At 30.8% G+C, this 57671-nt stretch carries 60 protein-coding genes (2 of these 60 running past the window's edge); 19 read left to right on the forward strand and 41 right to left on the reverse strand.

Annotated features, from left to right (window positions below; genetic code table 11):
• Positions 1-1751, forward strand: partial view of an ABC transporter permease gene (locus ACTTAO_RS00635; RefSeq protein ID WP_440690353.1) — the 3' portion only. The gene continues 784 nt to the left of window position 1, outside the view; 1751 of the gene's 2535 nt are visible here — the last part of the coding sequence; the start codon falls outside the window, past its left edge; the stop codon is at positions 1749-1751.
• Here ACTTAO_RS00635 and ACTTAO_RS00640 read toward each other — a convergent pair whose 3' ends face one another.
• The 6 genes from ACTTAO_RS00640 to ACTTAO_RS00665 form a co-directional block, all read right to left on the reverse strand.
• Positions 1752-2165 (reverse strand): carbonic anhydrase, encoded by a 414-nt coding sequence (locus tag ACTTAO_RS00640; protein WP_440690355.1) that lies wholly within the window; start codon positions 2163-2165, stop codon positions 1752-1754.
• Entirely contained in the window at positions 2162-2725 is a 564-nt protein-coding gene (locus ACTTAO_RS00645; RefSeq protein ID WP_440690357.1) for an SOUL family heme-binding protein, read from the reverse strand. The genes ACTTAO_RS00640 and ACTTAO_RS00645 overlap by 4 nt, the downstream gene beginning before the upstream one ends.
• Positions 2726-2760: 35 nt before the next feature.
• Positions 2761-3507: a sulfite exporter TauE/SafE family protein gene (locus tag ACTTAO_RS00650; RefSeq protein ID WP_440690359.1), complete on the reverse strand. Its 747-nt coding sequence runs from the start codon at positions 3505-3507 to the stop codon at positions 2761-2763.
• Positions 3508-3527: 20 nt separating this feature from the next.
• The gene (locus ACTTAO_RS00655; protein ID WP_440690361.1) at positions 3528-4292 is read right to left on the reverse strand and encodes an SDR family NAD(P)-dependent oxidoreductase; all 765 of its coding nucleotides are present in this window, start codon (positions 4290-4292) and stop codon (positions 3528-3530) included.
• A gap of 48 nt (positions 4293-4340) precedes the next feature.
• A complete protein-coding gene (locus ACTTAO_RS00660; protein ID WP_440690363.1) occupies positions 4341-4598 on the reverse strand; it encodes a GNAT family N-acetyltransferase in 258 nt (85 codons plus the stop codon).
• 172 nt (positions 4599-4770) lie between these two features.
• A complete protein-coding gene (locus ACTTAO_RS00665; RefSeq protein ID WP_262589430.1) occupies positions 4771-6204 on the reverse strand; it encodes a helix-turn-helix domain-containing protein in 1434 nt (477 codons plus the stop codon).
• A gap of 111 nt (positions 6205-6315) precedes the next feature.
• Here ACTTAO_RS00665 and ACTTAO_RS00670 point away from each other — a divergent pair, with 111 nt between their 5' ends.
• The 3 genes from ACTTAO_RS00670 (at position 6316) to ACTTAO_RS00680 (ending at position 9029) form a co-directional block, all read left to right on the forward strand.
• A complete protein-coding gene (locus ACTTAO_RS00670; protein WP_262589431.1) occupies positions 6316-6477 on the forward strand; it encodes a hypothetical protein in 162 nt (53 codons plus the stop codon).
• Between the two features lie 40 nt (positions 6478-6517).
• Positions 6518-7792: an isocitrate lyase gene (aceA, locus tag ACTTAO_RS00675; protein ID WP_440690365.1), complete on the forward strand. Its 1275-nt coding sequence runs from the start codon at positions 6518-6520 to the stop codon at positions 7790-7792.
• A 97-nt stretch (positions 7793-7889) separates the two neighbouring features.
• A complete protein-coding gene (locus tag ACTTAO_RS00680) occupies positions 7890-9029 on the forward strand; it encodes a glycine cleavage T C-terminal barrel domain-containing protein (protein ID WP_440690368.1) in 1140 nt (379 codons plus the stop codon).
• Here the strand turns inward: ACTTAO_RS00680 and ACTTAO_RS00685 are convergent.
• Both ACTTAO_RS00685 and ACTTAO_RS00690 read right to left on the reverse strand, forming a co-directional pair.
• Entirely contained in the window at positions 9026-9793 is a 768-nt protein-coding gene (locus ACTTAO_RS00685; RefSeq protein ID WP_440690370.1) for an ABC transporter permease, read from the reverse strand. The genes ACTTAO_RS00680 and ACTTAO_RS00685 overlap by 4 nt on opposite strands.
• Entirely contained in the window at positions 9783-10715 is a 933-nt protein-coding gene (locus ACTTAO_RS00690; RefSeq protein WP_262589436.1) for an ABC transporter ATP-binding protein, read from the reverse strand. The genes ACTTAO_RS00685 and ACTTAO_RS00690 overlap by 11 nt, the downstream gene beginning before the upstream one ends.
• Positions 10716-10784: 69 nt before the next feature.
• Between ACTTAO_RS00690 and ACTTAO_RS00695 the strand changes: the two genes are divergently transcribed.
• Positions 10785-11153: a thioredoxin family protein gene (locus ACTTAO_RS00695; RefSeq protein WP_440690372.1), complete on the forward strand. Its 369-nt coding sequence runs from the start codon at positions 10785-10787 to the stop codon at positions 11151-11153.
• A gap of 1 nt (position 11154) precedes the next feature.
• Here ACTTAO_RS00695 and ACTTAO_RS00700 read toward each other — a convergent pair whose 3' ends face one another.
• Positions 11155-12594 carry a sodium:solute symporter family transporter gene (locus ACTTAO_RS00700; protein ID WP_440690374.1) on the reverse strand — a complete coding sequence of 480 codons (1440 nt, stop codon included), beginning with the start codon at positions 12592-12594 and terminating at the stop codon, positions 11155-11157.
• A 128-nt stretch (positions 12595-12722) separates the two neighbouring features.
• On the opposite strand from ACTTAO_RS00700, the gene mgrA reads away from it, so the two are divergent.
• Complete coding sequence (gene mgrA / locus ACTTAO_RS00705; protein WP_440690376.1) at positions 12723-13751, forward strand: L-glyceraldehyde 3-phosphate reductase; 1029 nt, start codon at positions 12723-12725, stop codon at positions 13749-13751.
• 85 nt (positions 13752-13836) lie between these two features.
• Here mgrA and ACTTAO_RS00710 read toward each other — a convergent pair whose 3' ends face one another.
• The gene (locus ACTTAO_RS00710) at positions 13837-14130 is read right to left on the reverse strand and encodes a hypothetical protein (RefSeq protein WP_262589440.1); all 294 of its coding nucleotides are present in this window, start codon (positions 14128-14130) and stop codon (positions 13837-13839) included.
• A 3-nt stretch (positions 14131-14133) separates the two neighbouring features.
• Positions 14134-14646 carry a pentapeptide repeat-containing protein gene (locus ACTTAO_RS00715; protein WP_262589441.1) on the reverse strand — a complete coding sequence of 171 codons (513 nt, stop codon included), beginning with the start codon at positions 14644-14646 and terminating at the stop codon, positions 14134-14136.
• Positions 14647-14751: 105 nt separating this feature from the next.
• Here ACTTAO_RS00715 and ACTTAO_RS00720 point away from each other — a divergent pair, with 105 nt between their 5' ends.
• Complete coding sequence (locus ACTTAO_RS00720; RefSeq protein ID WP_440690378.1) at positions 14752-15816, forward strand: tartrate dehydrogenase; 1065 nt, start codon at positions 14752-14754, stop codon at positions 15814-15816.
• Here the strand turns inward: ACTTAO_RS00720 and ACTTAO_RS00725 are convergent.
• The 12 genes from ACTTAO_RS00725 to ACTTAO_RS00780 form a co-directional block, all read right to left on the reverse strand.
• The gene (locus ACTTAO_RS00725) at positions 15813-16850 is read right to left on the reverse strand and encodes a Gfo/Idh/MocA family protein (protein WP_440690380.1); all 1038 of its coding nucleotides are present in this window, start codon (positions 16848-16850) and stop codon (positions 15813-15815) included. The two genes, ACTTAO_RS00720 and ACTTAO_RS00725, sit on opposite strands and share 4 nt — an antisense overlap.
• 1 nt (position 16851) lies before the next feature.
• On the reverse strand, positions 16852-17835 hold the full coding sequence (locus ACTTAO_RS00730) for an aldose epimerase family protein (protein ID WP_440690382.1): 984 nt from the start codon (positions 17833-17835) through the stop codon (positions 16852-16854).
• An 8-nt stretch (positions 17836-17843) separates the two neighbouring features.
• Positions 17844-18605, reverse strand: a complete 762-nt coding sequence (locus tag ACTTAO_RS00735) for an SDR family NAD(P)-dependent oxidoreductase (protein ID WP_440690384.1) — start codon at positions 18603-18605, stop codon at positions 17844-17846.
• Between the two features lie 133 nt (positions 18606-18738).
• On the reverse strand, positions 18739-19587 hold the full coding sequence (locus tag ACTTAO_RS00740; RefSeq protein ID WP_440690386.1) for a phytanoyl-CoA dioxygenase family protein: 849 nt from the start codon (positions 19585-19587) through the stop codon (positions 18739-18741).
• 44 nt (positions 19588-19631) lie between these two features.
• Positions 19632-20411 carry an ATP-binding cassette domain-containing protein gene (locus ACTTAO_RS00745; RefSeq protein WP_440618597.1) on the reverse strand — a complete coding sequence of 260 codons (780 nt, stop codon included), beginning with the start codon at positions 20409-20411 and terminating at the stop codon, positions 19632-19634.
• Positions 20411-22006, reverse strand: a complete 1596-nt coding sequence (locus ACTTAO_RS00750) for an ABC transporter permease (RefSeq protein WP_440690389.1) — start codon at positions 22004-22006, stop codon at positions 20411-20413. Before ACTTAO_RS00750 ends, ACTTAO_RS00745 begins: the two co-directional genes overlap by 1 nt.
• Positions 22007-22078: 72 nt before the next feature.
• Positions 22079-22984, reverse strand: coding sequence for a sugar ABC transporter substrate-binding protein (locus ACTTAO_RS00755; RefSeq protein WP_262589451.1), 906 nt, complete (start codon positions 22982-22984; stop codon positions 22079-22081).
• A 177-nt stretch (positions 22985-23161) separates the two neighbouring features.
• Positions 23162-24064, reverse strand: a complete 903-nt coding sequence (locus tag ACTTAO_RS00760; RefSeq protein ID WP_440690391.1) for an ROK family protein — start codon at positions 24062-24064, stop codon at positions 23162-23164.
• 5 nt (positions 24065-24069) lie between these two features.
• Complete coding sequence (locus ACTTAO_RS00765) at positions 24070-24819, reverse strand: SDR family NAD(P)-dependent oxidoreductase (RefSeq protein WP_440690393.1); 750 nt, start codon at positions 24817-24819, stop codon at positions 24070-24072.
• A gap of 2 nt (positions 24820-24821) precedes the next feature.
• Positions 24822-26294, reverse strand: coding sequence for a tripartite tricarboxylate transporter permease (locus tag ACTTAO_RS00770; RefSeq protein WP_440635000.1), 1473 nt, complete (start codon positions 26292-26294; stop codon positions 24822-24824).
• Positions 26295-26801, reverse strand: coding sequence for a tripartite tricarboxylate transporter TctB family protein (locus ACTTAO_RS00775; RefSeq protein ID WP_440651198.1), 507 nt, complete (start codon positions 26799-26801; stop codon positions 26295-26297).
• Positions 26802-26824: 23 nt separating this feature from the next.
• On the reverse strand, positions 26825-27799 hold the full coding sequence (locus ACTTAO_RS00780) for a Bug family tripartite tricarboxylate transporter substrate binding protein (protein ID WP_440614563.1): 975 nt from the start codon (positions 27797-27799) through the stop codon (positions 26825-26827).
• 89 nt (positions 27800-27888) lie between these two features.
• On the opposite strand from ACTTAO_RS00780, the gene ACTTAO_RS00785 reads away from it, so the two are divergent.
• Positions 27889-28890: a 4-hydroxythreonine-4-phosphate dehydrogenase PdxA gene (locus ACTTAO_RS00785; RefSeq protein WP_440690395.1), complete on the forward strand. Its 1002-nt coding sequence runs from the start codon at positions 27889-27891 to the stop codon at positions 28888-28890.
• A 3-nt stretch (positions 28891-28893) separates the two neighbouring features.
• Here ACTTAO_RS00785 and ACTTAO_RS00790 read toward each other — a convergent pair whose 3' ends face one another.
• From ACTTAO_RS00790 to ACTTAO_RS00800, 3 genes are read right to left on the reverse strand one after another with little or no spacing between them, the layout of a single operon-like run.
• Positions 28894-29655, reverse strand: coding sequence for an SDR family NAD(P)-dependent oxidoreductase (locus ACTTAO_RS00790; RefSeq protein ID WP_440690397.1), 762 nt, complete (start codon positions 29653-29655; stop codon positions 28894-28896).
• Between the two features lie 11 nt (positions 29656-29666).
• Positions 29667-30578, reverse strand: coding sequence for a ribokinase (gene rbsK / locus ACTTAO_RS00795; protein ID WP_440690400.1), 912 nt, complete (start codon positions 30576-30578; stop codon positions 29667-29669).
• Entirely contained in the window at positions 30578-31036 is a 459-nt protein-coding gene (locus tag ACTTAO_RS00800; protein ID WP_440690402.1) for an RbsD/FucU family protein, read from the reverse strand. The genes rbsK and ACTTAO_RS00800 overlap by 1 nt, the downstream gene beginning before the upstream one ends.
• Positions 31037-31113: 77 nt before the next feature.
• On the opposite strand from ACTTAO_RS00800, the gene xylB reads away from it, so the two are divergent.
• Both xylB and ACTTAO_RS00810 read left to right on the forward strand, forming a co-directional pair.
• A complete protein-coding gene (xylB, locus tag ACTTAO_RS00805; RefSeq protein ID WP_440690404.1) occupies positions 31114-32562 on the forward strand; it encodes a xylulokinase in 1449 nt (482 codons plus the stop codon).
• Between the two features lie 10 nt (positions 32563-32572).
• Positions 32573-33199, forward strand: coding sequence for an AAA family ATPase (locus ACTTAO_RS00810; protein WP_440690406.1), 627 nt, complete (start codon positions 32573-32575; stop codon positions 33197-33199).
• 4 nt (positions 33200-33203) lie between these two features.
• Here ACTTAO_RS00810 and ACTTAO_RS00815 read toward each other — a convergent pair whose 3' ends face one another.
• The 6 genes from ACTTAO_RS00815 to iolD all read right to left on the reverse strand — a co-directional run bounded on the left by ACTTAO_RS00815 (position 33204) and on the right by iolD (position 40335).
• Positions 33204-33968, reverse strand: coding sequence for an ATP-binding cassette domain-containing protein (locus tag ACTTAO_RS00815; RefSeq protein ID WP_440614570.1), 765 nt, complete (start codon positions 33966-33968; stop codon positions 33204-33206).
• Positions 33968-35062 carry an ABC transporter permease gene (locus tag ACTTAO_RS00820; protein WP_440614571.1) on the reverse strand — a complete coding sequence of 365 codons (1095 nt, stop codon included), beginning with the start codon at positions 35060-35062 and terminating at the stop codon, positions 33968-33970. Before ACTTAO_RS00820 ends, ACTTAO_RS00815 begins: the two co-directional genes overlap by 1 nt.
• 91 nt (positions 35063-35153) lie before the next feature.
• Positions 35154-36179 carry a sugar ABC transporter substrate-binding protein gene (locus tag ACTTAO_RS00825; RefSeq protein WP_440614572.1) on the reverse strand — a complete coding sequence of 342 codons (1026 nt, stop codon included), beginning with the start codon at positions 36177-36179 and terminating at the stop codon, positions 35154-35156.
• Between the two features lie 113 nt (positions 36180-36292).
• Positions 36293-37315, reverse strand: a complete 1023-nt coding sequence (locus ACTTAO_RS00830; protein ID WP_440690408.1) for an NAD(P)-dependent oxidoreductase — start codon at positions 37313-37315, stop codon at positions 36293-36295.
• An 11-nt stretch (positions 37316-37326) separates the two neighbouring features.
• Entirely contained in the window at positions 37327-38484 is a 1158-nt protein-coding gene (locus ACTTAO_RS00835) for a Gfo/Idh/MocA family protein (protein ID WP_440690410.1), read from the reverse strand.
• Positions 38485-38490: 6 nt separating this feature from the next.
• Positions 38491-40335 carry a 3D-(3,5/4)-trihydroxycyclohexane-1,2-dione acylhydrolase (decyclizing) gene (gene iolD / locus ACTTAO_RS00840; protein ID WP_440690412.1) on the reverse strand — a complete coding sequence of 615 codons (1845 nt, stop codon included), beginning with the start codon at positions 40333-40335 and terminating at the stop codon, positions 38491-38493.
• A 95-nt stretch (positions 40336-40430) separates the two neighbouring features.
• Between iolD and ACTTAO_RS00845 the strand changes: the two genes are divergently transcribed.
• Both ACTTAO_RS00845 and ACTTAO_RS00850 read left to right on the forward strand, forming a co-directional pair.
• Positions 40431-41873: an NAD-dependent succinate-semialdehyde dehydrogenase gene (locus ACTTAO_RS00845; RefSeq protein ID WP_440676712.1), complete on the forward strand. Its 1443-nt coding sequence runs from the start codon at positions 40431-40433 to the stop codon at positions 41871-41873.
• Positions 41874-41875: 2 nt separating this feature from the next.
• Positions 41876-42670, forward strand: coding sequence for an HpcH/HpaI aldolase family protein (locus ACTTAO_RS00850; protein ID WP_440614577.1), 795 nt, complete (start codon positions 41876-41878; stop codon positions 42668-42670).
• On the opposite strand, the gene ACTTAO_RS00855 is transcribed toward ACTTAO_RS00850, so the two are convergent.
• The 3 genes from ACTTAO_RS00855 to ACTTAO_RS00865 are packed head-to-tail and all read right to left on the reverse strand — an operon-like array spanning position 42667 to position 44901.
• A complete protein-coding gene (locus ACTTAO_RS00855) occupies positions 42667-43482 on the reverse strand; it encodes a 3-methyl-2-oxobutanoate hydroxymethyltransferase (protein ID WP_440690414.1) in 816 nt (271 codons plus the stop codon). The two genes, ACTTAO_RS00850 and ACTTAO_RS00855, sit on opposite strands and share 4 nt — an antisense overlap.
• The gene (locus tag ACTTAO_RS00860; RefSeq protein ID WP_262589473.1) at positions 43482-43895 is read right to left on the reverse strand and encodes a MarR family transcriptional regulator; all 414 of its coding nucleotides are present in this window, start codon (positions 43893-43895) and stop codon (positions 43482-43484) included. Before ACTTAO_RS00860 ends, ACTTAO_RS00855 begins: the two co-directional genes overlap by 1 nt.
• A gap of 28 nt (positions 43896-43923) precedes the next feature.
• The gene (locus ACTTAO_RS00865) at positions 43924-44901 is read right to left on the reverse strand and encodes a DUF1907 domain-containing protein (protein WP_440690416.1); all 978 of its coding nucleotides are present in this window, start codon (positions 44899-44901) and stop codon (positions 43924-43926) included.
• Between the two features lie 87 nt (positions 44902-44988).
• Between ACTTAO_RS00865 and ACTTAO_RS00870 the strand changes: the two genes are divergently transcribed.
• Genes ACTTAO_RS00870 through ACTTAO_RS00890 form a run of 5 tightly spaced genes read left to right on the forward strand, consistent with a single transcriptional unit; the run spans position 44989 to position 49710 of the window.
• The gene (locus ACTTAO_RS00870) at positions 44989-45933 is read left to right on the forward strand and encodes a ketopantoate reductase family protein (RefSeq protein WP_440690418.1); all 945 of its coding nucleotides are present in this window, start codon (positions 44989-44991) and stop codon (positions 45931-45933) included.
• Positions 45933-46802, forward strand: coding sequence for a 2OG-Fe(II) oxygenase (locus tag ACTTAO_RS00875; protein ID WP_440690420.1), 870 nt, complete (start codon positions 45933-45935; stop codon positions 46800-46802). The genes ACTTAO_RS00870 and ACTTAO_RS00875 overlap by 1 nt, the downstream gene beginning before the upstream one ends.
• A 31-nt stretch (positions 46803-46833) precedes the next feature.
• The gene (locus ACTTAO_RS00880) at positions 46834-47817 is read left to right on the forward strand and encodes a phytanoyl-CoA dioxygenase family protein (RefSeq protein ID WP_440652643.1); all 984 of its coding nucleotides are present in this window, start codon (positions 46834-46836) and stop codon (positions 47815-47817) included.
• Between the two features lie 11 nt (positions 47818-47828).
• Positions 47829-48749 (forward strand): DMT family transporter, encoded by a 921-nt coding sequence (locus ACTTAO_RS00885; RefSeq protein WP_440690422.1) that lies wholly within the window; start codon positions 47829-47831, stop codon positions 48747-48749.
• A gap of 37 nt (positions 48750-48786) precedes the next feature.
• A complete protein-coding gene (locus tag ACTTAO_RS00890; RefSeq protein WP_440690424.1) occupies positions 48787-49710 on the forward strand; it encodes a hydroxyacid dehydrogenase in 924 nt (307 codons plus the stop codon).
• On the opposite strand, the gene ACTTAO_RS00895 is transcribed toward ACTTAO_RS00890, so the two are convergent.
• Both ACTTAO_RS00895 and ACTTAO_RS00900 read right to left on the reverse strand, forming a co-directional pair.
• Positions 49703-50785, reverse strand: coding sequence for a Gfo/Idh/MocA family protein (locus ACTTAO_RS00895; RefSeq protein WP_440690426.1), 1083 nt, complete (start codon positions 50783-50785; stop codon positions 49703-49705). The two genes, ACTTAO_RS00890 and ACTTAO_RS00895, sit on opposite strands and share 8 nt — an antisense overlap.
• 31 nt (positions 50786-50816) lie before the next feature.
• Positions 50817-52049 carry a cytochrome-c peroxidase gene (locus tag ACTTAO_RS00900; protein ID WP_440690428.1) on the reverse strand — a complete coding sequence of 411 codons (1233 nt, stop codon included), beginning with the start codon at positions 52047-52049 and terminating at the stop codon, positions 50817-50819.
• A 105-nt stretch (positions 52050-52154) separates the two neighbouring features.
• Here ACTTAO_RS00900 and ACTTAO_RS00905 point away from each other — a divergent pair, with 105 nt between their 5' ends.
• A complete protein-coding gene (locus ACTTAO_RS00905) occupies positions 52155-52625 on the forward strand; it encodes a tetratricopeptide repeat protein (protein WP_262589483.1) in 471 nt (156 codons plus the stop codon).
• A 40-nt stretch (positions 52626-52665) separates the two neighbouring features.
• Here ACTTAO_RS00905 and ACTTAO_RS00910 read toward each other — a convergent pair whose 3' ends face one another.
• From ACTTAO_RS00910 to ACTTAO_RS00920, 3 genes are all read right to left on the reverse strand, one after another.
• Complete coding sequence (locus ACTTAO_RS00910; RefSeq protein WP_440690430.1) at positions 52666-53718, reverse strand: TRAP transporter substrate-binding protein; 1053 nt, start codon at positions 53716-53718, stop codon at positions 52666-52668.
• An 86-nt stretch (positions 53719-53804) separates the two neighbouring features.
• Entirely contained in the window at positions 53805-55094 is a 1290-nt protein-coding gene (locus ACTTAO_RS00915; protein WP_440690432.1) for a TRAP transporter large permease, read from the reverse strand.
• On the reverse strand, positions 55094-55690 hold the full coding sequence (locus tag ACTTAO_RS00920) for a TRAP transporter small permease (protein ID WP_440690434.1): 597 nt from the start codon (positions 55688-55690) through the stop codon (positions 55094-55096). Before ACTTAO_RS00920 ends, ACTTAO_RS00915 begins: the two co-directional genes overlap by 1 nt.
• Positions 55691-55802: 112 nt before the next feature.
• Between ACTTAO_RS00920 and ACTTAO_RS00925 the strand changes: the two genes are divergently transcribed.
• Complete coding sequence (locus ACTTAO_RS00925; protein ID WP_440690436.1) at positions 55803-56768, forward strand: hydroxyacid dehydrogenase; 966 nt, start codon at positions 55803-55805, stop codon at positions 56766-56768.
• A gap of 44 nt (positions 56769-56812) precedes the next feature.
• Here ACTTAO_RS00925 and iolE read toward each other — a convergent pair whose 3' ends face one another.
• Positions 56813-57671: the 3' portion of a myo-inosose-2 dehydratase gene (gene iolE / locus ACTTAO_RS00930; RefSeq protein WP_440690439.1), read on the reverse strand. 44 nt of this gene lie beyond the right edge of the window; 859 of the gene's 903 nt are visible here — the last part of the coding sequence; the start codon falls outside the window, past its right edge; it ends in the stop codon at positions 56813-56815.

A 57671-nucleotide genomic window follows, 5' to 3' on the forward strand; every position in this document is an offset into this window, starting at 1 on the left:
ATTTTTCACAATTTTTATCTCTTGTTTCAATAAGTGCGATGTTGATTGCTGGTATTGGAATTGCAAACACCCTTCTCTCTTTTATTAACCAAAACAATATGTCAATTGCAGTTAGAAAAGCAGTTGGATTTTACTCAGGAAATATAAAGACACTTTATTATCTTCAATTATTAATATTGTTGTTTGTAATCACAGTTGTCTCCTACGGCTCTAGTTTTTTAATAGTCCCTATCGCTGATAAATACTTATCAGATGGACTTGGATTAAATGTTTATCCAGTATTTTCTATAGTTAATTTTATTAAAATATTTTTAGTAGGTTTATTGGTACTTGTAATATTTTCTATCCCAACAATAAGTTCAATTGACCAAGTAAAAGCCTCTAATTTATTCAGAAATGTTTTTCAAAACTTACAATTTTATTATTCAAAAAAATCTGTTGTTTTAAGTTTTATTTTGCTCTCTATTTTGGTTTTGTTATTTACAGTTGGATCCGAACAACCAACTTACAGTCTTGGGTACTTTGCTGCATTTTTTGTGTGTTTGATTGTATTTTTCTTTCTTTCAAGAATAATTATATTTTTTCTTAAAAAATTTAAATCAAGTTCAAATATTTCACTAAAGGTATCAATAAAAAATATCACTCAAACTAAAAGTATTACTCCAATTACTATTATGTCTTTAGGGTTGGGAGTTACTTTACTTTTAACATTGGCGTTAGTTGGAACAAATTTTCAAAGAGAAATTGCTAAATCAATTCCTGATATTGCACCAGATTATTTCTTTGTGGGTATTCAAAAAGGAGAACGTGAAAAATTTGAACAAGGAGTATTAAAAATGGATCCAAATGCAGACATTGAAGTTGTTCCAATGGTTTCATCTGGTATTGCAAAAATTAATGGCATTAATCCAAATACTTATATTAAACCTGATAATGATAGTTATTGGGTAATTGGAAGTGAAAGAAGATCCTCATGGGTGGAAGATGTTCCTGAAGATAATCCATTAGTTGCTGGAGAATGGTGGGATTTAAATAAACCCAATCAACTTCAAATATCTTTAGATGCTAAGGTTGCAAAAGATTTTAACATTCAATTAGGAGATATTTTTACTTTAAATATATATGGAAGAGAAATTGATGGTGAAGTAATTAATTTTAGAGAAGTTGATTATCGAGATTTAAGTATTAACTTTGCAATGCTATTTAATCCTCAATTCGCTCAAAATATTCCTCATGAATATTTGGCAACAGCAAAATTTAATTCTGATAAATTTGATGAAACTGAAATGCTAGAAGTAATGCCTAGCTTATCCATGATTAAAATTGCAGATTATCTGACAAAAGTAACAGCTGTGCTAAATAAAGTGTTCATTGCAGTTACTTTAATATCAGCTGTAACAATTGTAATTGGTTTAATTGTTATTTCGAGTGCAATTATGGTTCAAGGTAAAGTTAAAGAATATCAAAACTTAGTGTTTAAAATTTTAGGCTTTTCAAAAAAAGAAATAATCCTCTCATCATTAATAGAATTCATCATTATCTTTAAATCGGTCATACTGATTGCAATATTCTTTGCTGTAATTGGTTCAAAATTTATTATGGAAAATATCTTTGAACTTGTGTGGATGTTTGATTTTAAAGTTTTAATCTACTTAGGTTTTTCAATTGGATTTGTGACATTGATATTGATTATGTTAACAAACTTGAAATACTTAAATCCAAAAGTTTACCCTTTGATTAGAAATCAATAATTAAAATTTTGTAATTTTACTATCTAGTGCAATTACATTTAATTCCAATTTTAGTTTTGGAAATCTTTTTTTAATTTCTTTTTTAAGTTTATTAAATGAGTCTTGGTGTATTTTCTTTTCATTTGCAGGCGTAAATTCTTTTTTTCCATTAGCAATTTTAGCGGCACCACAATCTTTATGATTAATAACAATAAGCTTTTCTATTTTGTGAAGCTGGATTGAAGTTGCAAGATTGTCATAAAAAGTATTATGCCATTTTTTAAATTTATTATGTGTGACACCTACCGCAGCACCAGCAATTGTAAAAGCGCTGTACTTACCAGTTAATTTTTTTTTCTTTAAATGATTGTGAACTAAGTGTTGAAATCTTGGGTCCATACAAGATAACACCATTGCTTTAAACTTTGACTTCATGAATTAAACTCCACTTTATACATTGCCTCATTCCTTCTGTTCATTGGAAGTGTAAAAGGACTATCATATGTAGCTCTAATAGGTGGACTTATAATTGAAATATTATTTTTGTTTAACTCTTTCTCAAGCATTTCTTTATGCTTTATGAAATTTCCATCAGAAGCTCTGCCAGAATATCTAATCACAGCATAATATCCTCCTTCAATATTTACTATTCTTACATCATCTCTACTAGGATTGGGCACATTATTTGAATTAAATTTTGAGGGTAAATAAAATTGCATTGTCATATTACCATTTTTTTCTACCTGAGTAACTGGGGTGGTCATTGCTATCTTTTCCTGGGCATCATTTCTTCCAGAAATATAATTAAATAATTTTCTAAAATTACTATCTATTCCTGCTCTAGAGGTTTCAACAGCTAAACGATCTGAATACTTTCTAATCTCATAGATTTCATTTTTATCAACTACTTCATACTTTGCTTCTTCGTTAGCCATAACTTTAGAATAGTTTAAAATTAACAAAGTGCATAATAGAAATATTAATATTTTTTTCATTGTCGTATTATTCAAAATTTAACACCTGCCTTAAATCAAATCAAATAATCATATAAAAGTTTTGAACTACTTATAAAAATTAAAATATACAAAATATTATAAAATAATTTTTCATTTATAATTTTAATTAATCGATAACCAATTATTATTCCTATAAAGGCAATTGGGAATAAAAATACAGATTGTTTAAAAGTCACAAAATTTGTCATTGAAAGGTTAATATATAAAGGAAGCTTTATTAAATTAACAAAGGTAAAAAATATAATTCTTGTTCCCACGTAAATTTCTTTCTGCATCCTTAAAGGAAGCATATAAACACTTACAGGCGTCCCTCCTGCATGGACACAAAAACTTGTAAAGCCAGCTAAAACAGAACAAATACTTCCTTTGATAGAATTTTTTTGAGATTTGGCTTCTTTATCTTTTTTAAAAAAGAAATAATGACCAGCAAATAAAAAACCCATTAATCCAATCATAAATTTTAATAATTCTTCAGAAAAATATGTGAACGTGAAAGATGCAATTATTATTCCAACAGCAGCAAATGGAACCATTAACTTTAAAGTACCTAAGTCATATTCTTTTCTATATTTATAAACTGCAATAAAATCAGAAAATATTAAAATTGGTAAAATTATTCCCAATGCTTGATTTAATGGCATGACAATTGTCATCAATGGAATAGAGATCAAAGTCATTGATCCACCTAAACCAGATTTTGCTATCCCATATAAAATTATTGCAGGAACTACTGTAAAGAAAAATAATAAATTTATTTCCATTAATGATTTTAATTAGCTGATTATGTCCAACCGCCGTCCACAACAATATCTTGTGAAGTAATCATTTTGCTGTCATCAGATGCTAAAAATAATGCTGCACTCGCAATGTCTTCAGGTAAAACTTTATCAGGCAAACATTGGCCCTCTTTAATTTTTTTCTCTCCTTCTTCATCAAGATGAACTTCAATTTGTTTTTTTGTCATTGTCCATCCTGGTACTAGTGTGTTTACTCTTATTCTATTTTTACCGAATCGTTTTGCCAGCCCGTGTGTTAATCCATGTAAAGAGGATTTGAAAACTCCATAAAGAATTGTCTTTTCATTTTTTCTCATCCATCCAATTGATCCAACATTAATAACTGATCCGCCACCAAGCTTAATCATGCTTTTGATTACTGCTTTAGCTGTAAACACATGGGGTCTTAAATTAGTTTGATATTCCCAATCAAAATATTCATGAGTAGTATCTAAAAATTCATGTCGTTCATCATTTGCAGCGTTATTCAAAAGTACATTGATGTCACCAATTGATTTGATAACTTCTTCAATTACTGCTTCTAAAGAATTTAAATCTGTAATATCGCACTTATAAAATTTAGGAACAAAACTGCATTCCTTTAAACTTTCAATTAATTCATTTGATGCTTCTTCATTTCTTCCAACAAAAGCAACTTTAGACCCTTGTTTTGCAAATTCTTCTACTAAAGTTGCTCCAATTCCTGTTGAGCCACCTAGTACAAAAACTACTTTGTCTTTAAGTGATGAATATGATGTTTTTAAATTCATAATAAATTAATAATGATGAAGGTTTATTTACATCAATCTTTAATAATTTTATATGATTTTAAATAGTTTTTTACCCAATGGACTGATTGGATCTTGGGGAATAGGCTTTTTGCCAGTTTTATCTTTAACAAGATTTAGTAGTTTTTTAGCTATCCCCTTTTTTCTAAATATTGGATTTACAAAAATATATTCAACTTCTGCTTTTTCATTAAATCTTACAAACCCTAATGTGGTATTTTGATTTTTATAGGTAAATACACCATCCGCCTCATCTAATTGATAATTTGAAATATCAAAATCACTCATGATATTAGTAATTTAAAAGCAAAAGGATAATTGCTATTGCAGCAACTATAGAACTAACAACGATATAATTAAGCTTAATATTGAACTTTTTCTCAACAAAATCAGTTATTTTTTCCCAAAATAATACGATCAGAAAAATTATTATGGCAGGTAAAATATATTTAATCATAATTTAAGATTTATCGTCACTGACATAAACAGAAACCCCACGACTATTTAAGTCAACATCAAATTTTTTATGTAGTGGTGGAAATGCTCTTTGTGAACAATCTAATCTGTCACAGGTTCTACATGAAACACCAATAGGAATTTCCGTTGATTTATCATTAATATTCATATTTTCAGTATAAATAAAATCTTTTGCATATTTTGCTTCACAACCTAAACCAATCGATAATACATTTTTAGATTGTCCAAATCTTCCAATTCCTTTTTCTACAGTTTTTGCAATACAAACATATTTTTCACCATTATTCATTTTACTAACTGCTGTATGTAAAACTCCTGGTGTAGTGAATGCAGTATAAACATTCCATCTTGGACAAGCTCCACCATATCTTGGAATATCAATTCCAGATAAAGAAAATCTTTTTGAGATATTTCCAGCCATATCAACTCTTAAAAAATGAAATGGGATACCTGGTAGTTTTGGATCTTGCAAACATGTAACTCTATGGGCTACTTGTTCAAATGAAGTTGCGAATGTATTTTGTAATAGTTCTAAATCATATTTTAATTTTTTACATTCAGAATGAAATAATTTGTATGGCATCAAAATTGCAGCACCACAATAATTTAACAAAGCAACTTTAGTAAGTTTTTTTGATTCTTCTGATGGAAAACTAAATTTAGTTAAATAATATTCAACATCTTTAATAGCGCCCATTTGTGCAACTTGTGATGCTGCATGTAATTTTTTTGTTTCAATGGAGCTATAATCACTAAGCAATAACTCTTTTTTATTTTTGTTATAAATTTTTGAAAATGGTTTGTTCTCATCAGGAATAACATCTTTTACGGTTATTGAATATTCTGACTGTAAATAATCGCACAAAGATAAATATCTTGTTCGATTATTTTTTTGAATTTTGTTAAAAACTTTATTTGCAAATTCTTCTAACTTCGGAAAATAATTTTTATTCTCTTGAAAAAAATCAACAACAACCTCTCCAGGGAAAGAATTTTTTCTATTATCTACAATTTTACCTGAAATTTTTTCAATCTTACTTATTAATTCATGATCTTTTTTTTTAAGAATATCTCCTAATCTAACGATAGCTTTTCCAATCTTTGGATTGGTACTTACTAGATCTTTTACTTCCGGACCTAAAATATCTAAGTCTTCAAATAAAGTGTCATCTAAAATTTCTGAAATTGTATTTTGAAGATTGATATCTGTCTTTGATGTAAGATCTGATAATTGGATATTTAGTTTTTCACAAACATTTAAGAGTAAATCTCCATCTATTTTTCTTTTACCGCTTTCAATTAAGTTTAAATAACTAGGAGAAATACTTAAATCTTCAGCTAATTTGTTAGCTTGCAGTCCAAGTTGTCTTCTAAAAGCTCTTATTTTTGGCCCTATTTTAAGATCTATTTGACTCATTTTACTATTTGTAAATTTTGTAAATTTATTTTTACAATATTTTTTCCCTATTTACAAAGCTTTTTAACGTTTTTTATAGATTTTGTAAATTTTGTAAAATATATGACTTATATGGATAAAAACTTAAAAAACACAGAAAATGAAGCTCAAATCATCAAAAAAGAGGATTTAGATCACCATCATAATAAAGGAATTTACATGAGAGATGATCACTGTGATTGGGGTTCAAGTGGGATGAGTGAACTAATCGACGCTTTAAACGATAGTAACTAATTCTACTTTTTCAATTTTCTTCAACAAAGGATTATAAATAATGAGTGCAGAGAAAATCTCTTATGAGTTAAAAAGATATGCTGGTATCAAACGAGACTACACTGATGAAGAAGTGGAGAGATTAAGAGGTTCAATTAAAATTGAGTACTCACTTTGCAAAAATCAATCTGAAAAACTTTGGAAATTATTAAATACTGAAGCTTATGTTAATACACTTGGTTCTTTGTCAGGCAACCAAGCTGTTCAGCATGCAAAAGCTGGATTAAAAGCAATATATTTAAGTGGTTGGCAAGTTGCAGCAGATGCTAATACTGCTGGAGAAATGTATCCAGATCAATCTTTATACCCTTATGATAGTGCTCCTAAGTTAGTTGAGTCTATGAACAATTCTTTAATTAGAGCAGATCAAATTCAACATATGGAAATGCAAGATGGTGATATGAAACCTGAGGAAAAAGTTGATTATATGCTTCCAATTATAGCTGATGGTGAAGCAGGTTTTGGTGGACCATTAAATGTATTTGAATTAACTAAAAAATTTATAAGAGCTGGTGCTGCAGGTGTTCACTTTGAAGACCAATTAGCTAGTGAAAAGAAATGTGGTCATATGGGTGGAAAAGTTCTTGTTCCAACTGGTACAATGGTCAAGAACTTAAAAGCTGCAAGATTAGCTGCCGATATTGCAGAAGTTCCATTAATTATATTAGCAAGAACTGATGCTAATGCAGCAAAACTTATTACAAATGATTTTGATGAAAATGATAAACCATTTTTAACTGGTGAAAGATCTCCAGAAGGATTTCATTATGTTAAAGATGGAATTGAACAAGCTATCTCTAGAGGTTTGGCTTATGCACCGTATGCTGATTTAATTTGGTGTGAAACAGCTACTCCTAATTTAGCTGAAGCTAAAAAATTTGCAGATGCAATTCATGAAAAGTTTCCTGGAAAACTATTAGCTTACAATTGTTCTCCATCATTCAATTGGAAAAAACATTTAAGTGATGACGAGATTGCTTCATTCCAACAAGAAATTGCTAAAATGGGTTACAAATTCCAGTTCATTACTCTTGCTGGTTTTCATACTCAAAACATTGCAATCTTTGAGCTTGCTGAGAAATATAGAAAAGAAGGTATGGCTGCATATTCTAGAATTCAACAACAAGAATTTGCTAGAGAAAAAGATGGCTATACTAGCGTTAAACACCAAAGAGAAGTTGGTACATCTTATTTTGATGCAGTATCAAATACTATTAGTAGCGGCCAAAGCTCGACAACAGCAATGGCTGGATCTACTGAATCTGAACAGTTTTAAAAAAAATACTTTCCCTCTCCATTTTTTTTAGTAGCCCTTAATTATTAGGGCTATTTTTTTTATTTGTAATTAATACTCAGACTGTTAAGGCTCTCAAATGTCTGATAAGAACTTTGGTTTTGGAACACAGATTAGAAAATCTCCTTATTTCGATGCTACTGTAAAATGGGGAGCGACAGGTTTTTCTGTATATAATCACATGTATATTCCAAGGGATTTTGGAAGTCCTGAGAAAAATTTTTGGAACCTTATTGAAAAATCAATTTTATGTGATGTTGCAGTCGAAAGACAGGTCGAGATCACTGGTCCTGATGCATATAAATTTACTCAGCTTTTAACTCCTAGAGATCTTTCAAAGTTATCAGTTGGACAATGTAAATATGTTTTAATTGTAAATAATGATGGTGGAATTTTAAATGATCCAGTTTTATTAAGACTGGCTGAAAATCATTTTTGGTTATCTTTAGCTGATAGTGATGTTTTGTTATGGGCACAAGGTGTTGCAGTTAACTCAGGTTTAGATGTTAAGATATCTGAACCAGATGTTTCCCCTCTACAGTTACAAGGCCCTACCTCACAAGAAATAATGGTCAAACTATTTGGTGAAGATATCAGAGATCTTAAATATTATTGGTTAAGAGAATATCAACTTGATGGAATTCCCTTAATTGTATCAAGAACTGGCTGGTCAAGTGAACTTGGTTATGAAATTTATTTAAGAGATGGCTCAAGAGGTAATGAACTTTATGAAAAAATAATGGAAGCTGGTAAAGAACACGGCCTTCAACCTGGTCATACATCTTCTATCAGACGAATTGAAGGCGGTATGCTTTCTTATCACGCAGATGCAGATATCCATACAAATCCATTTGAATTAGGCTTTGATCGATTAGTTAATTTAGATAGTGATATCAATTTTATAGGTAAAGAAGCTCTAAAAAAAATAAAGCAAGAAGGAATTAAAAGAAAACAAGTTGGTCTTATCATTGATTGTGATCCTTTATCAGGACCAAACACAACTTTTTGGCCGATTGAAAAAGATGGCAAGAAAATTGGTAAGGTAACTTCAGCTGTATATTCACCTAGATTAAAAAAGAATATTGCACTTGCAATGATTGAAGTTAATCATTCAGAATTAGGTAATAAATTAGATATAGAAACTCACGAAGGAAAATATTCAGCTACAATAGTAGAAAAACCTTTTTACGATCCAAAAAAGAAAATAGCTAGTAGCTAAGATTTAATATTGTATCCTTTTTTCAATAGAACTGTAACCACAGTTACACATAACATCAAAAATACTACCATTGAAATAACACTCACCCAAATATTGAAATCTGAAACACCATAAAAGGCAAATCTTAAACCATTAATTAAATAAACAACTGGGTTAAAATAAGTAACTGTTTGCCAGAACTCAGGCAACATATCTAAAGAATATAAACTACCACCTAAAAATACCATTGGCGTAATAACTAAAGTTGGAATGATAGACATTTGCTCAAAATTAGAGCTCATTAAACCAATTAAAAAACCAAATAGAGCAAATGTAAATGCTACTAATACTAATAAAAATATCATTAACAATGGATACATTACTTGAACCTCAACAAAGAAAGTTGATGTTAAAAATATAACTAATCCAACAATAAGAGTTTTAGTAGCGCCAGCTCCCACAAAAGCTAAAACAATTTCAAAAGTTGAAATTGGTGCAGCTAAAATTTCATAAATAGTTCCATTAAATTTTGGAAAAAATATCCCAAATGAAGTGTTGCTGATTGATTGAGTTAACAACGTTAACATCAAAAGACCAGGAACAATAAAAGATCCATAACTAATTCCATCAATTTTTTCTACATAACCACCAATTACAGATCCAAAAACAATAAAATATAGAGAGGTTGATAGAACTGGTGAAAACAATGATTGCATCAATGTTCTCTTAAATCTGTCCATTTCATGCAAGTACATTGCTCTAAATGCGTAATAATTAAACTTCATTGTTCTCCTTTACTAATGTCACAAATATTTTCTCTAAAGTAGTTTGTTCAGTTTTTAAATCTTGTAATTTTAAATTTGCATCTTTTAAATCTTGTAACAAGTTAGTTATTCCAGTGCTTTTAGCTCTAACATTATATGTGTAATTGATTGATTTTTTATCTTCTCCAATTTCTAAATTATACTTATCTAAACTGCTTGGGATTTCAGTGATTTCTTCTTGAAGATCTACTGTAAGTTTTTTATGTCCCATTTTTTTCAATAATTCTTTTGTTTCATCAACAACAATAATTTCTCCTTGATTGATTACACCCACTCTATCTGCGATTGCTTCAGCTTCTTCAATATAATGAGTAGTAAGAATAATTGTAACACCAGTTTTTCTTAGAGTTTCAACTACCTTCCACATGTCTTGACGTAATTCAACATCAACACCAGCTGTTGGCTCATCTAAAAATAATATAGTTGGCTCGTGAGACAATGCTTTTGCAATTAATACCCGCCTCTTCATTCCTCCAGACAACTGTCTTAATCTTAAATCTTTTTTATCCCATAAGCTTAAGTCTTTTAAAATTTTTTCAATATGTTTTGGATCTGGTTTTTTTCCATACAAACCTCTCGAGTATGAAACATTGTTAAAAACTGTTTCAAATTGTTCTAGGGTTAATTCTTGTGGCACTAATCCAATTCTGGATCTTGTTTCTCTGTAATCATCAATGATATCAAAATCATCTACAGTAACTTTTCCTGAAGATGGTCTAACGATTCCACAAATAATACTTATAAGGGTAGTTTTACCTGCACCATTTGGTCCAAGCATTGCAAAAATTTCACCTTTTTTAATGTTTAGGTTTATTTTCTTTAAGGCTTCAAAGCCATTATCGTAGACTTTTGATAGATTATTTATGCTTATTTGATCTGACATGAACTAGGCATATATAGAGACAATTTATTGTATTACAATATTTTAAAATTTGTTTACAACCCACGATTAATGAGAAAAATTTTTGTATTTATCTGTTTTATCTTTGCATTCACTACTAATGGGATGGCTAAAGAAACAACTTATACTAAAGATCTGTTTGATAAGGCTTTAGCGGATGGAAAAGTTGTAGTGGTTAGTTCTTGGGTTAAATATTGCACATCTTGTGCTAGTCAAATGAAAGTTCTTGATAAAGCAAAAAATGATTTTGATAATATTGAATACTTTAAATTTGATGTGACTAATAAGGAAATTGCTAAATTTTTTAATGTTCAATATCAAACAACACTTTTAATTTTTAAAGACAATAAAGAAGTTTACAGAAGTATTGGTGAGACAACCAAAGAACTTATTTATGATGCTTTAAATTCAGTGATCTAAATTAATTACTTTTCAATTTCAAAATTACTGCTGGCAAAAAAGTTGCAACAACAAATGATAAGAATAATAAAGATTGTGCAACAAAAGGTGAAAATAGATCTTTAGACATCAATCCCCCAACTAATAAACTCTTAGAAAAATCTGGATAAGGAAACATTAAAAATCCACCAATTAAACCAATTATAATTGAAACATAAGCAGTTTTTTCATTTACCTTGTTGTAAAAACTGTAAAAGACTGTGAACACAAACGCACAACAAAATAAATCTGCAAGTAAAAATAAATACAAAATATCAAATCCTTTTGATGCAACACCAAATGCAATTAACGATAAAAATACAATAAAGTATTTCGAAATTTTTAAATAATCTGTTTTTTTATCTAAATTAAAAGTTGCTTTACCATCAACAACAAACAAGCTTGATATAGCATTAACCAATGTATCAACTGTTGAAATTGTTAAAGCTAATCCAAGAATAATAATAATTAAGGAAAGCATTTCGGTTTGTTCTTTTAACAATAAAGTAAAAAATCCTAAATCAGCTCTTGCTGAAGGATCAATAGAAAACGACACCATTCCAATAAAACCCATTAAAAAAACTATTGGAACAATTACAAAAAAAGAAATGATCAATGCTGATTTTAAAGTATTGTAATCTTTAGCAGCATAAACCCTTTGCCAATTTCCTTGGTGAAATAAATTTGTAGCAGCAACAGCTATAAAAAAAGTTAACCCAGCTGTATAACTTGGAATATAAGATGAACTTAACAATTGTGGATTTTTTTCTTTAATCAATGCAAATGAAAAGTTATCCCCTGTTGATGAACTGATAATCAAAATTAGGATTAATAAAAGAAAGCCAATTACTATCATTTGAATATTATCAGTAAAAATAGAAGCTCTTAATCCGCCATAAAGTGTGTACGTTAAAGTTGCTAAAAGCACAATTAATGCAGTGATCCAAAGATCTGTACCTGATAAATAATTTATCAAAACCGCAACAGCTGTCACCTCTGCACAAAGAAAAATAAACATGTAAAAAATTGTCATTAACAAAATCAGTTTAAATAAACTTTTTCCAAATTTTTTTCTCATAAACTCAATTAGAGATGAGCCTTTTGGAAATTCTGATCTAATTTTTCTTCCAAAATAGATTAAGAAAATCATAGGAAAAGCTGTACCAAGTGCATAACCAATAACAGCCCCTATTCCTCCCCATGTAGCAGCAGCAACAGGGCCAAATAAAATCCATGCTCCTAAAGCAGATGCAACAAGACTTGTTGTTAATGAAAATAATTCTATATTTCTATTTGCTGTTAAATAGTTACTTATTCCTTGGAATTTTTTAGAATGATAAATTCCTAATGCAGCAAATACCAAACTAATAATAATTACTAATGTTAATGATGATGATTGACTTAAAAAGTATGTGTTATCCATTTTATCCCTTTCTGAATTACCGGACAGGTTCGTAGGGTTTAATCTCAGTCTGTTAAGACACCCCTTTGTTTTAAATATATATTTAATTTTATGTTTTTAAACTAAAATATTAAGTTATATTAAGAGTTATGAACTACAAGGCATCACCAAAAAGATATTCCAATATGAAATATAGAAGATGTGGGAAGAGTGGTGTTGATCTACCTTTGATAAGCCTTGGTCTTTGGCATAATTTTGGTGGTAAACAACTTACATCTGAAGCAAAGAAGATGTTGTTTTATTCTTTTGATTCAGGGATTACTCATTTTGATTTAGCAAATAATTATGGTCCACCAGCAGGAAGTGCTGAGGCTAATTTTGGAAAAATTTTAAGTAAAGAATTTAAAAGATATAGAGATGAATTAATCATCTCATCTAAAGCAGGTTATGATATGTGGGAAGGACCTTACGGTGAATGGGGTTCAAAAAAATATATTATTGCAAGCTGTGATCAGAGTTTAAAAAGAATGGGATTAGAATATGTAGATATATTTTATTCACATAGATTTGATCCAAATACACCATTAGAGGAAACAGCGGATGCTTTAGAGCTTATTTATAGATCTGGTAAAGCTCTTTATATTGGTATTTCTTCTTATTCTTCAAAGAAAACAATTGAGATGTTTAATATTTTAAAGAAAAGAAACATTAAAATATTTATCCATCAACCCTCTTACTCTTTAATAAATAGATGGTTTGAAAAAGATTTAGATAAAAATTTAATTAAATTAGGAATTGGAACTATTGCTTTTTCACCATTAGCGCAAGGTATGTTGTCGGATAAATATTTAAAAGGAATTCCAAAAGCATCAAGAGCAAGTGATCCAAAATCTGCACTAGATAAAAGTTTCATAACTAAAAGAAACATAAAGATAATTTCAGATTTAAATCAAATTGCTAAAAAAAGAGGTCAAAGATTATCGCAAATGGCTTTAGCTTGGGTGTTAAACAACAAAGCAGTTACTACAGCTTTAATTGGAGCAAGTAGTGTAAAACAAATTAAAGAAAATATTGAAAGCTTAAATAATTTAAAATTTTCTAAATCTGAACTTAAAGAGATAAATAAAAAAGCTAAAGACGGAAATATTAATAAGTGGGCAAGATCTAGTTCTTATTAAAAGAAGTGTTTTTCAATTAAATAATGAAGAGTAAAAATAATTAAAGAAGCACAAATAATTAAAAATACTCTTTCTTGATTACTCATTATTGTTGACCTTTATGATTCATTATTTCAATCATACACTGAGTAGCATACTCTCTCCACTCTGTAGAATTCTTATTTTTTAGGCTATTTAAATGATCGCGGTTACTTTGAATATCGTCTTTATGTTTTAGATAATCAGCCCCATTTAGATTTGCTTCCATAGAAGAAAGGTTGGTTTCCATTGCTTTTATCCACTCTTTCCCAAGCTCAACACATTTTTGATCATCTTTTTCATCACAGATTTGTTTGAAAAAATTAAAAATAACATCATCAGTATTAACTGAAGTGTTCATATCTTATTGCTCAATACAGGTTCCAATTGAGTCTGGACCACATGTCTTACCATTAGTCCAAGTAGCACCAATCAGATTTGCATTTTCAAAATTTGCATTAGTAATGTTTGCAGATGTAAAATTTGCTTCCATTAAATTAGCATTTTGAAAATTAGCTTCAATTAGAGTTGCTCCCATGAAATCAACTCTAGTTAAATTCGCATTAGTGAAATTTGTTTTTTCAAAATTGCCACCAATACTAATTGTTTCATAAAGATTAGCTCTAACAAATGTAGATTCTGGAAAAGTTCCAAAAGATAAATTTGAATTCATCATAATACTTTTATCTAAATTTACTTGCACAAAACTTGCAAAAGATAAATTAGAGTTAGGTAAATAACTACCTTGTAGATCTTGTGCATCTGAAAATCTGCATTTAGAATAATCTACACCATCTGTTAATGGATCATCACATGCGGCATTTGAATTTGAAACAAAAAAGAAGCTAAAGAATATTAAAAGAAGTATTTTTTTCATAATCAAAACTAACAAATAAAATATGTCAAAACAATGAAGGTTTATGTCTTTAAAAATAATTTAACATTATAAATTATTGTATTTTTGAAGTATAAAAATCAACCTATGAAAGAATATAACATTGCATCAATAGCAGGAGATGGAATAGGAAAAGAAGTAGTTCCTGAAGGCTTAAAAGTATTAAAAGACGCTGCTGAAAAACATCAATTTAAAATAAATTTTACAGAATATGATTTTGCTTCATGTGATTATTATGAAAAACATGGAAAAATGCTTCCAGATGATTGGAAGGAAAAATTAGGAAAACATGATGCAATATTCTTTGGCGCTGTTGGTATGCCAGATCAAGTTCCAGATCATATATCGTTATGGGGATCCTTACTTCAGTTTAGAAGAGAATTTGATCAGTATATCAATCTTAGACCGGTAAAATTGTTTCCTGGAATTAATCCTCCGTTAGCAAATAAAAAACCAGGTGACATTGATATGCTAATTGTTAGAGAAAATACCGAAGGTGAATACTCTTCTGTTGGTGGAAGAATGTTTAAAAATACTGATAGAGAAATAGCTATTCAAGAAACTATCATGTCTGCCCATGGAATAGATAGAGTTCAAAAATTTGCTTTTGAATTAGCAAAACAAAGAAAAAGAAAAAAATTAACAAATGCAACAAAATCAAATGGCATTTCAATTACAATGCCGTTTTGGGATGAACGTTTTAATGCAATGAAAGAAAATTATCCTGATATTGAAACAGATCAATATCATATTGATATTTTGGTTGCTAGATTTGTACTAAACCCAGAATGGTTTGATGTTGTTGTTGCATCTAATTTATTTGGAGACATTCTTTCAGACTTAGGACCTGCTTGCACTGGAACTATTGGAATAGCTCCATCTGGAAACATTAATCCTGAAAATAAATTTCCATCTTTATTTGAACCAGTTCATGGTTCAGCGCCTGATATTGCAGGAAAAGGTATTGCTAATCCTGTAGGACAAATTTGGTCAGGAGCAATGATGTTAGATTATTTGGGAGAAAAAGAAGCCTCTAATTCAATTGTTGAAGCTATTGAAACATCTTTAAGTGAAAAAGAAAATAGAACTAAAGACTTGGGTGGAGATGCTGATACCTTAAAATGTTCTAATTCAATATTAGCTAATCTTTAAATCTTAACCTTCTTACCAGTTTTTGCGCTTTTGGTTATTGCAGCAAAAATCTTTAGAGAGATTAAACCATCATTACCATTAACTTTTGGTTTAACTTTTTTAGATACTACATCAGCAAAATGATCAATTTGGTTAACTAAAGTACTATCGTCTTTTTTGTTTTTATCTTCGTTAACAAATATCTTATTCCACCAACTTCGCTCATTTTTATAGAACCAATATTTTAAATTAGGAAATTGCAATGATCCCTTAGTACCACCAATCATATATGCAGATTGATTAGTTATAGGATAAGCAGGATTTTCTCCTGCAGTTAATTCATAACTCCATGGAGCAACAATTGTATCTGACAAATTTAATGTACATAGCGCACCTGAATTAAAAATTAAGCTAATAGTTGCTGTATCTTCAACTGCAAATTTTCTAGTTTTATTAGTTGTAAATGCTTGAACGTATTTAATAGATCCAAGTAGGTAGCAAATCATATCGATATCATGGACTAAATTAATTCCTAAAGGCCCTCCTCCTTTACTAATTCTCCATTTTTCTTTGTAATAAGCTTTGTGTTTATAAAGCCAACACAAGACATTTGCTGAAACAATGTTTCCTAATTTTCCTTTATCGATTAACTCCTTTACCTTTGATACAATTGAATTATGTCTTCGATGATAACCAATTAATAACGGCGTTTTATTTTTATTAGCGCTACTAATAATTTTTTTAGCTGAATTAATATTATCTGAGATAGGTTTTTCTAATAATACTGGAATTTTTTTCTTTAAAAAACTGACTGTATGTTTTTCATGAAGTTGATTTGGAGTAGCTACAATTACTGCATCCAAATTTTGTGAGTTTAAAAGTTCTTCTACATTTGAATACAACGGGATTTTATATTTTTTTGATAAATTTTTTGAATTGTTACTAATATCAACTATTGAATGAAGATTGGCTTTATTAGATTTTGAAATTGCCTTTATGTGTTGCAATCCCATTAAACCAGTTCCAACAATCGATATGTTTATTTTTTTATTCATTTTATGAAATATTTATTTTTGTAAAGTACTTATAAAGTTTTTTAGGTTTAATTAAAGTACTTGGAAAATTTTTATTATTTGGTGCATCTGGATAGTGCTGAGTTTCTAAGCAAACTCCTTGGTAAGGAGCAAGTTTATTTTTATATCTCAAACCTTGGCTAGTATAGAGCTGTACTCCAGGAAGATTTGAGTAAAAGTCTAATTGAATATTAGTTTTTTTATTTTTTAAAGAGGCTAAATAATTTTTAGAATTTTTTTTAACACAAAATGTTAAATCAAATCCTAATGCATTAATTTTGTTAGATGATTTTTTTAAATTTTTGTTTTTTATATAATCTATTTTTTCTCCAATATTTTTAAACTTATTGAAATCATTTATAGTGTTTTTGACTTTTTTAAATTTACCAGTTGGGATTAATTTATTGTTTACTTCAAGATACTTTTCTGAGTTAATTTTTAAATCATGATTAAAAATTGTCTCTTTTTTATTTTTATTTAAATTCCAGTAACTATGATTCGTTAAACTGACGTGAGTAAATTGATTTGATTTATATTGGTATTTGATAATTAAACTTTTATTTTTAATTTCAAAAATACACTCTGAATTTAAGTCCCCTGGGAAACCTTGATCTAAATTTTTAGATAACAATTGATAAATAATTTTAGTTTTTGAATGATGTTTAATTTTCCATTCCAATCTATCAAATCCTATTTTTCCTCCATGTAGTGTATTTCTACCTTCATTGCCATCGAGTTTAAAAATTTTATTTTTAATCTTAAATTTCGAATTTGATATTCTTCCTGCATACCTACCACAAGTAGCACCTACATAAAAATTTTTACTATTGTAATTTTTTAAAGAACCTAAATTTAAGATTAAATTAATTTTCTTTTGCTTGTCATAAACCTCATACAAGCAAGCACCGATATTAATTGATTTAACTCTTAAATATTTATTTTCTATCGTAGAACTTTGTACTTTCACAAAGCGTTTTACAACCAGCCCTTATCAACAATGTAAGATTGATTTGTACATCCACCAGATTGTTCTGATGAAAAAAACAACACTGCTTGAGCAAGTTCATGCGGTAACAATCTCGCTTTTAAACATTGATTTTTCATCAAATCTTTTTCAGACTCTTCATTTAACCAAAGATCGATTTGTCTTTGTGTTAATACCCATCCTGGAACTACTGAATTAACTCTAATATTAAATTCTCCTAAATCTCTTGCAAATGATCTGGTTAAACCAACTACACCAGATTTAGCTGCTGTATAAGCAGCCATGCCACCTTGTCCAACCATCCATGAAGAAGATCCCATATTAACAATTACACCACCTTTATTTTCAATCATTGATTTTTTAACTGATTGTACTGTGAAAAAATAATGTCTTAAGTTTACATTCATTCTCTCATTCCAATATTCTTCTGTAACATCATCAATTTTGTGTCTTGTGTCATTGGCCGCGTTATTGATTAAAATATCAATTGGACCTTTTTGATCAATAATATCTGCAATTGTCTTTTGCAGTTGTTTTATATTTAACAAATCACATTCAATAAAAGTTGGTATTGAATATTTTTTGCTTTTTATATCTTCAATTAATTTTTCAGACTCTGATACATTAATATCTATAAAGTAAACTTCTGAACCTTGTTCACAAAAATGTTCAACTATGGAAGCCCCAATTCCAGATCCTCCACCTGTAACAAATACTCTTTTATTTTCTAAATCGTAATATTTTACTTTCATCTTTTTAATCCTCCGACAGTTATAAATACTCTTTAATTTTCTAAATAGTGATATTTAAAAATTTTATAAATTTAATAATTTAAATTCTGTTTATTTTAGTAATTATAAAGAATTTAAAATAAAAATATAGATTTTATTTAGCTTTATAACCTAAACCAATATTATTTATTTTTTTACTCGCATCCATAATTTTTGGATATTCATAATTTAATCCTAAAAGCTGTCGCACTTTTGAATTTGAATTATTTTTGAAGTCTTCCGATAAATAAGTAACTAAATCTTCAACTGGTTTTATATACTTTGGAAGAAACTCTATCAGTAATGCTGCTCTTTGGTGATCTGATTTATTTGGTGATGCTCCATGCCAACAGTTACCATTGAAAAAAACTAAATCACCAGGATTAGCAATCATTTGTTGTTTGTTTGAAAAGTCATCATTTTCATTTGGATAGTGTAGTTTCTTTTGTGATCCTGGTATGTATGCGGTTGCTCCTGATTTTTCTGAGCAAATATCTAGAGGTATAGTGGCCTGACAGTTTTGTGCAAATGAACTATTAAGACCCATCGGAAAAGTCTCACTATTATAAAAATCCCAATATGGATAATCGATATGTAGTTCTTGACCTATAGATCCTGGTAACAACCTACTTGCACAGTAAGATCCACAAAAAAACTCTGAACCTAAAAGTTTAGACATTAAGCTGAAAATAATGTCATTTGTTATTAATTTACTAAAAACCTCTCCTTTACCAAATAAATTCCATATTCTTTGCTGTAGTTTAATTTTATTAGATGCTTCAGCTTCAGCATTAAAGTGAGTTTCTTTTTGCTCCTGAGTATCAGCAAAATGATTAACAATCTCTCTTGCTTCTTTGATATCGTTTAAATTATATGCATTTTCAATAACGATAACTCCAGATTCATGCATTAATTCGTTTATAGCTTTGGTGATATTAAAAGTATCTCTAGAGAATTTACGCATAGATAAATTTTAAGTGAAAAAAAATTAAAAAAAAATAAAAAAAATTATAACTCTAATTCTTTAGCTAGATCGCCAATTTTAGCACCACCCGCCATCAATCTTTTCACATCTTCATTACCCAGTTCTGAAGACAATCCTGAACCAATTACCTCTCCTAAACTTAAAAAAGTAAATCGATCAGCTATAAGACGCGCATGAATTTCATTGTGTGTGATAAGTATAATTGCAATATTTCCTAAATTTTGAACTTTTTTAATTGTCTTTAAAACTTCCATTTGCTGTTTTTGACCTAATGCTGATGTAGGTTCATCTAATATTAATATCTTTGCACCAAAGTAAATTGCTCTTGCAATTGCCAATGTTTGTCTTTGTCCACCTGACATTGTTCCAACTGGCTGATTAGGGTTTGCAATATTAATTCCAATTTTAGACATTTCCTCTATTGTTATTCTATCCATTTCATCCATTTGCATTAAACCAAATCCAGCAGGACCTTTTATTAATTCACGTCCAAGAAAAAAATTTCTCGTTACTGATGTTAAAGCATTAAGTGCTAAATCTTGATAAACTGTTCCAATACCTGCATCAGATGCTTGACGTGGTGAAGTAAAGTTAACATTTTCTCCATCTACTTTTATTTCTCCACTTGTCATAGGATGAACACCAGATAACACTTTGATCAAAGTTGATTTTCCAGCACCATTATCACCTAACAATGCGTGAACTTCACCTGGATAAACATCTAATGAAACACCATTTAAAGCAGTAAATGCTCCAAATTTTTTTACTAAGTTTTTTATTTCAATTAATGGTTTTTTATCCATTAGATATTTCCCATAATTCGTTTTCTTATATTCTCATTAGTAAAGGCTGCGGTAACAAGAACTGCTCCAAGGAACACCCTGTAGAACGATCCATCAATTCCAGGAATATAAAAGAAAGCTTCTTTTGCAATTCCAAAGATAATTGTACCTAGAATTATTCCACCAATGGTTCCAAAACCTCCAGTTAAAACAACACCACCAATAACCGCTGCAGCAATTGCTTCTAACTCTTTTAAATTACCTTTAGCTGTATCTGCTGTGTTAACTTCAAATACCTGACAAGCCGCAAACATAGTTGCGCAGAATGCAGTAAACATAAATAATGAAATCTTAACTTTATTCGTTGGAACACCATTAGCTTTTGCAGCATTAAGATTTCCACCAGTTGAATAAATCCAGTTACCTGCTTGAGTTTTACTTAAAATTAAATAACAAATAAATGCAATCAGTCCCCAAATCATCAAACAAGAATACATCCCTTTAGCGAATATATTTCCAAAGTTATTTACGTTCCAATCTACAGTATAATATAGCCAGTTAAACACTGGTTCCATAATGTCTCCACCAAAGAAATTAGCTACAGGCCTTGCAGTAACTATCGTGTCGATATAAGCTTTTGCTATATCGATATCAGTAACAGCTTTTGCTGCAACTTCAGGAACATTAACACCAGCTTCAATTTTCTTTGTCAAAATTTCAACCATTGAGTCATTACCAGATTTTTTTGCCCCAGCTAATGACTTTTCTAAAGTTGCAATCATCTTTTCAGCATTCATAGCAGTTTTGTAAGCTGCAACTTTTTCGTTAATATATGTTAATCGTTCTGTTAATTTTGCAACCGTGCTAGCTGGCACAGTGCTAAGAATTTCTAATAATTGGTCATTTGGTAAAGATTTAGCCGCGTCTCTTTCCATTTCTCCATGACCTGGTACATTTATAATATTTTTAATATCTGGTAAATCTGTAACAGTTGTTGATCCAGCAGTTTGATCAGGAGCTTTGTTAAATGCTCTGTATGATACCTCAGTTAAACCTCTTAAGAAGAAAAGTCCACCTAGTGTAACGATGAAAGAAGATATTCCACTCTTAACAATTATCCATCCTTGTATCCATCCAAAGGATAATGTCATACATAATGTAATTAATATTGCTAATAATGGAGATACATCTTGAATTTTAAATAATGTAAATCCTTCAAAATGAAAACCACCTTCAAAAGATATGTAAGGAATAACAACAGCAAAACCCCATTTTAGTATCATTGCCATACAACCACCGGCAAAACCGATCATTGAACCAACAGAAAGATCAAATTCACCTGCAATGATTAACATTCCAGCAGCAAGTGCAACAATTCCTAATTGTGCAATTACCCTAAAATTATTTCTAATTCCTAAAGCGTTAAATCCTTCACCAGAGAAAGGGTTAAGAGAAAATTGTCCTTCTGGAATAGAGAAGTATCCCAACATACAAAAAAGTAAAACCATAACTCCAAAAGGTCCAACTTCTGGACGAGACATAAATGCAGAGTACCATTTTTTTTCACCTTGTCGGTCTGACTCTTGTCTTGGCTTTTTTGATGTTGATGTGTTCATTTATAAAAGACTTATTAATTTTGTTAAAAAAAAAGGGCCGATTGAATAATCGACCCTTTAAATTATTACAGACTATCTATCAATACCTGCTAAAGCAGCAACTGAAGAAGCGTTAGACTTGTCAACGAAGCCAGGTCCTGATGGGATGTTAGCTCCTGGTAAAAGTCCAGCACTGTTGTTGTACAAGTGTAATACGATGATCGGCATATAACCTTGTAATCTTTGTTGTTGATCGATAGTGAAAGCAACTCTTCCAGATCCAATTAAATCCATAACTGCAGGACTTAAGTCGAAGCAAGAGTGGTGTACTGTCATACCTAGATCAGCTAAAGCTTTATCAACAGCTTCACACACGTGTGGTCCTACTGAAAGGATCGCATCGATATCGCTGTTAGCTTGTAAAGCAGCAGTTGCTCTAGTTTGAATAGTTGCAGGGTCAGATGTAGTATCAGTCATTTGCATAGGAACAGCAGAACCGTAACCTTCACATCTGTCTACAAGAGCTGTGTTGTATGCTTCTTGAATCATACAAAGTGCTTTAGAAGCACCTTCAGCTTTTGCTCTTTCACCAGCTTTTTGTCCAGCAAGTAATTCTGGCTGACCAACGTGCATTAAAGCACCTAGGCTAGCAGATGACTCTAAACCAGAGTTCATTGTAATCACTGGAACACCAGCAGCAACAGCAGCTTTAATAGCTGGGCCTAATGCATCTGGATCTGGTAAAGAAATTACCATACCATCTGGTTGAGTAGCTGCAGCAGCTTGAATTGAGCTTGCCATATCAGCCATATCAGCAGAAGGGTTGTAGATATATTCGAAGTCAGCACCGATTGCTCTAGCTGCATCTTCACCACCTTTTTGAACTACTGGCCAAAAAGGATCTTTTCCTTCACCATGAGTAATCATGACATATCTTTCAGCGAACGCAGAAGTTGCAAATAATGCAAGAGCTGCAATCGAAAGTATAAGTTTTTTCATTATTTCTCCCTTTTTTTTATGTTTTTAAATTAATTTAAAAAACGAAATATACCTAGTTTGAGTAAAGATCATAACAAAAAATATAAATACAACTTTTAATTGATTTTTTTTTTTTAAATTTTTTTCGCTTCTTTGCTTGTATTTAAAATTTAGAATTTTTCTAATTTATATTTAAATCTAATATGTCGCGCTTCTTCCTAATCTTGCAGCACCTCTAACACCACTAGCATCACCATATCTTGGTTTTAAAAAAACACCTTCGTATTCTCTGCCAATTACAAATTTTCTTACCAGTGAATCTATTTCATGTAGGAAATCAATTTCGTTTGAAACTCCACCTCCAAAAACAAAAGCATCTGGATCTAAAATATTTATTATACTTGAAAGTGACATTGCTAAATTTACTTTAAAATCATCTATAAATCTTTCTGCGTCCAAATCATGTTTTCTATTTAATTCAAAAATTTCATTTGTTTTTAAACTTCTTCCATAAAGTTTTTTAAATCTTTTAGCCAAACTTAATCCAGATAAAAAACTCTCAATCTCTGCTTCTCTTGGATTGCTCGAGTCGAAATTTTCTTTCTTTGCAGCGAAATAGGGAATTTGATTATGACCCCACTCTCCGGCAACACCATTAGGACCACTTACTATTTTTTTATCAATTACTAAACCACCCCCAACTCCAGATCCTAAAATAATTCCATAAACAATCTTGTAGTGTTTCCCTGCTCCATCTATCGCTTCTGATAAAGCAAAACAATTTGCGTCATTTTCACAAAACACTTCTTTTCCAAGTGCTTTACGTAGATCATTTTGAAAAGGTTTTTTTTCTAACCAACTGATGTTGGGAACGTTTTTAACCAACCCTGTTTGAGGAGAGTGAACTCCTGGATGACAAACTCCAATTGGAAGTTCTTGGCTAAACTCTTCTTCTAATTTTTTATGAATGTCTCTTATTGCGGTAATAATTTGAGTATAATTTTTTGGACATGCTATTCTTGATCTGTGTTTTTCTTGTCCATCTTTTTCAAGTACAACACTCTCTATCTTTGTTGCACCAACGTCTATACCTACTTGCATAATTATTAGTAGGTTGCTCTACCACCGCTTAGATCAAATACTGCAGCTGTTGAGAAAGAGTTTTCTTCGCTTGATAACCAAGCAACTAAAGAAGCTAATTCCTCTACCTTAGCAAATTTATTTCTTGGTATTTTTGAAAGCATATAATTTATATGCTCTTCAGTCATTTGATCAAAAATTCTAGTTTTTGCTGCAGCTGGAGTAACACAATTTACTGCAATATTTTTTTGGGCAAGTTCTTTACCTAAAGATTTAGTTAAACCTATAACTCCTGCTTTTGAAGTGCTGTAAGCACTTGCATTTGGATTTCCTTCCTTACCTGCAATAGATGCAATATTAACAATTCTTCCATAGTCATTCTTAACCATAAATGGAACAACTGCTTTACAACAATAAAAGACTGCATTTAAATTTAAATTAATTACTTTGTTCCACTCTTCTATAGGGTATTCTGCAACAGTAGTATTCATACCTGCTACACCTGCATTATTAATAAAGATATCGATCTTACCATGAGATTTTTCAACTTCAGATAATTTTGAATTAATTGTTTCATAGTTGCTCACATCAACTATTTGATAAGTTAAATTTTCAGAATTTACTTTTTCTAATGCTTTTTTGGCTTCACCTTCATCTATATCCCAAATTACTACTTTAGCACCAGACGCGATAAATCTTTCAGTGATAGCTAATCCAAATCCTTGGGCTCCACCTGTTACAATTGCCACTCTGTTATTTAAATCAAATTTAATCATCTTTATTTTTTAATTTTTTTTGCTCTTATTAAAGGAAAAGCTAAAGCAATTAAAGATAAAATAAAGAATGTTAAAGCTATTGGTCTTGTGAAAAACATTAACCAATTTCCATCAAATATAACTAGAGATTGTCTTAAGGTACCTTCTACTAATTCACCTAAAATTAACCCAATGATCACAGGTACAACTGAGAAACCATATCTTCTCATAAAAAAACCAAGTACACCGAAAAATAGCATTATCCAAACGTCAATTATAGATTGATTCAATGAATAGGTTCCACAAACTGAAACTGCAAAAATCATCGGCCATAGAATTTTATTAGGTACCAATGTTATTCTTGCAAAAATTTTTGCACCAAAAAAACCAAATATAAAGAACAAAACATTAGCAATTAACATTGCGCCAAAAATTCCATATAAAAAATCAGGTTGTTCTCTAAATAAATCAGGTCCAGGTCTAACCCCATGTATAATTAAACCAGTTAAAATTACAGCTGTTGTTGCACTACCAGGAATTCCTAGTGCAAGAGTTGGAACCATCGCCCCACCAGTTGCTGCATTGTTTGCAGCTTCAGCACCAGCAATACCTTCAATAGATCCTTTTCCAAATTCCTCAGGTTTTTTTGAAAATCTTTTTGCTTCTGAGTATCCAATTAATGAAGCAACTGTTCCACCTTCTGCAGGCAATACTCCAATGAAAGAACCAATACCACTTGATCTTAAAATTGTTTTCCAAGTTTTTTTATAATCATCTTTGCTTGGAAGTTTAATTGCTTTTAAAGCTATTCTGTTGAATACCTGATTAATTAAAGTTGATTGGGTTAACATCTCACTCATTGCAAATAAACCAACCACTACTGGTATAAAACCAATCCCTTCAGTTAACTCGTTAATTCCAAAAGTAAAACGATCAATTGATGTCATAAAATCTTTACCAACCGTTGAAATTAAAATTCCAAATGCACCTGCAATCAAATTCTTAATAGGGCTCCCTTCTCCAATTGATGCAAGCATCGTTAAACCAAAGATCGCTAATGCAAAATATTCTGGTTGACCAAATTCATATGCAAGCTGAGCCAATATAGGTGCAAAAAAGACAAGTATTACAACACTAAAAATACCTCCAACTGTACTTGAAACAGTAGCCATTCCTAACGCTCTTCCAGCTTCTCCTTTTTGTGCCAAAGGATAACCATCTAAACAAGTTGCTGCAGCAGCTGGGGTTCCAGGTGTATTAATTAAAACTGCTGTTATCGCACCGCCATAAGTACCTGCACAATAAATAGAAGTTAACAATACAATTGCTGACAATGGATCAAGTGTCATTGTAAAAGGTAAAATTAATGCACCGCCAGTTGTCGGACCTAAACCAGGTAACACTCCTAAAATTAATCCAAACAAAGTTCCAAAAAATAAAACTAATAATAGCTTTGAGCTAAACAAAGGAGCCATCATTAATAATAAATTATCCATCTAGCTATAATAAATGTTAGTTATAATTCCAGGTGGAAATCTTAGACCTAAAATTGTTTCAAAGAAAATAAAGACAATCACAGGAAATATAATTCCAACAAGTAATAAATAAAATATTCTTTTCTCTCCCCAACAATAAGAAACAAAAATAGATAAAACTGAAATTGCTAAAAAGAAATCTAAAGTTTTTGAAATTACTAAAAAAATCACAAAACTTGAAAGTGTTAAAAAGAATGATTTAGGTAATTTTTTTTGAACCTTCCAAGGATTTTTGGTTGCTAAATAATAGATCAATAAAGTCATAACTATTATTAAAACCAAAAGTGCTTTTGGAAATGTTGCAGGTTGTATTCCTCTATTTAAAATTGGAGGAACAATATCAAAGGTAAAAGTAGTGATTAATAATGCTACAGATATAAAAATAATTACAAAAGAGACTTTAAATTCATCTCTAAAAAAAAAGGGCAAACTTTTGTTTGCCCTTTTTTGTTTTTGTACATTCTTCATTTGCAAATGTACTTTTAATTAGATTAGTTAATGTAACCTAAAGCTTTTAGCTGAGCAGTCATTTCAGCAAGCATTTCTTCCATTTGCTTACCCCACTCGTCAGCACCAACTACACTAGTGTCATCAAGACCAATTTCAGTTAAGAAATTTTTGTAATAGTTGTGGCTCATAGCTTTCATCATTCCAGCTTCTAGTTGTTTAACTCTCTCTGCTGGAGCACCTTTTTTAGTTACGAAACCTCTAACAGTAGATAAAGAAACAGGAATTCCTAATTCTTTAGCTGTTGGAGAGTCTCCAATTTTAGCCATTCTATTATTTGCTAAAACAACTGATACACAAAGTTTACCTTCGTTGATTTCAGTTAATGCTTCACCTAAATTTAAAACACCTACATCGATATCACCTTTGATTAGGTTTGTTTTAATTGGTGCTACACCTTTGTAAGCAACAATAGTTGGATCTGTTAATCCACCTTTTTTAGTAAATGCAATTGCACTAACATCATCAATACCACCAGTGTGTGTTGTTCCATATTTTAGTGATTTTGATTTTTGTGCGCTAATGAATTTTTTGGCATCTTTAATTTCATTGTTACAGTTAACAACAAATAATTGAGGATCATCTGTACCTCTTGCTAATGGCTGCATATCGCTTAATTTTACTTTAGTTTTTCCTAAAGCCATTGATACTGCGTGTCCAGTAGTCCAAGTTAAAGTGTGGTTTCCATCTGCAGGTAAAGACATCATGTAATCCATAGATGCTGCTCCACCACCACCTTTTTTATTAACTAACTGCATATCTTGTTTAAGAACTCTTCTTGCTCTTAATAACATCATTCTAGTAGTAACATCAGTTCCACCACCAAAACCAGCGTGAGTAATTGCTTGTATTGGATGTCCATCAGCTTTTGCAGATGTGATCATTAATGGAAGAGCTACAACAAAAAATTCAGTTACTAAAAAAGCAGCTGCTAAAAATAGTTTAAAGCTTTTTTTCATTATTTCCCTCTTTAGTTTATTTAGTTTTTATATATATAAGTTATATATAAATATATAATCATATTTTAATACAACACGTAAAGTAAAAAATGAGTGAAACAAAAGCTAACATCGCACTTCTACTTGGTGATCCAGCAGGAATAGGACCTGAACTTATTTCAAAATTATTAAGTGAAGAAATAACTAACAAAGCAAATATTGTTGTTATTGGTGAAAAACAAATACTTGAGAGTGGAAATAATGTAACTGGTAATTCTCACCATCTTGAAGTCGTAGAAAGTTTTGAACAAGTTAATTTTAATAAATCAAACAGATTTTTATTAGATATATCTAAAGGAAAAAACCATAATTATAAAATAGCTGAACCTTCAAAAGAATCAGGCGAAAGCGTTTTGGAGGCTTTAGATTTAGCATTAACTCTTGCTAAAGAAAAAAAAATTGATGCAATCAATTTTGCTCCAATGAATAAAACAAGTTTGAAACTTGGAGGAAATACCCACTCAGATGAATTGCAATTGATGGCAGAAAAATTAGATGTAAAAAGTTTTTGTTGTGAATTTAATGTTATAGATAATTTTTGGACTGCAAGAGTAACCTCTCACATTCCAATTAAAGAAGTTGCTCAACACATCACAAAAGAAAATATCTTAAAGCCTATTAAATTAATTAATGAAGTTATGGAATTGAATGGCGTAAAAAATCCTAGAATAGCTGTTCAAGCACTTAATCCACATGCAGAATTTGGTACTGAAGAAAAAGATGAAATTATTCCAGCAATAGAAGAAGCAAAAAAACTTGGATTTAATACAGATGGTCCGTTACCATGTGATACATCTTTTGTGGTTGCTTATAAAAATAAAAATCATGATTGTATGGTTGGAATGTATCATGATGCACTTCAGTCTGGACTTAAAGCATTTGGTTTTGATAGAGGAGTTACGGTTCAAGGTGGGTTAACAGTTCCTGTAACAACTACTGCACATGGATCTGCGTTTGCAATTGCTGGTAAAAATGAAGCTAACTTAGCTCCAATTTTAAACTCATTTAAAATTGCATTATCAATGGCTGAAAATAAAAAGAAGTTAAGCTAAGCTTTAAATTAAACCAGCGTCTACCGTAAAATTTTGTTTAGTACATCCAGATGAAACATCTGATGCTAAATATAAAACCATCCTTGAGACATCCTCAGGTAATACTTGTTTTTTAAGACACTGTTTATCTAAAATTTCTTTTTTAAATTTTGGATTTAACCATAATTTTGACTGTCTTTTAGTTGCAACTGAACCAGGTGCAATGGAGTTTATTCTAATATTGTGTTGTCCTAAATCTCTAGCTAGTGATTTAGTTAAACCATAGATTGCAGCTTTTGCAGTACTATATGCTGGAAACATTACAGCCCCTCTAATCCAACTAACCGAGCCTAAATTTATTATTGATCCACCTTTATTTTTAATCATACTTTTTTTTACCGCTTGAGTAGCAAAAAAATAATGCCTCAAATTTATTGCCATTCTGTCGTCCCAGTATTTTTCAGTAACTTCTTCAAGAGTATGTCTTTGATCATTAGATGCATTGTTTACTAAAATATCAATTGCTCCTTTTTTTTTAATAATACCTTGGATTAAAGTTTTGTATTTTTTTATATTTTTAATGTTGCAGATATGAAACGTAGGTATTTTATGTTTTTTCCTCTTAATTTTTGAAATTAATTTTTGAGCTTCTTTTTTATCTATATCAAAAAAATAGACCTCAACACCTTGTTCGCAAAGATGTTCAACAATTGATGCGCCGATACCAGATGCTCCGCCCGAAACTAAAGCACGTTTTCCTTTCAAATCAAAATATTCTACTTTCATTTTTATTTTACTTAATAATTTTCTACTTCTTGAAGTAATGGCATTGATGCTGCTGCACCTAATTTTGTTGTTGATATTCCTGCTACTTTATTTGCAAATACTAATGCATCTTTATTTTTTAGGTCATTAGATAATCCAACAACAAAAGCACCATTAAAAGCATCTCCCGCACCAGTAGTATCTACAACATTATTTTTTAATTTACATGCCTCAACAAAATAATCTTCTTTTCCATTAGAATAATAAACACCCTTCTCTCCTAATGTAATTATAATATTTTTAACTCCTTTTTTTAAAAACTGTTTAGCAGCTTCTTTAATATCATTTTCTGATTTTATTTTTTTATTTAAATAAAATTCTGCTTCTGTTTCATTTGGAGTAAAATAATCAATTAATTTAAAGTACTCCTCTTTTATTTTTCTTGCAGGTGCTGGATTTAAAATTGTAACACAATTATTTTCTTTAGCTTTACTTAAAGCATAAAGTGTCACTTGCTCAGGAGTTTCTAATTGAGTAAGAAAAATTTTTGAATTTTTTATAGTGTTTAGATTTTGATCTATATCTTCATTATTTAAGTGAGCTGCTGCCCCAGCAACAACATTAATTGCATTATGACCTTTTTCATCAATCATGATACCCGCAACTCCCGTGGAAAGATTTTTATCTTGGATAATTGAATTTATATTTATTTGAGCCTTTTTATATAATTTTAATGCCATATCGGCATGACTATCCTGGCCAATTTTTGTTATAAAATGTACATCACCCTTTAATCTTGCGGCTGCAATTGCTTGATTAGAGCCTTTACCTCCAGGTCCAACAATATGATTTTTTCCTAAAACTGTTTGACCCTTAACTGGAATTGTCTCACCAAAAAAGCAAAGATCAGCAACAAAAACTCCAAATACACAAATTGAATTCATTATTTTTCAAGAACCCACACATCGCCATTGGGTTTAACTACACCTTTTGTAAAAATAAAACAGCCAAATGGTCTTGTTTCATTGGTAGTTATAATTGCGTAAGCATTTTTTGTCTCTTTATAAAAATTGTTTCTTTCTATAGATCCTATTTTCCAATAATCTCCAGATACTTTTTTTGTTGTATCTATAAGTTCTTTATGGACATCATTTAATTGATTTGGTTTTCCATCAATTTCCATTCTCAAAATTGGATATTCTATAAAACTATCTAAGGGAAAAACTGAAAGAATAGCTTCTGCCGCTCTTGAAGCGTTTACACCATCAATTCGATAAACTCTTTTATTCAAAGAATATGCTGGAAAATTTGAGTCACAAAGTATTAGCTTATCACCATGTCCCATACTGCGTAAGCAGTGTAAAACATCGGGGCTTAGTATTGGATCAATTTTAATTAACATATCCTTATACAACTAAATTAATTTCAATAATTCAATAAATTAATTCAATTACAATAATTAAAATATATAATCATAGAATGTATTTAGGTATCGATCTTGGAACAACATTAATGAAATGTGTTGTTATTGGAGACAATCAAGAAATAATTTGCAAAACCTCTAGCAAAAATATTCCATTATCTAATTTAAAAAGTGGGTGGTCAGAACAAGATCCTAAATCATGGATCATTGCCCTCAATTACTGCATCAAAAAATTAAAAAGAGAAATTAATTTAAAAAATATCAAGTCAATCTCATTTTCTGGGCATATGCATGGTGCTACATGTCTTGATAAAAATTACGATGTGATAAGAAATTGTATTTTATGGAATGATACTCGAAGTCACAATGAGTGTAATGATATAATGAATGACAAAAATGTTTTAAATATTTCAGGAAATATTGCAATGCCTGGATTTACATCGCCCAAAATTTTATGGCTTAAAAATAATGAATTAAAAAATTTTAAATCAATTCACAAATGTTTACTACCTAAAGATTACTTGAGATTTTATATTACCGGAGAATTTTATAGTGACTTGTCTGATGCATCTGGAACATATTGGCTTGATGTAAAAAATAGATCCTGGTCAAAGAAATTATTACAAACTACTTTTATGAATCTTTCTCAAATGCCTATAACTTGTGAAGGGACAGATCAAACTGGAATTGTCAAAAAAGAAATCGCAGAAAAGTATGGTTTTGATTTAAAATGTAAAGTTTATGGAGGTGGAGGAGATAATGCGGCAGCAGCTGTTGGTCTAGGTCTCTATGAAGAAGGCGATGCATCAATATCTTTAGGTACATCAGGCGTAATATTTGCTTCAACAAAGAAATTTTTAAAAAACTATAATGATGCGATTCATTCATTTTGCCATTGTTTACCTAACACATGGCATTTAATGTCTGTTATGTTGTCTTGCACATCTAATATTAATTGGTTTGTTGAAACTTTTAATTCATCTATAGAGGAAATTTCACTAAATCTAAAAAAAGCAATTAAATCCAAAAATTTAATCAAAAATGCTCCGTACTATTTACCTTATTTAACTGGTGAAAGGACGCCTATAAACGACCCTCATATTCGTGCAAGTTTTAACAACGTTGATATAAGTACAACGAGATCTTCAATGATTTACAGTTTAATAGAAGGAATTTCATTTGCATTAAATGACAACTATCAAGCCCTTTCAAAAACAAAAATTAAATTAGAAAATCTTTATGTAATTGGAGGAGGTTCAAATAACGAAACTTGGATTAAAATTTTAGCATCTATTTTAAATAAAAATCTTGCAATTACAGAAACTTCAGACTCAATGGCTGCTTATGGAGCAGCAAAAATAGCTTTTTTAGGTTACAATAATCTTGATCACCAAAAAGAGCTGAAATCTCCTAAAGTGAAAAAAATTATAAAAAAAGATTCTGAACTTGCTTCTTTGCTTTCGGATAGGTTTGATAAATGGAAAAAATTTTATACTAAAACTTAAAATTATAATTATGAAAAGATTAAGCTATGAAGAACTAATCAGTGATTTAATAAAAAAATTAGATAATATAAAAAATAGATATTTGATAGCTTTAGCAGGACCCCCTGCTTCAGGGAAAACCACTGTTTCTGAAAAGATAACAAAAGATTTAAATCTAAAAGGATATCCATCAAATATTCTTCAGATGGATGCATTTCATTATGATAATGATATTTTAGAAAATAAAGGTTTATTATCAAAAAAAGGATCCTCTGAAACCTTTGATGTTATGGGTTTAAAAAATTTTTTAAACAGATTAAATGATGAAGATGAAGTTATTGTTCCAATTTTTGATCGTTCTTTAGAATTATCTAAATCATCAGCGGTTATAATTTCAAAAAAAACAAGAGTTATAATAGTTGAAGGAAATTATCTTCTTCTAAATTCTGAACCTTGGAAAAAATTACATAATTATTTTCAATCTAAAATCATAATTGATTGTGAAGAAAAAATTAGAGAAGAAAGGCTTATAAAGCGTTGGGAAAATTTTAATTTACCTAAAGAAGAAATTCATAAAAAAGTATATGAAAACGATCTCCCGAACGGATTAAATGTTTTGCAAAATAGTATTGAAGCAGACTATACTTTAATTGGTTAATTAATTAAGCTTTCGGCGGTTCTTTAGCTCCAGTCATGAATGCAACAGCATCTGACATTTCATATTTTTTGGGATCAATAACACACAATCTAGTTCCTAGTCGATGAATATGAATTCTGTCAGCTACCTCAAAGACATGAGGCATATTGTGAGAAATTAATATAATAGGAATTTTACGTGCTCTTACCTCACCTATTAACTCAAGAACCCTTCTGCTTTCTTTAACACCTAAGGCAGCTGTTGGCTCATCCATAATTACTACTTTAGTTCCAAATGATGTTGCTCTAGCTACAGCTACACCTTGTCTTTGACCTCCTGATAAAGTTTCTACTAATTGATCAATATTCTGAATTGTTAACAATCCTAGATCAGAAAGACGTTTTCTAGCTTCATCAGCCATAGCTTTTTTATCCAAAAATCTTAAAAATTTTCCTAGAAAACCTTTTTTTCTAATTTCTCTCCCCAGAAACATATTATCAGTTATTGATAAAGCTGGAGATAGAGCTAAGTTTTGATAAACGGTTTCTATACCTAGTTTTCTTGCCTCAATAGGAGAAGTAAAAGTTACATTCTCTCCATCTAAAAGTATTTCGCCACTATCAGGTATTACTGCTCCACATAAAACTTTAATTAAAGTTGATTTACCAGCGCCATTGTCTCCAATAACTCCTAACACCTCTCCAGGATAAAGCTCAAGATCTGCACTATCCAAAGCAACAACTCTTCCATATTTTTTTGATAAATTTTTTGCAACAAGAACAGGTTTCATTAATTTGATACCTTCCTAATCCATTGATCTATACCAACAGCAATAATGATCAAGCAACCAAGCGCGAACCTTTGCCATAAAACATCTAATCCAGCAATTGACAAACCAGAACTAAATACACCTACAATTAATGCTCCAAATAAAGATCCAATAATAGTTCCTCTTCCACCAAACAGTGAAGTACCACCTATTACAACTGCTGTAATAGAGTCTAGATTTCCTTCATAAAAACTTGTTGGTGAAACTGATCCGACTCTTCCTATTGAAACCCATGCTCCTATGGCAATAACCAATCCTGCAACAGCATAAATTGATACAAGCATTCTATCTGTTCTAATACCAGACAGCTCTGCAGCATCTTTATCATCTCCAATTGCATAGACATGTCTTCCCCATGCAGTCTTATTGAGCATAAACCATAAGAAAACAAATATAGCGATCATCAAGAAAGCACCGTAAGTAAATACGAAACCTCCAAGATTTATTCTTTCACCCCAAAAATGTAATAAAGGTGCATTCTCTTCAATTACTGAACTTCTTATAGATTGAGAACCAGTAAAAAAAATAACTAATGCAAAAAATATATTCCAAGTTCCAAGAGTAACAATAAATGGAGGTAATTTTAATCTTGTTACTAATAAACCATTTATAGCACCAGTCACAACTCCTGAAATCATACCTATTGCAATTGCAGGTAAAGTGGGCATCCCAAAATCAATTGAAAGTTTTCCCATAACGACTGATGCAAGAACCATCATTGCAGCAACACTTAAATCAATTCCAGCAGTTAAAATGATCAGTGTTTGTGCTGCAGCTAAAATTCCAACAATTGTTACCTGTTGAACAATCAAAGATAAATTAAATGCAGAAAAGAATTTTCCTCCAGCTATAAATCCAAAAGCAATTACGCTTAAAATTAAAATAATTACTGGAACAATAGTTGGATTACCATGTAGAAAATGTTGAAGTTTTTTTAAAAACGTTTGCTCACCAATATCAAATGTATGGTGGTCTTGAGCCTTATCACCTATATCTGATGTAAACTTTGGCTGATCTTTTAAATCTTTTGATATGTCATCAGATATTTTGCTCATGAATAAAAAATAAAATTAATAATTACAGAATTTAAAGTCAAGTTTATCAGGGCAGAAAAATTCTGCCCTGACAAAATGAAAAGTTATTGGATTATCCCCAACATCTGTCCATTCCTTCTTTAACACTTATTGAAGGAACTCCACTTGCAGCATCATCTGTAACTAAATTTACACCAGTATTAAAAAACTTTAATCCTGGAGAGTTCTCAGGTTTAGTTCCATTTTCTGCCCAAGCTTTAATAGCCTCAACACCTAAAGAAGCCATTAAAAGAGGATATTGTTGTGATGTAGCTCCAATTATACCTTTTTTAACATCAGCTACACCTGGACATCCACCATCAACAGAAGCAATTAATACACTTCCATCTGCTTTGCCCGCTGCTTTTAAAGCTTCATAAGCACCAACAGCTGCTGGTTCGTTAATTGTATAAACTACATTAATGTCTCTATCTTTCTGAAGACATTTTTCCATTGCTGTTCTTCCACCTTCTTCGTTACCATTTGTAACTTCATTACAAATGATTCTTGGATCATCTTCGTCTCCCCATCTTGAAACGTCTTTAGTATCAATACCAAATCCGTTTAAGAAACCTTGGTCTCTTAAAACACCAACAGATGGTTGACTTTCATTAAGATCTAACATTGCAATTTTTGCATTAGCAGCATTTGCTCCTAATTTTGCAGCAACCCAAGCACCACCCAGTCTACCAGCTTCAAAGTTATCAGTAGCAAAAGTAGAGTCTGCAGCTGTGATAGGTTCTAAAGGTGTATCAAGCGCAATAACTAATAGACCGTTATCTTGTGCGTTTTTTAAAACTGGAACTATTGCTTTAGTATCAGATGCAGCAATTAAAATTCCTTTTGCACCAGATGCTATACAAGTTTCAACAGCTCTTACTTGAGTTTCATGGTCACCATCAATTTTTCCAGCAAAAAATGATAATTTTACACCTAACTCATTAGCACGAGCCTCAGCACCTTCTTTCATTTTTACGAAAAATGGATTGATATCCGTCTTAGTAATCAAACAAGCTTCAATTGCAGCATTCGCTGAAGTAGTCACAAAAAATAGACCACTTAAAATCATTGAAGCGAGAGTTAACGTTAGTTTTTTCATATATATCTCCCTTTTATTTACTAAGAGTTAAATGTAATTGGAAATGATTAGCAACAAAAAAAAACGCTCACAACTAAAAGTTGAATAAATTGTCAAACAAATAATTTTTAAATTTAGTTAACATTGACAGGTTTAGAGCTTAACAATTCAACTGTTTTTAAATGTGCTTTTTTACAATATTTTGGTTTTTGATTTTTTAAAATTAAATCCATATCTTTAAGAACTATATTTCCCATGTCAAAAAAAGCCTCCTTTAATGCACCGGCTCTATGAGCTGAAAATAAAATATTTTTTACTTTTCTTATAGGATCATTTTTTCTTACAGGCTCTTCTGGAAATACATCAGTGGCGACATAAATATCTCCTTTTTTTAATCTAGTAACTAAATCTTTAAAATTAACAACTGCTGCTCTACTCATTAAAATAAATAGAGTATTTGGCTTCATTCTGTTTAACAATTTTTTATCAATTAAATTTTTATTTTCAGTTGTCACGGCTGCTAAAACATAAATTACCTCACATTTTGAAAACATATCTTTTAAATTGATCGGCTGAAATCCATATCTTTTGATCACATTTTTTGGAAGCCATGGATCATAAACAGAGATATCTTTTGTAAATGGTAAAAGCAGTGGATAAAGAGATTTTGCTAAATCACCAAACCCTAATAAACCAATTTTTTTCCCTGACAACATTGATGCTTTAAGATTACTTTCTAAGCCATATTTCTCTTTACCTTTTAGAAAATCAAAATGCGCTTCATGAATATTTCTTAATAGAGATAATGTCATTCCCAATGCTATCTCAGCTACAGGTTTAGAAAAAACAGGAGAAGTAGCAATCACATGAATACCTCTTTTATGACAATATTGATAATCAACATTGTTCATAAAATTACTTTCAACATTTATAATTGCTTTTAATTTAATTGCTTTTGATAAAAGTTTTTTATCTAGATCGGGTTGACCCATTATAAATGAAGCTTTGTGAATATTGCTTTCATAAAATTTTTTTTTGTTTTTGCTTGGGGCTACAATAAGTGTATATTTAGTTTTAAGTTCTTTTAGTTTTTTTTTTGTGAAAATTAGATCTAAAGTTCTTGGGAAAGGATCTGAAATTACAATTAATTTTTTCATAAATTAAAAAATTAATTCATAATTTTTTTTATTTCCTCTAACGTAAATGGTTTAGGTTTTTTGCAAGTAGTCTTTATTTCTTGCGGAATACCTGTTTGAGACGCTCTCATAGTTGAGTCAATAATATCTAAAACATGCAAAGAAAGTTCTCCATTACATCTGTGTTCTAAATTATTTTCAATTGCATAAGCCATCTCAGATAGACCAGCTCCTCTATAATTTGCATTTGTTGGAGATTCATTTGCTCTTGAGCTTTGACTTTTAATGTTAATTTTTCCTAAAGGCATCATTTCTGTTTTATGCTCACCCCAATTACCACCAGCAGTCACTGAAACAAAAGCTGATCCACCAAACATATTTGGATCAGGAACAATAATTGATCCTTTGTTACCATATAGCTCTATGTGGTTTCTTTGATGAGCAACCACATCAAAAGATAAAGTAATCTGTATAATGCAATCATTTTCAAATTGTATAGTTGCAAGATAAGTCGTTGGAGTTTCTACTTTAAATTTTTGACCTTTTTTTGGACCTATTCCAATTTCTCTTTCTTCAAAGACTTTTGTGCATCTTCCTTGTACTTGTTTTGCCGGACCAATTAAATTTACTAATGCTGTAAGATAATATGGACCCATATCTATTACGGGACCCCCTTCATTTTCAGCAAACCAAGGTTCTGGGTTTGGATGATAAGATTGCACTCCAGGGAAAGCAAAAATTGCATTACCTAATTTAATGTCACCAATTACACCGTTATCAATCAGTTCACGAGTTTTCTGAATACCCCCACCCAGAAAAGTGTCAGGCGCATTTCCAATATAAAGATTTTTTTCTTTAGCAAGTTCAACTAATTTTTTTCCATCTTCAAAGTTAACAGCCATGGGTTTCTCAGCATAAGAATGCTTGCCATTTTCCAAAGCCATTTTTGAAACTTCAAAATGTGCTCCAGGAATTGTAAGGTTTAATATTATTTCAATCTCTTTATCTTTAAGGAGTTCTTCAACAGTTACAGCTTCGATATTGTAATGGATTGCACACTTCTTCGCTGTTTCCATATTGATATCTGCACATTTAACAATCCTGATATTGTTAAAATACTCTTGAGCTCTAAAATAAGTCTCTGAAATATGACCGCATCCTATAAGGCCGACTTTAAATACTTTATTCATAAAGGATTAAATACCTTGTCTTTGTTTGCTTCTTCCTTCTTTATAAAGTTTTAAAGCTTCTTCATTTTCTTTAGTAGTTGGAATTTCTAAAGTTGGACTATCCCAAAAAGATGATCCTTCTACCCATTTATAAGCATGAGTTTTAATTGAAATAACATAAGTTACATCAGATGCTTTAGCTCTTTTAAATGCAGCTTCAAGATCTGAAATTGAAGTAACGTGTTCAGATTTCGCACCCATACTCTCTGCATGTTTTGCAAAATCTACATCTACTAAACCAGGAGTATTAGAACTCTTTAATAAGTTATTATACTCTTTTCCGCCTTTGAATAATTGAAGTCGGTTTATAACTGCAAAGCCTCCATTATCACAAACAACTATGATCAATTTATTTTTTGTAATTACTGACGAATAAATATCAGTGTTATTTAATAGATAAGATCCATCACCTACAAATGAGATCACCTCTTTATCTGGATTAGCCATCTTAATTCCTAATGCTCCAGATATTTCATAACTCATACAACTAAAGCCCCACTCTGTTTCATGAGTATTAAGTTCTCTTGGTCTCCATACTTGAATTACTTCACCTACCAAACCTCCTGCGGCTGTGACTGCAATATCTGTTGGATCAGAATTTCTATAAATTGCTCCAATTACCTGAACATAACTTGGAACTTCCTGATTAGTTGGAGCGCTCTCTTTATCTATATGTTTATTCCATGACTTAAGTTCTGTTTGAGATTTCTTATTCCAATCTTCCCCTGCTTTCCAATCACCTAAGGCTTGAGAAAGTTCAGTTAATGAAACTTTTGCATCTCCAACAACAGCTTGAGCTAAATGTTTGTTAGCATCATATCTTGATACATTGATTGAAACTAATTTGAAATTTTCGTTTTCAAAGTTTGCCCATGATCCTGTTGTAAAATCAGCAAGCTTTGTACCTATTGCAATAGCAAGATCGGTTTGTTTTGCTAATGTGTTTGTATTTTTCCCTCCAAGTCCTCCAATTTGACCTGCAAAATGAGAATGATCTCTCTTCATTGTTGAATAACCCATTACAGTTTGTGTAACTGGAATATTGTGTTTAATTGCAAACTGACTTAACTCTTCCATTGCATCGGAGTAAAAAACTCCACCTCCAGATATTATGATTGGATTTTTTGAAGATTTAATTTTTTCAGCTGCCTCTTTAATTTGAAATTCATCTGGTCTTGGTCTTCTAATTGTATGAACTTTCTCTTGAAAAAATTCTTCTGGATAATCAAAAGTTTGGCCTTGGATATCTTGGCTTAAAGCAATACAAGCAGGGCCACAGTCAGCAGGATCTAACATTGTTTGAACCGCTATTGGAAATGATTGAATTATTTGTTCAGGTCTAGTGATACGATCAAAATACCTTGTAACTGGTTTGAAAGCATCGTTTGCAGTTACGCTTGGATTGTTAAAATGTTCAACTTGTTGCAATACTGGATCTGGCATTCTATTTGCATAAGTATCACCTGGTAAAAATAAAATTGGCAATCTGTTACTCATCGCTACTGCTGCTGCAGTAACCATGTTTGTTGCTCCTGGACCAACAGATGATGTAGCAACAAAAATTTGTTGTCTTCTTTTAGCTCTAGCGTAACCTATTCCTGTTAAAGCCATATTTTGTTCATGATGGCCTCTATAAGTTGGTAATTCTTTTTGATTTTCTTCAAGTGCTTGACCCAAACACGCTACATTTCCGTGCCCAAAAATTCCAAAGACACCAGGAAAGAGTGGTTCTTTTTTGCCGTTAATTAATATTTTTTGAGCTATTAAATATTTTACGATTGCATGTGCACAAGTAAGAGTGATTTTTTTCATAATTGGGTTTATTTTTTTTATGTATAATGTTTATATATATTTATATTTATAAATTAAAAAACCCAACTTAGTAAACCTTAAAAAAAATAAAAATTATGTATAGCAAATTTGGACAATTCATTGATGGAAAATGGCAAGAAGCAGAAAAAAAAGAGACATATGATGTAATCAACCCTGCAACTGAGGAAGTGATTGGAAAAGCATCAAAAGCATCTTCAGCAGATGTACAAAAAGCTTTAAAGTCAGCTGAGAAAGGTCTTAAAGTTTGGAGTAACACTACTCCATGGCAAAGATCATATGTAATTAGAAAAATTGCAGATCTAATGAGAGAAAAAAAAGATGTTCTTGCTAAATGGTTAACACTTGAAGTTGGTAAACCTCTTGCTGAAGGAGTTGGAGAAGTTGGTGGAGGAGCGGATATATTTGAGTGGAATGCAGAAGAAACAAAAAGAATTTACGGTCAAACAGTTCAAAGTAGATTTCCTGATACAAGAGTTCATGTCTATTATCAGCCAGTAGGAGTTGTGGCTGCTTTAATACCGTGGAACTTTCCAATTATTTTGGCTGCAAGAAAAATTTCAACAGCACTAGCTGCAGGTTGCTCTGTAATTTGTAAACCAGATGTAATTACACCAGGTGCAGTTATGGAATTAGTTAACATTTGTAAAGAAGCAGGAGTTCCTGATGGTGTGGTTAATTTATTATCTGGTGATCCTGCAGAAATTTCTAATGAATTATTAGAATCTGATATTATTAAAAAAGTATCAATTACTGGTTCAACAAGAGTTGGAAAATTAATATTAAAGAAAGCTGCAGATAAAGTTCAAAGAGTAACTATGGAACTTAGTGGTCACTCACCTTTTATTGTTTGTGATGATGTTGATATGAATAAAGTTGCAGATATTGCGATTACTGCAAAATTCAGAAACAATGGACAAGTTTGTATCTCTCCAAACAGATTTTATATCCAAGAAAATAAAAAAGATGAATTTCTTGGAGCTTTTATGGATAGAGCAAAGAAATTAAAAATTGGAAATGGTATGGATGAAGGAACTATCTTAGGTCCTTTAACTACTGCAAAAAGATTAGAGGAAATTGAAAAACTAGTTGAGACAACAAAAAATGAGGGAGCCGATGTTTTGATGGGAGGAAAAAGACCTTCGGGTTTTAACAAAGGTTATTTTTATGAGCCAACTGTTTTTGATAATGTAAAAGACGATTTTACGATTATGAGAGAAGAGCCATTTGGTCCTCTCGTACCCGTTCTTACATTTAAAACATTTGATGAAGTTATTGAGAGAGCAAACAATAACGACCTTGGTTTATGTAGTTATTTGTATACAAATAACATGGACCAAGCGAACAGAGGTTCTGAAATGTTAGAGTCTGGTTGTGTTGCTGTTAATACTGGTGCAGTTGCTGTAGCAGAAGCTCCTTTTGGTGGTATCAAACAAACTGGTTATGGACGTGAAGGTGGATCAATGGCGATCAAAGATTATCTAAACGTTAAATACACCCACATGGCATTAAAGGTATAATAATGAGAAAAAATAAAATAAAACAAATGATGAAAGACGGCAAGCCCGTCATTAATGGTTGGTGCGCAATTCCAAGTACTGCATCTGCAGAAGCAATGGCACATCAAGGCTGGGATTCATTAACTATAGATATGCAGCATGGTTTAGTTGATTACAGTAATGCACTTCCAATGCTTCAAACAATTTCGACAACGGATGTCACTCCACTTGCTAGAGTTAATTGGAATGAGCCTGGACAAATAATGAAAATTTTAGATGCTGGTTGTTATGGAATTGTTTGTCCAATGGTAAGCAATAGAAAAGAAGCTGAAAATTTTGTTCAAGCTTGTATGTACCCACCTGATGGTTATAGAAGTTTTGGTCCTGTTAGAGGATTAATTTATGGTGGTGCAGATTATGCAGATCACGCTAATGAAGAAATTCTTAAATTAGCAATGATAGAAACTAAAGAATCTTTGGAAAATTTAGATGAGATAATGTCTACACCAGGTGTTGATGGTATTTATATTGGGCCTGCAGACTTAAGTTTAGCAATTGGAGAAAAGCCTGGCTTTGATCGAGCTGAAACTACAAAAGCTTATTCTGAAATTTTGAGAATTCTAGAACATGCGAAGAAAAATAATATTTTTGCTGGAATTCACAATGGTACAACTGACTACGCAATGAAGATGATAGAAAAAGGTTTTGATTTTGTAACGATAGCTTCTGATTTAAGAGCTTTAAGTGCTGGTGCAAAAGCAACTGTTGATAAGATGAAAGGTTCTTTGTCTAAAAAAGACGACGACGCTACTTATTAATCAAGTTGATTTAAAAATTCTTCAAACTGATTTTTATCTAAATTAGAGGATTGTTTCTTACTTGGAAACTTACCAGCCATAGAATCTTTTTTAAATGCTTTAAGAGCTTTAACTCTTTCAACCTTAATTTCATTTCTAAGTTTTAATAAATTTCCATAAGCTTTAGAATGTCTTGGAGGATTTTCGGTATCACCACAAATATCTTCCATAAATAAATACATCACATCTGCATTTCTTCCAGATCCTAAAGAGACAGTTACAATATCTGTTCGTTTAGAAATTTCTCCCATTACATTTTCAGGTATTACTTCACACTCAGCAGAAAAAGCTCCCGCATCTTCTAATCTTTTAAATTTTTGGAATAACTCATAAGCTTCGTTTGCTGTTTTACCAACTGCTCGAAGTCCACCTATCCAAGTTGATTTTCTTGGAACTAATCCTAAGTGACCCATAACAGGCACATCTTCCTTTGCTAGCATTTCTACTATATCCATACTTCTTGGCGTCATCACTGCATCAGCACCATTTTCTAAAGCTTTGAACGCTCCACGCATAATATCATCTGCTGTAACAAATTCGTTCAAAACTAAAGCTGCAGTTAAAAAAAGATTTTTGGACCCTTCCCTAACTGGAATAACATTTTTAGCGTTAGCAATAATCATGTCAAAGCCAGCTTTTTCTGCAGCAGCAGCCTCATCAACAGTATTCGCGGTAACTTGAGTAAATTTTCTTTTTCCTTTTGCCGCTTTTAAATCACCTACTGTAGTTGATCTTATGGCTGGTTTTGCAGCCCATGTATATACATTCTTCATTAAATACCTTTATAAAGAACGTCTCTTCGATCAATAAATTCCTCAAAAGTCTTAATGGTAACAACTGATGGTAAAATAAAAATTGATCTTTTGTCCTTTTCGTTTCTAATAATTCTAAAATAACCTTTTTTGATTGCTGTATCGATATAAACATTAGAAGTTAGATAAGATTTCTCTATAACTCTCAATAATTCATTTTTTGTAATAGATTTATTTTTATAATAAGCAAGCATTACCATGTGCAGCATAATCCAATGTTGAGGTGTCAGAGAAAACCAATTTAATAAATCATTTGCTAACCTTCCCTCAAAATCTCCAAGTGAAATTTCAGCTAATGTAATTCTTTTTTGAGTTGATTTTGAAATTTTTTTCTGTTCTTCAAAATTTTTTGGATACTTAAACTGTCTTTTCATTTAAATAAACTTAAACTTATTAAGTTTTCTATTCAATACTATTTTTGCTTAGTAGCTCTTTATAAATGTTATTTACTCTATGCACTTCTGAGGCTGTATTAAAATATCCTTCATATTCTATTTCATCTGGTGTTACATCGAAATGATAATGACCAGCATCTTTATCATGTTCATAAGAATGAAAATGCGTATGTTCACCAGACTCTCTTAAATTCAATTCTCCTCCTGTAGGATCTCCAGTCCAAAGTACTGTATAACACTGCAATTTTGGACCAACAGGTTCATAAAATTGAAGAAAATCTTTTACACACTTCATTTGTTTTGGATCATAGTATTCATGTTTAATATCTTTATAATCTGGTTGAACATGCGATCTTACTTTTCCTTCTAAAATTCTAAACACACCTGCGATAGCAACATGTTCATTTTCTTTAAGATTTAAATTATTTGATAATGAAGACCTCATTGCTTGCGGAAGTGAACCTTGATTACCTGATCTTCCTTTGATTTTTATTTTAATTACTTTTCCTTGTTTACCATCTGTATAATAAATATTTCCAAGTCCACCGTGTTTTCGTGCGCTATATTTTTCAACAATACATTTTTTATCAGGACTTACTCTTGCAATTATAGATCTAGATTCGTCAGTAATTAAATTTTCATTAATTACTAATTCTCCGCAATGACCATCTAAACACGACATTGCACCAGATCCAGCACCTAATGCATAAGATTTTTCTGATCCAATCATTTTAGAAATTTCTTGGTAATCAAATTCAGCACCGATAAAATTAGGATCATGCATGTATGGTTCACCACCAACATCAATGATTTTTTGGTTACCGCTTATTCCTTCAGATGGACAATCCCATTCACGAAGATTGGGACAATCTACAACTTCTACTTCAACATTTTTATAATTTTCTGAAAGTCCTTTTTTTAATGCATTCGCTATATCTTCAAGTGAATGATTTGTGAAAGTTCCTTTTTCTATTTTTAATTGCATGATGTTAATAAGCTATAATTTATTTTGCATATTGTCTATAGATAATATATATAATTTCTATACATAAATAATTTTAAAAAGGTAACGATGATAAATAAAGATTTAAAAGTAGCCGTATTAGGCGCAGGTGCAATGGGATGTCTGTTTGGAGGATTGCTAGCTGAAAAAGGTTTAAATGTAACTTTAATTGACGTTTGGAAAGAGCATGTTGATGCAATTAATAAAGATGGTTTGAAAATGGATGGTCACGGTGGTGATCGTATAATTAAAGTTAATGCTACTTCAGATCCATCATCGTTAGATAAGATGGATGCAGTGATTGTTATGTGTAAAGCAACTGCATTAGAACCAGCATTAAATAGCATTAAAAATATTATTGGTGAAAAAACAGTTTTCATGTCTTTTCAAAATGGAATTGGTCATGAAGCAATAATTCAAAGTATCGTTGGAAATGAAAAAGTAATCGGTGGAACAACAACACAAGCTTCTAATATTTTAGGACCAGGTCATATAATGAACCATGGCGCATTGCCTTCATGGATTGGTGAATATGAAGGAGGAATAACGGAAAGAATCACAGAAATAGCTGATACTTTTACTGCACATAATTTAGAAATGATTGCAGCTGAAGATGTTAAAAAAAGAAAATGGATGAAGCTTTTTGCTCTAACAGCAATTGGTCCTCTTTCAGCTATATTTGATCTACATCACACCGATCTTTACATAAATAATAAGGCTAATGATGTTTCAAGAGGGCTAGGTAAAGAAATCATTTTAGAGACAAGAGAAGTAGCACTTGCTGATGGAGTTAATGTTTCTGAAGATGAGTGTCTATTTATGTTCAATAAAATTGTAGATTCTATGCAAACTAACAAATCTTCAATGGCTTTTGATGTTCAATACAAAAGAAAAACAGAAATTGATTTTATAAGTGGTGCTGTTTCTAAAATTGGAAAAAAACATGGAGTAAAAACACCTTTAAATGACCTGATGTATAAAATGATCAAGGTTAAAGAAGGTATGTATAGTTAATGCTTAAAATTAATCGATTAAAAAAAATTAAAAGTAATTTTCCTGTACTAGTTGGAGATAAAGTCGTTGAGAAAAATACTTGCAATTTATTAATTGATGAAATTAGTAAATCTAAAGCTTTTGATGACATGATAATGGGTGGTCGAAGCAGAATTAATAAAGGCTCAAAAAATTTTAATAACTATATTAAATCTTCAAATAATTCTGCAAAACTCTTCAAACTTTTTAATAGCAAGGCATTTTATAAAAAAATTGAAACTCTTTTTTCTAAAAATTTTAAAGATGGATCTTGGACAAACACTCACAAACCAAAAATATTTAATCAAAAAAAATTTACTATTAAAAAGAAATTAAATTCAAGTGAATTAAAAAAATTATTAGGAAACAATTACACTAACCCAAAAGTTAATTTAGATATTGATTTTTCGGTTTCTAAAGGAGGATACAGACTGCGTCCTCATAGAGATGATATTACGAGATTGTATAATTTCTTAATTTATCTAACAGATATTCCAAAGAAAAATGGAGGATCGCTTACAATCTATAGAAAAAAATCTAAGAAAAATTTGAGAAAAAGTTTCAGAAGATTTCCAAAAATGAGTGAATTGGAAGTGGTCAAAGCTTTCACACCAAAGAAAGGAACTGTGGTATTTTTTCAATCAACACCAAATTCTTATCATGGAGTTAAGCGATTTATAGAAAAAAACTGTCCAAAAAGATTTTTTATTTATGGAAGTTATGCACTCAATAAACCTGTTATTTGGAATTTTAAAGGAACAGCTTACTATCCTCACATTATCAGTACCAAGAAAAGAATGTTAACTTCTTTTCATGATGCAAACTATTTAACATCTGCGCCTAAGAATTGATATTGTTTAAAAATTCTACTAGGTTCTGTTAATGGCAAATAATCTACAAAAAAAATTGTTTGAACAAGGATATTTAAAAGTAAAAAAAGTTCTTAATTTTCAAAGGGATTTAAAGCCAATCCTTAATGACATGGAATTTGTAATGGATTGTTTGATCCAAAAATTTGCAAAAAAAAAAGATGTAAAAAAAGTTCTTAATTTAGATTTTAAAAAAAAATATTCTTATATATCAAAATTAAAAATTGATGATTTAGATCAATATTTTAATACTAGATTGCCAAGAGATCACGTCAAGAAAGATAGTGATTATTTTGCTACGCAGTCTTTATGGAATTTAATCACAAATAAAAATATTTTAGATGTTGTTGAAAAAATTTTAGGAAAAGAAATTATGTCTAATCCAGTGCAAAATACTAGAATTAAACAACCTGAAAAAAAATTACCAAAAGGATCAGTTTTAGATGGTTTAAGTGGAAGAACACCTTGGCATCAGGATGCTGCTGTTCTTAATACTAAAGGACAAAAGTTAACAGACATGGTTACTGTATGGATACCTTTTACAAAAACTACAAAAAAAAATGGGTGCATGATTACTGTTAAGAAAATTAATAAAATGGGATTATTAAATCATATTGCTGGTTATAGGGGCCAAGTAGAAATTAAAGACAGCAAATTACTAGATAAAATGGAACATATTCACTTAGAGGCAGATGTTGGAGATGTAATTCTTTTACACAAACATTCAATCCATTGTTCTCTGCCTAACAGATCAAATGATTTTAGAATAAGTGCAGACCTTAGATATAACGTAGCCGGTCAACCTTCTGGAAGAGATCCACTTCCAAATTTCTATGTAAGAAGTAAAAACAAAAAAAATCTCAAAATTCAGAATTTTAAACAATGGTTAGCTCTTTGGGAAAAAGCAAAAGAAAAATGCATTCCACGTAAATATGCCTTTAAATATCCTTTACCAACGTTTAAGAATAGTAAAAGAGATCTTTCAAAATTATTATAAAAAATTAATAAATGGATTCAGTAACTACCCGTGTCTACTCGGTAGACTTTTTTTTAGCAATTCTTGGCTATTCCTTATTTGTTATCATGGACTCTATAGCAAAAGAATTGACAAATTATTATCATGTAACACAAATAATATTTATTAATTCTTTATCGGCCTTACTGCCAATTTTACTTTACACGCAAGTTAGAAATTCCTGGAAAAAAATTAAAACCAAAAACTTTTTTGTACATTTAGTTAGAGCAATAACTTTAATAATTTCAATGGGATTATTTTTTCTTTGTATAAATAAACTTCCACTTACAACTATGTATAGTATTATCTTCTTTACACCCTTTGTATTAACAATTGGTTCAGTAATCTTTCTAAAAGAAAAAGTAAGTTGGAGAAGATATACAGCAATATTAGTAGGTTTTATTGGAACAATAATTGCAATTGATCCTTTTGGTAAAGAAATAAATAACTATGTGTTATTGGCTTTATTAATACCTGTTTTTTCTTCAGTAGGTCATTTGTTGGTTAAAAAATACGGTCAATCAGAGAGTGTGTATTCATTTTTAATAATTGGAAAGTTAATTTTAATTGTTATTTCAGGTGTGATTACATTTGAGCTTTATATTCCAATGACTAAAACAGATTTTTTTTTAAATTTTAATGCAGGTTTATTAAGAGGAATGGGAATGATTTTTATTATAAACTCGGCTCGTCATCTTCCTGCTTCAATATTTGCAAATACACAATATGTTCAATTATTAATTGGTGCATTGATCGGTTTTTATATTTTTAATGAAATCCCTACTTGGAATATTTATTTAGGAAATGTTTTTATAATTGGTGCTGGAATTTATATTGTTTTAAGAGAGATAAAACTTTCTAGAAATATTGTTTCAAATTCAATAAGGCCAACAACGATTTCAATAAAAAAGTAAGTTATTCAATTTAAGTTAAAAATATATATAAGTAAGTATGGCTAAAATATTAATAACAGAGTTTATTAATCAAGACAGTTTAGATGATCTAAATAATACTTTTGAAATCAAATTTGATGATAAGCTTTGGGAAAAAAAAGAAGAACTTAAAGAAATTATTAAAGATTATGATGGTTTAATTGTCAGAAATAAAACTCAAGTAACCAAAGATATTTTGTCTAATGCTAGTAAATTAAAATTTATAGGAAGACTGGGTGTTGGTTTAGATAATATTGATACTGAATTTTGTAGAACCAAAAATATTCATGTACAACCTGCGACTGGCATGAATGCGGACTCTGTAGCTGAGTATGTGATTTCATCCTCGATGTCTTTGATAAAAAAAATTCCTATGTTTCATCATGGAACGATCAAAGGTGATTGGCCTAGAACAACTATTAAATCCTCTGAAATAAATGGAAAGTGTATTGGAATAGTGGGTTTTGGTACCATCGGCAGAAAAGTTGCTGACTTTAGTTTAAAAAATAGACTGAATGTTTTGGTTTATGATCCTTATATTAAAAAATTAGAAGATAATGAAAAAAATTATAAATTATCTACATTGGAAGATGTATTTAAAAATGCAGATATTATTTCTTTACATTTACCATTAACTGAAGAGACTAAAAATTTAATCAACAAGTCTTCATTCTCTAAAATGCAAAAACAGCCAATTATAATCAATACTTCTAGAGGTAGTGTTGTAAATGAGAATGATCTTATAAATGCTTATGATCAAAATCTAATTTCAGGATTTGCATTAGATGTGTTTGAAAATGAACCTATTAAAAAAGATTTATACGAAAGAATTACATCTGAAATGAATTGTATTTTAACTCCTCATATTTCAGGTGTTACTACAGAGTCAAATATTAGAGTTAGCAATTTTATAGTTAAAAAGGCAATTGATTTTTTTAAGTAATTATCTCGTTTAACTTAACTACTCTTCCAAGTTTAATTGATGTCTCAGCAGCTTCTCCAACAGCAACTGCGATTAATCCATCATTCAAAGATACCTCTGGCTTTAATTTATTTTTTACTGCATTTATAAATGCTAAATGTTCATAATAAGTTGAACCATGATGATGTCCTGCTTCAAGTATTTTAGGATCCACACTAATACTTTCTTGTTTAGTTTTTCCATCTCTCATACCAATTCTTACATCAGAAGTAGTTTTCCCAGACTCGTTTGAAGGAACTGAAGTTTCAATTTTACCAATATTTCCTGTTGCGGTTAACTCTTCTTGCATTTCAGAATTTTCAGCAAACATACAAAGCTCAAGCATACTTCTTGAGCCGTTCTCAAAATTAACAATTACGTAAGCATTATCAATAATATCTGGTTTTTTCCCATCATATTCCTCATCTAAATGATTCACATCTTGTCCCCCACTCGCATAAACACTTACGGGCTCACTCTTAACAATAAAACGCATCAGATCAAAAAAATGACAACACTTTTCAACTAAAGTTCCTCCAGTATTTTTTTCAAATCTGTTCCAGTCATTTACTTTTTTTAGGAAAGGAAATCTGTGCTCTCTTATTGTTAATGTTTTTAGATCACCAATTGTTTTGTTGTGAATTTCTTTAATAAATTTTGAAACAGGAGGCATGTACCTATATTCCATAGCAGTCCAAAGTACTGATGGGTAATCTTTAGTAAGTTTTTCTATTTCTAAACAATCTTTTGTCTTAGTACACAAAGGTTTTTCAACCAATATGTGTTTCTTAGTTTGAATTACATCTTTTAAAATTTTAATATGAGTAAAATTAGGAGATGAGATTATATATACATCGACTAAATTTTCTTTAATCAAATCTTGATGATTTTTAAAGCAAACAACTTCTGATTTAAGTAATTCTTGACACTGTTTCAAAGACTCTTCGTGAGGATCTGAAAGAGCAACTACCTCTGCTTCATCTATTAGAGATAAATTTAGAATATGTTCTCGAGCCATTGTGCCAGCTCCAATTATTCCATATTTAATTTTTTCCATATTTATTATCTATCAGTTTAATTAAATAAATTTAATCAATTGTTAATCCACTTGGTACTTTTTCTGGTTTACCGAGCGGTCTTTGATTTCCACTTTTTCCAGTTAGAGATTGTAAAAAAGAGACTAATTGATCAATTTCTTTTTCACTTAAATCTATTGGCTTGATATCTATACTTGAAAGAATTCTATCCTGTTCTCTTTTGTCAGAAAAAGTCACAAAATCTATTTGTTCTAACCATGGAGCCTTTGGTAAATTTGCATATTGAGGTTTCCAATTTTTATTCATAGTTACTGGATTTAAATGATGTTTAATTATACCCTTAAGTGTTGGATAAGCACCATTATGACCATAAGGTGCCGTTAAAGAAACATTTCTTAGAGCGGGTGTTTTAAATTTATACATGTCATCCACATCATCTGTTTCAACCATTCTTCCAACATCACGTGCATAAGGATCAAATGGTCTGGTTCTGCCTGGTCCAAATTGTGGAATACCTATTGAGTGAAATTTTTGATCAGACAATAAAGACCCTGAATGACATGAGCTACAATTAGCTTTGCCATAAAATAAATTCATACCTGCAATCTGATTTTGATTTAAAGCTGATTTATTTCCGTTTAAATATTCATCAAATGGAGAGTCAAAAGATGTCCATTCATGAATTTCAAAAGCTGCAATTGAGTTTACTATATGTGTAATATTTATGTCTAAAGCATTATCAACATCATCAAAAGCATGTTTAAACATCTCAACATATTCAGGAACCCCTCTTATTCTATGAGCGATTACAGGCCAGACTCTATCAATTCTCATACTATCTTTACCAACTTTTGAAACCAATCCTATAATTTCATTTTCACCTGGATTTCCAGCCATTTCGAATTGTCTTGTCATTGGAAATAAAGCTTGTACCGCTACTATATTATCAAGACCTTTTGGAAGCAGTTCTTGTGCTGGGGTATTAAAACCATTTCCAAATATATCAGATTTAGTCACTCTTCCATCGTGAAGTAATGTGGTAATATCTTTAAATCCTAAATTCCATAATGCTAAAGCATTTCTTGGAATACGTTTTTTAATTTTATCATCCCCTGATCCAGCTGTTCTTTCTAATCCAATACCATGTCCTCCTTCACCAATTCCTAATGAAAGTCCATCAGACCCTCCTAGATCATGGCTATGACAAGTTGCACAAGCAATATTACGATTGGCAGATAAAATTTTATCATGAAATAAAAGTCTTCCTATTTTAACCTTTTCCATATCAACTTTATGAAAATCATTACTTGTTAAAGGTTTTGGTAATTCAATTGAATATGTTTTGTTTGCTGAAATTAAAAATGGAATTATAAATATTAATATTTTTATATGTTGAGATACTTTTTTATAATTTTTTTTATTCCATCTATAGTTTTTGCAGAAATTGAAAATGCTAGAGATTTGATGGAAGCTGGAAAATTTCAAGAGGCTATGGAAGAGCTGATGCCAGCTGCTAGATCTGGGAACGCTGATGCTGAAGAACTTATTGGAATAATGTATGCAATGGGTCTTGGGGTTGAGCAAGACGATGTTAGAGCTTTTGAATGGTATCTTAGATCTTCGATGAAAGGTCATCCCGGTGCTCAATCGGGTGTTGGGTGGTATTATGAAATCGGTAGAGGACTTCCTGCTCCTGATCTTGTTAGAGCTTACATGTGGTATGGTTTGTCTGCTATTGGAGGCGATCCTGATGCTGCGATTTCTCAAGAAGAAGTTGTTAAAAAAATGACTCCTGAACAAATTGAAAAAGCGCATATACTTATTAAAGATTACAAAGCTTGGATTTATCCGTTTAGGTAATGAGGCGAATAATTAAATCCGCCCCATCATTAAATTAAGATTATAAGTCTTTGTCGTATGCACTTGATGCTTTTTTCTCAGCATCAGCAACTGCGCTTGTTAAAGCGTCAAAGATTTGTCCGCCACCTTTAACATTTGACTTAAACCAATCATAAACTGGACTAGCAGCTTTTTTGAAGCTAGCTTTTTGTGCTGGAGTTGGAACATATAAATCTCCACCGCCTGCTACAAAGTCTTCATATGCTTTGATTGATTTTCTTTTTGGAGATGCAAATGTTGCTTGTTGCAATGCATAAAATCCATCCGTAATAACTTTCTTAAGTTCTTTTGGCATAGATTGATATTTTGCATTGTTCATCCACCAAAGTGCTCCCATATATGCATGACCGTCTAAAGTAACATATTTTAGACCTGCATCTGGAAACTTCATGTTCATGATGTCAGTTATTCCATTTTTAGAACCTTCAACTACACCTGTTTGAAAAGATGTAAATAATTCTGGCCATGGAATAGGAGTTGGTGATGCACCTAAAGCTCTTACAAGCTCTTGAGGTAAGTCAGCTACAACAGTTCTGATTTTTAGACCTTTCATGTCTGATGGTTCTGCAACTCTTCTTTTAGTGTTAGCAAAATTTCTCCATCCACCAGTATTTCCGATAGTCATTAATCTTATTGTATCGCCTGAATCTTTTAGAGCCATTTGTCTCATAGTTCTTACAAAATCACCTTGCATAACATCTTCAGCAATTCTGTCGTCTGCCATTAGATATGGTAAATCTAAAACTTGAACATAAGGGAATACGCCAGCTGCTCCTCCAGAAGTAGAAATGTAAACGTCGATGCTTCCATCAGAAACACCTTGTAAACATTCTGCTCCTTTAGAACATAACTGTGTACCTACAAAAAGTTCTACAGATATTTTTCCATTTGATGCTGCTTCTACGTAGTTTTTAAATACTACTGCACCATCATAGTCTTCATCTTGATCATTAGAGTTCATTGTCATTCTTAAATTGTAATCAGCAGCTGAAACAGAAGCTGTAAAACTAATTAAGAATATTAATGAAAAAAATGATTTAATTAATTTACTCATTATTATTTCCCTCTCGTTAAATATATATTTAAGTATAGAAACTATACCTAAATTGAACCTCTGTGTCTATTATCTAAAAATTAAAATTATTTTGCAAAACCTGTAAGCAAAGGAATGGTCATGGAAATTGATGGGAAGTACGTAATTAAAAATATTACAATTGCTTCTACTGCTAAAAATGGCAATATTGCTTTTGATATAGTTTCAACTTTTTCACCAGAAACTGAGGATGCAACAAATAAAACTAAACCCATTGGTGGTGTTGCTAAACCAACAGTTAAGTTAACTGACATAATAATTGCAAAATGAACTGGATGTACACCTAATTCTACAAACACTGGTCCTAGTATTGGTCCTAAAATAATTATTGCAGGACCTGCATCTAAAAACATTCCAACAACAAATAGTAAAATATTAATAAGAAATAATAAAATATAAGGATTATCAGTTAATCCCAAAACAAATTCAGCAAGATATTCTGGTGCATGAGATAAGCTAACAACTGTTTTAAAAGCCATTGCAGCACCAACCAAAAGTAATACTACAGATGAAACCATTGCAGCTTTTGTCATAACCTTCGGCACATCTTTCCACTCTAAAGATTTTAAAACAAACAAACCAATAAACATTGCATAAGCAGCTGCAACTGCAGAGGCTTCAGTTGGAGTAAAAATTCCTCCAAGTATACCTCCTAGAATTATAACAGGAGTCATCAATGGGAAAAAAGCTTTCAAAGAAGCTTTTCCTCTTTGTCTCCATGTTGTCTTTTTTGTTACGGCAGGAAAATTATATCTTTTAGCCATAAACTTGATTGTAACCATCAAACTAACACCAACTAAAATTCCAGGAATAATACCTGCTAGGAATAAGGCTGCTACACTCTCTCCCATAACGTATGCATAAATAATCATTATTCCTGAAGGTGGAATAATTGGACCAATTACTGAACTCGCTGCTGTAATTGCTGCTGAAAATTTTTTAGTATATCCTTGCTTCTCCATTGCAGGAATTAACATTGAACCAATTGCAGAAGTATCTGCAACTGCAGATCCAGATAAGCCAGCAAAGAGCATTGAAGTTAAGACGTTAACATGTGCCAAACCACCTTTTAAATGCCCCATCATTGCCTGGCTAAATTCTACTAATCTTTGAGTAATTCCTCCCCTATTCATTAGCTCACCAGCTAACATAAAAAAAGGAATTGCCATTAAAGGAAAGCTATCAATACCATTGTAAATATTTCTATAAAGCATTGCTCCATCTCTAGATTGATCATTAAGCCAAAGTAAAATTCCAGGAGCAGCCAACAATCCAAAAAATACTGGTAATCCAATTAACAAAAATAATAAAAATAAAGGGAGAAACCAAATTAACATTATTGTGTCTCCAATTTTTGTTTATCTAAATCTTCAGGTAATTCTAATTTTGTAAAATTACTTAAAAAATTTCTTAAAATTAACTCTATGTTAACTGAAATCAAAAAAACAATTCCAACAGGTAATGACATATACATCCAGGCTAATTTTATTGGCTCTGCTTTGCCACCAATTAGATTAAATGGAATTTTGATTGAAGCTGAATTAAATATCCATCCAGCATTAATGTGTTTCAAACCTAATTCAAGTCCAATGATCAAAACAAATAAAGATATGATCAATAAAAATAAGGTTAAAAAAGTTGATATGATTTTAGGTAAAAATCTTTCCAGCATATCAATTGAGACAAAACCACCCCATCTATAAGCTGAAGGAGCAATTAACCCTGTCATCCATAGCATTAAAAATCTTGCAACTTCATCAGGCCAAGGTAATGCGTTGTTGAGAACATATCTAAAAAAAACCTGGATCATAATTACGACAACCATTAAAAAAATTGCGATCCAAGCAAATTGTCTTCCAATTCTTAGAAAAAAAGTATTTACCTTTTCAAGAAAGTTAAAAATATAAAGTAGAGTTTTTATAGTTAAATTCACAACTAAATTTATTTTAATAAGAAAATAATTACAACTTTTTAAAAAACTATTTTACATTGTTAGATATTTTTCGTATTAGAAAAACCTTCAACAGAAAAGCTTAAATAAAATTATGAGTAATAAAAAGAAAATTCTAGTTATCCAAAAAGTTCATGATAAAGGCATGGAGTTAATTAATAACCATCCAGATTTTGATGTAGAGGTAACAGACGATGTTTCAGTAGAAAACTTAAAGGCTAAAATAAAAGATTGTGATGGTGCTTCAATTAGAATAGCAAAACTACCAGGTGAGGTAATTAATGAAGCCAAAAATCTTAAAATAATTTCTAGACATGGAGTTGGCTACGATAATATTGATTTAAAAACAGCTAAAGAAAGAGATATCAAAATTGCTATTACAGCTAATGCAAATGCAGTTACAGTTGCAGAGCATGTTATGTTTGTCTTGCTAAATATTGCAAAAAGAAGAGAGCTTTATCATACGACGGTTAAAGAAGGTAATTTTAAGGATAGAAATAAATTACCCAAAACTATTGAGGTATGGAAAAAAAATTTCCTAATTATGGGATTTGGTAGAATAGGTAAAGCACTTATTAAAAGATGTTTAGGATTTGAAATGAATGTTTTTGTCTACGATCCATTTGTAGATAAAGATACAATAGAGAAGCTTGGTGGAAAAAAAGTTGATAATCTTGAAGAGGCAGTAAAAACAATGGATGTAATATCTTTACATATGCCTTTAACTGAAAAAACAGAAAATCTTATTAACTATGATTTACTTAAAACGATGAGGAAAAACTGTATCATCATTAATGCCGCTAGAGGTGGAATTATTCATGAGGAAGATCTTGATAAGGCTTTAAATGAAGATTTAATATTTGGAGCAGGAATTGATGTATTCAAACAAGAGCCACCAGAAAGTGACAATCCTCTTTTAAAAAATGAAAAAGTTTACTTAAGTCCACATACGGCAGCATTTACTGATGAATGTATGACAAGAATGGGTGTAGAAACAATTCAAAATATAATTGATTATTTCGATGATACTTTAGAAAAATCAAAAATTGTAAGACTATAGTAAAAGATTTATTCTAAAAATTTAGATTTGTTATTTATTGAAAATTAACCTTTATAAATCTCAATACCGCTAAGATTTAAAGTTTCGGTTAAATACTTGTAACCTATTTTTGCATATTCAAATGGATTTGCTTTTGCAGGATCTTGTTCTGCCTCTACTACTAACCATCCAGAATAATTTTTTTCTTTCAGTACATCAAATAAAGGCTTGTAATCAATACATCCATCACCTGGAACTGTAAATGCACCCTCTAAAAATGCTCCTCTAAAACTTAAGTCTTCTTTTAAAGATTTTTCTAAAACACTTTTTCTAATGTCTTTACAATGCATATGAATTAATCTTTCGCTAAAGTCATTTAATATTTTTAATGAGTCTCCCTGAGCAAACAACATATGACCAGTATCCAATGTAAGTTTTACACTATCATGAGTGTTTTCAAGTAATCTTACTGTATCTTCTTCTGTCTCTATTACGGTTCCCATATGATGGTGATAAGCAAGCGGCATACCTTCGTCTTCAAGATATTTTCCCATTTCAGAAATTTTTTCATAATATTTTTTAGACTCTTCAAGATCCATTTGAGGTCTAGTAGATAGTTTTCGATTTGGATCTCCTTGAATTGAGCCAGACACTTCAGCAAAAACCATACATGGTGAATTACAATCTTTAAAAAGTTTTAGTTGATCTTGAATGAGATTTTTTTCTTCATCAACACTATTTGTTCTTAAATTAGCTCCATACCAACCTGAGCAAAGATTTAATTTAAATTCAGTAAGTTTTGGAATTAATTCTTCTGATTTTTTTGGAAATTTACCGCCAGACTCAATTCCAATAAATCCTGCCTGACTAGCTTCAGACAAACATTGTTCTAAAGAAGTATCACCACCCAATTCTGGCATATCA

Origin of the sequence: Candidatus Pelagibacter sp. HIMB1782 (assembly GCF_052047475.1) — a bacterium.
Taxonomy (GTDB): domain Bacteria; phylum Pseudomonadota; class Alphaproteobacteria; order Pelagibacterales; family Pelagibacteraceae; genus Pelagibacter.

Coding starts and splice junctions, on each gene's coding strand:
- ACTTAO_RS00640 (WP_440690355.1), bottom strand. CDS start 2,165: ATGAAGTCAAAGTTTAAAGCAATGGTGTTATCTTGTATGGACCCAAGA.
- ACTTAO_RS00645 (WP_440690357.1), bottom strand. CDS start 2,725: ATGAAAAAAATATTAATATTTCTATTATGCACTTTGTTAATTTTAAAC.
- ACTTAO_RS00650 (WP_440690359.1), bottom strand. CDS start 3,507: ATGGAAATAAATTTATTATTTTTCTTTACAGTAGTTCCTGCAATAATT.
- ACTTAO_RS00655 (WP_440690361.1), bottom strand. CDS start 4,292: ATGAATTTAAAAACATCATATTCATCACTTAAAGACAAAGTAGTTTTT.
- ACTTAO_RS00660 (WP_440690363.1), bottom strand. CDS start 4,598: ATGAGTGATTTTGATATTTCAAATTATCAATTAGATGAGGCGGATGGT.
- ACTTAO_RS00665 (WP_262589430.1), bottom strand. CDS start 6,204: ATGAGTCAAATAGATCTTAAAATAGGGCCAAAAATAAGAGCTTTTAGA.
- ACTTAO_RS00670 (WP_262589431.1), top strand. CDS start 6,316: ATGGATAAAAACTTAAAAAACACAGAAAATGAAGCTCAAATCATCAAA.
- aceA (WP_440690365.1), top strand. CDS start 6,518: ATGAGTGCAGAGAAAATCTCTTATGAGTTAAAAAGATATGCTGGTATC.
- ACTTAO_RS00680 (WP_440690368.1), top strand. CDS start 7,890: ATGTCTGATAAGAACTTTGGTTTTGGAACACAGATTAGAAAATCTCCT.
- ACTTAO_RS00685 (WP_440690370.1), bottom strand. CDS start 9,793: ATGAAGTTTAATTATTACGCATTTAGAGCAATGTACTTGCATGAAATG.
- ACTTAO_RS00690 (WP_262589436.1), bottom strand. CDS start 10,715: ATGTCAGATCAAATAAGCATAAATAATCTATCAAAAGTCTACGATAAT.
- ACTTAO_RS00695 (WP_440690372.1), top strand. CDS start 10,785: ATGAGAAAAATTTTTGTATTTATCTGTTTTATCTTTGCATTCACTACT.
- ACTTAO_RS00700 (WP_440690374.1), bottom strand. CDS start 12,594: ATGGATAACACATACTTTTTAAGTCAATCATCATCATTAACATTAGTA.
- mgrA (WP_440690376.1), top strand. CDS start 12,723: ATGAACTACAAGGCATCACCAAAAAGATATTCCAATATGAAATATAGA.
- ACTTAO_RS00710 (WP_262589440.1), bottom strand. CDS start 14,130: ATGAACACTTCAGTTAATACTGATGATGTTATTTTTAATTTTTTCAAA.
- ACTTAO_RS00715 (WP_262589441.1), bottom strand. CDS start 14,646: ATGAAAAAAATACTTCTTTTAATATTCTTTAGCTTCTTTTTTGTTTCA.
- ACTTAO_RS00720 (WP_440690378.1), top strand. CDS start 14,752: ATGAAAGAATATAACATTGCATCAATAGCAGGAGATGGAATAGGAAAA.
- ACTTAO_RS00725 (WP_440690380.1), bottom strand. CDS start 16,850: ATGAATAAAAAAATAAACATATCGATTGTTGGAACTGGTTTAATGGGA.
- ACTTAO_RS00735 (WP_440690384.1), bottom strand. CDS start 18,605: ATGAAAGTAAAATATTACGATTTAGAAAATAAAAGAGTATTTGTTACA.
- ACTTAO_RS00740 (WP_440690386.1), bottom strand. CDS start 19,587: ATGCGTAAATTCTCTAGAGATACTTTTAATATCACCAAAGCTATAAAC.
- ACTTAO_RS00745 (WP_440618597.1), bottom strand. CDS start 20,411: ATGGATAAAAAACCATTAATTGAAATAAAAAACTTAGTAAAAAAATTT.
- ACTTAO_RS00750 (WP_440690389.1), bottom strand. CDS start 22,006: ATGAACACATCAACATCAAAAAAGCCAAGACAAGAGTCAGACCGACAA.
- ACTTAO_RS00755 (WP_262589451.1), bottom strand. CDS start 22,984: ATGAAAAAACTTATACTTTCGATTGCAGCTCTTGCATTATTTGCAACT.
- ACTTAO_RS00760 (WP_440690391.1), bottom strand. CDS start 24,064: ATGCAAGTAGGTATAGACGTTGGTGCAACAAAGATAGAGAGTGTTGTA.
- ACTTAO_RS00765 (WP_440690393.1), bottom strand. CDS start 24,819: ATGATTAAATTTGATTTAAATAACAGAGTGGCAATTGTAACAGGTGGA.
- ACTTAO_RS00770 (WP_440635000.1), bottom strand. CDS start 26,294: ATGGATAATTTATTATTAATGATGGCTCCTTTGTTTAGCTCAAAGCTA.
- ACTTAO_RS00775 (WP_440651198.1), bottom strand. CDS start 26,801: ATGAAGAATGTACAAAAACAAAAAAGGGCAAACAAAAGTTTGCCCTTT.
- ACTTAO_RS00780 (WP_440614563.1), bottom strand. CDS start 27,799: ATGAAAAAAAGCTTTAAACTATTTTTAGCAGCTGCTTTTTTAGTAACT.
- ACTTAO_RS00785 (WP_440690395.1), top strand. CDS start 27,889: ATGAGTGAAACAAAAGCTAACATCGCACTTCTACTTGGTGATCCAGCA.
- ACTTAO_RS00790 (WP_440690397.1), bottom strand. CDS start 29,655: ATGAAAGTAGAATATTTTGATTTGAAAGGAAAACGTGCTTTAGTTTCG.
- rbsK (WP_440690400.1), bottom strand. CDS start 30,578: ATGAATTCAATTTGTGTATTTGGAGTTTTTGTTGCTGATCTTTGCTTT.
- ACTTAO_RS00800 (WP_440690402.1), bottom strand. CDS start 31,036: ATGTTAATTAAAATTGATCCAATACTAAGCCCCGATGTTTTACACTGC.
- xylB (WP_440690404.1), top strand. CDS start 31,114: ATGTATTTAGGTATCGATCTTGGAACAACATTAATGAAATGTGTTGTT.
- ACTTAO_RS00810 (WP_440690406.1), top strand. CDS start 32,573: ATGAAAAGATTAAGCTATGAAGAACTAATCAGTGATTTAATAAAAAAA.
- ACTTAO_RS00815 (WP_440614570.1), bottom strand. CDS start 33,968: ATGAAACCTGTTCTTGTTGCAAAAAATTTATCAAAAAAATATGGAAGA.
- ACTTAO_RS00820 (WP_440614571.1), bottom strand. CDS start 35,062: ATGAGCAAAATATCTGATGACATATCAAAAGATTTAAAAGATCAGCCA.
- ACTTAO_RS00825 (WP_440614572.1), bottom strand. CDS start 36,179: ATGAAAAAACTAACGTTAACTCTCGCTTCAATGATTTTAAGTGGTCTA.
- ACTTAO_RS00830 (WP_440690408.1), bottom strand. CDS start 37,315: ATGAAAAAATTAATTGTAATTTCAGATCCTTTCCCAAGAACTTTAGAT.
- ACTTAO_RS00835 (WP_440690410.1), bottom strand. CDS start 38,484: ATGAATAAAGTATTTAAAGTCGGCCTTATAGGATGCGGTCATATTTCA.
- iolD (WP_440690412.1), bottom strand. CDS start 40,335: ATGAAAAAAATCACTCTTACTTGTGCACATGCAATCGTAAAATATTTA.
- ACTTAO_RS00845 (WP_440676712.1), top strand. CDS start 40,431: ATGTATAGCAAATTTGGACAATTCATTGATGGAAAATGGCAAGAAGCA.
- ACTTAO_RS00850 (WP_440614577.1), top strand. CDS start 41,876: ATGAGAAAAAATAAAATAAAACAAATGATGAAAGACGGCAAGCCCGTC.
- ACTTAO_RS00855 (WP_440690414.1), bottom strand. CDS start 43,482: ATGAAGAATGTATATACATGGGCTGCAAAACCAGCCATAAGATCAACT.
- ACTTAO_RS00860 (WP_262589473.1), bottom strand. CDS start 43,895: ATGAAAAGACAGTTTAAGTATCCAAAAAATTTTGAAGAACAGAAAAAA.
- ACTTAO_RS00865 (WP_440690416.1), bottom strand. CDS start 44,901: ATGCAATTAAAAATAGAAAAAGGAACTTTCACAAATCATTCACTTGAA.
- ACTTAO_RS00870 (WP_440690418.1), top strand. CDS start 44,989: ATGATAAATAAAGATTTAAAAGTAGCCGTATTAGGCGCAGGTGCAATG.
- ACTTAO_RS00875 (WP_440690420.1), top strand. CDS start 45,933: ATGCTTAAAATTAATCGATTAAAAAAAATTAAAAGTAATTTTCCTGTA.
- ACTTAO_RS00880 (WP_440652643.1), top strand. CDS start 46,834: ATGGCAAATAATCTACAAAAAAAATTGTTTGAACAAGGATATTTAAAA.
- ACTTAO_RS00885 (WP_440690422.1), top strand. CDS start 47,829: ATGGATTCAGTAACTACCCGTGTCTACTCGGTAGACTTTTTTTTAGCA.
- ACTTAO_RS00890 (WP_440690424.1), top strand. CDS start 48,787: ATGGCTAAAATATTAATAACAGAGTTTATTAATCAAGACAGTTTAGAT.
- ACTTAO_RS00895 (WP_440690426.1), bottom strand. CDS start 50,785: ATGGAAAAAATTAAATATGGAATAATTGGAGCTGGCACAATGGCTCGA.
- ACTTAO_RS00900 (WP_440690428.1), bottom strand. CDS start 52,049: ATGGAAAAGGTTAAAATAGGAAGACTTTTATTTCATGATAAAATTTTA.
- ACTTAO_RS00905 (WP_262589483.1), top strand. CDS start 52,155: ATGTTGAGATACTTTTTTATAATTTTTTTTATTCCATCTATAGTTTTT.
- ACTTAO_RS00910 (WP_440690430.1), bottom strand. CDS start 53,718: ATGAGTAAATTAATTAAATCATTTTTTTCATTAATATTCTTAATTAGT.
- ACTTAO_RS00915 (WP_440690432.1), bottom strand. CDS start 55,094: ATGTTAATTTGGTTTCTCCCTTTATTTTTATTATTTTTGTTAATTGGA.
- ACTTAO_RS00925 (WP_440690436.1), top strand. CDS start 55,803: ATGAGTAATAAAAAGAAAATTCTAGTTATCCAAAAAGTTCATGATAAA.